This window comes from Thiomicrospira pelophila DSM 1534, from assembly GCF_000711195.1.
Taxonomy (GTDB): domain Bacteria; phylum Pseudomonadota; class Gammaproteobacteria; order Thiomicrospirales; family Thiomicrospiraceae; genus Thiomicrospira; species Thiomicrospira pelophila.
This window is the reverse complement of the sequence record NZ_JOMR01000001.1, coordinates 1,613,404-1,671,074: the sequence shown is the minus strand read 5'-3', so window position 1 is coordinate 1,671,074 and position 57,671 is coordinate 1,613,404. Positions and strand designations below refer to the sequence as shown.

The window sequence follows — 57,671 nt, the reverse complement described above, 5'->3', positions numbered from 1 at the left end:
TAATCGTGCAATCGAGTTAGGAGATTTTGAGTTGGCTGAGTTAGATCAGGCATCTAAAATTAAGATTCTCAACAGCTTAATTAGCTATTATGAGTTTAAAGATGTAGGAATAATGGATGACAAAAACCACACCTTTAAACAACTGAAACGACAAGTTCTACTCAAGCGGCTAGCCTTACCCGTTGCGCCAGAAGATGAGATTGATATTCCGGCTTTACCATCGCCACAGGAAACCTCTCCGCCTATGATGTTTGGTGTTGGAATGCGTCACAGCGACCAACCTAATAATGCACAATCATTAAGTTTAAATTGGTCACCATTTTTTTTATGACACCGTTAGTTTGAATAGTCTGCAAGGCAGTGAATTGGTTGTGTTTGATGCAAAATTGCGTGTCAATGAAGACGAGGTTGAGCTTGAAGGGGTTGACCTGATTCGCTTAAGAAAAATGCCTGCATTTAACCCGGTTGAAGCGGAGCAAAAAGAGTGGGCGTGGACGGTTCAGCTTGGTGTAAAGCGTAATCAAACTGATGAATTGGCGGCCAATATTAAAACTGGCCTATTTGACGGGTTTACAATTGATAACGCTAAATATTTATATGGTGCAAATATTCGAGTCCAACCCAATAATGAATCGTTGGTTTATGCAGAGCCTTACTTAGCTTGGTATTACCAGCAAGAGCGATTTAAGGTTTGGTTTGAAGTTGCGCAAAGTTATGATTTAGATGCGGAAGATTGGACAACGCGGCCTTATTTAAAAGCTAGTTACTTCTTGACACCCAAGCATGCAATTCGTCTTGAAGCAAGCGATGAAGAACGTTCAAGCTTGATGCTTTCTTATCAGTATTTCCGATAGTTTGATGTCAGGCTTTTAAGGCGCTTCGCTAAAATTAATTTGGGGTCTTAATTCTCCGCGGAACCAATAACGCGCATTAAGCGATTGGTCACTAAGGTTCATTTCCACGCCGGTTTGAGGGGAGGGGATGAGGTTTGATACTTTTAAAGGCAAGTCAGGCCAGCTAATTTTTAACTCAACGTGTAGTGGGTAATAACCGTCTAAAAATTTACGCATAAATGGGCCGCGTTCAACTTTATAACCGTTTGCTTGTGGCGTCAGAGCATAGGTGTCGGCTCGAACGCAGATTTTCGCGCCTTTTTGTAAGCCATTCATTTGGATGCTTTTGTTTTCTACCCAGCTTAAATCTATGGCTTTATCTTCAAGAATGCTCAGGTTTTTTGTATGTTCTGGGTGGTAGACGATTTGCAAGCGAGCCACCGGGTCAAGGTTGTAATGACATTGGGTTAATTTGGCCCAACCTGTTGAGAGGGATTCGTGATTCAGTTCAATCTGATTGGTCATGTAATAATGTTCGGTCAAATCAAAAGGTGGCAAAAATCTAGTTTCAACAACTAGGTTATCTAATGCGCTCACCAACTCATTAAGTTCACTATCATCCAATAGCCAAGCGCGCTCTTGTGGTGTCAGGTCTGAGTAGTCGTCAACTTCAGCTTCGCGCGTTAACGCTAGATCAAGCGCATCATAAAAGGCTTTGGGTTGTTCCTCCCAGGGAAAGTGGGCACATTGTTGCAAAACTTGGCTATGCAATTTGGGCAGGATGGCTTGGTAGGCTTGTAAGCTTTCTGGCATGAGTAAATCTTGCTGACAGGTGATTAAGCTGATTGCACGATTTTGTGCCAGGGTTTGTAGAAGTTCGGCTTGAATGGGTTGGTTTTGATAGGCTTGCCAACCGGCATGATTAATCGCCATATTAAAGTCGTCCGTGCCAAATTGTTTGGCATATTCTTGACCTTGTTGAATATCATAAAAATAAGTGGGCAGAACTCGAGTAAGTTGGTGCTGAATGACCGTTTCGATAGTTGGGCTGTCAAAACTGAGTTCAAACTCGTCTGAATTTTGGCTAATTAAACCTGCTTGGCGAGCTTTGGTGTCAATGCGTTCGACTAAGTTTTGCATTGCGCTTAGGTTAGGGTCAACCGGGTTGAGTAAAATCAAACGTTGTATACGGTGAGGATGTTCGCGCGCATAAAGCTGCGCCATTAATGCGCCCCATGAATGGCCGATGAGAATAAACTGCGCGGCCTGTTCATGTTGGCGTAGACGATCTATATCTTTTATCCATTGGTTTATTAAGTCGCGCGGCACCGCTTCTTGCTGTTTGTTTTGACCGATACCGCGCATATCCATGCGTAATACGCGGTAATTGGTTGCTAGATGTTGTTGAATGGGGGTTAAGTTCCAACTGCTAAAGCCAGGGCCTCCGCCCAATAAAAGCACCACATTCTGATCTTGACCCTGCGATTGATAGGTTAGAGTTTTATCACCAGATTGAAAGCTGAGCTCTATAAGTTCGCCTTTAGCGCTGGCGGCCCAGCCTAAGCTTAAAACTAAGCTTAGGCTATAAATATAAAGTTTTAAACCTGGATAAGTCAGCCGCATTCATCACTCCCCTTGTGTCTTTATTATCTGAGGAGTTGGGTTTGGCTGCAATCAGAAGTTTTAGGCCGCTTGTTTGGTGTTCTTGATTAGCTTAAAACCGCTTACTTTGGTTTCGAGTCCGAGCACTTCTTCGATAATATGCGATGAGGTGGTGGATATTTGCTCGACCAGTGCGGCGTTTTGTTGGGTAGATTCGTCGATTTCGCTAAGCGCATCAGTGACTTCTTTAATGCCGTGGCTCTGGAGTTCGAGTGCTTTGTTCATTTTCAAAATCATCTTGGCAATGCCTTCAATTGAAGCGGTGTTTTGTTCAAACACACTTTGGGTTTGTTGACTTAATTGCATGCCGTGATCAATTCGTTGCATATTGGTATCGGTGACTTGACGGATTTGTTGGGCGGCTTCGGCGGACCGCTGTGCCAAGTTGCGAACTTCGGTCGCCACCACCGCAAAACCACGTCCGGCTTCACCAGCGCGAGCCGCTTCCACGGCCGCATTGAGTGCGAGTAGATTGGTTTGGAATGCAATGCTATCAATCAAACCGGTAATCTGCGCAATTTGTTGGCTGGCTTGTTGAATGTCTTGCATGGCTTGCACCATCTGCTCAACAATCACCAGGCCTGATTGCGAGTCTTGTTGGACTTGATCGGTTGAGTGGGTTACTTGGTTGGCTTCATTTAAGGTTTCGCGCACAGAACTTAACATCAGTGACATATTCGCACTGGTATTTTGCACAGCGGCGGCTTGTTTTTGCACGCGGTGATTAAGGTCTTGATTGCCCGAGCTGATCTCTTTAATTCCGTGTACCGCATGGTCGGTGGCGTGTTTGACGTCTTGTAACATATAACTCACGCTTTGTGCCATGTTCAACATGTGGGTGTTGAGTTCTTGCAGTTTACCTTCAAACTCGTGGTCGTTTTGGTGAGAAAAATCGCCTTGGCTGTAAGCTTTTAGCGCGATGGATTTGCTATTAATGGCGTTTTCTAAGCGTTCCAACGATTCATTAAGGTAACGCTTTAAATTGTGCAATTCTCCGGGCATATCAATTTCAACACGTTGTCCAAAATCACCAGCGCGCATCGCATGAGTAACATGGCGCACGCCATCAATCGCTTGTTTTTGCACGGATAAAGCATTCATCATGGCGTTAAGAACATGCGAAAATTGACCGGAATGGCTAGACAGGTCGATATTGATGGATAGTTCACCCGCTTCTAATGCATGACTGACCTGAGCGATTTCGTTTAAGGTCGCATCCACCGAATTGAGACTCTGGTTAAAGGCTTGACTCAGTAGTAATAAATCACCGTTGTAATTTAGGCTCATGCGTTGATCTGTTTCACCTTGAGCGAGAGAGTGGCTGACCGTCTTGATTTCATTTAATGCTTGAGAAACGGATTGTAATAAACCTTGCAGTGCTTGACTCATCTCAGCCAGTTCGTTTTTACCATTGAGGATTTTTGACTGATTAAATTGGCCGGTTTGTGCGACTTGTAATACTTGGTCGCGCATACGAATTAAGGGCTGGACAATCGAACGGCTAATGCTAAAGCTTAATGTTAGCAATACTAATACGGCGAAAATCCCGATTAAAATAAGACGATTTTCTTGCGTTAAACTCGCGCTTTCAAGCTGCTGGAGTGCGCTTAAACTTTGGTTTTGTAGGTCAGACATTAGGTCTAATAAAATCAGGTTGCCGGATTCGGATAGTTCGGCCAAGCTTTGATTGTTTTGTGACATGGTGGTGAGGGTGTCGCGCAAATCGCCAAAGGCATCCATGTATTCGGCATGGTGACTGTCTAAGTTGCGAGCGGCTTCACCGTTAAATAAATCCGCGCTAAAAGGTTCAACAATTTCTTTTACCAGCGGGCTGGCGGCAAAACCTAACCCTTGTTCGTCAAATTCTTGCTTAAGACTGGAGTCTTGGGTTGCAATCATTTTTGCGGCCAATAGTTGTGACTTTTCAAGACGTGTTTGCAACTCGTCTAAGTGAGTCACCAGGCCTGGTTGATCTTCGATAAGCGGCAAGACGTCTTTAAAATCTTGGCTGAGGTTATTCGCACTTAAATCTAAACCAAATTCAATTGATTGACCGATGCGTTCTTTCATAAACACATTTGAATTGGTGGATTTTTCGAGGTTTTGTAATACGCGATCAAGCGGAAACAGGGCTTGAATAATCGCGGTGTGTTTACCGGTGTGTTCTTCTGTAAACGCTAGAAAACCGGATTGGTCAAATTCAACTGACGCGCCTAGATCGGCGATTAGGCTATAAAGTGATTTTTTTTGTTGATCAATCATTTCATTAAAGGCTTGGCCGTGCGCTTCTGTGCCGGTCAGCACAAAGTTATTTGACTGCTGTAAGGTGGTGATGAAACCTTTATGAAATTCAGCGATACGCTTGGTAATTTTTTGCTCTTTATTAACTAACTGATTGGATTGTTGAGCCGACTGATGAGTCGCCAACCAAGAGGTTAGGGTGACAAAAGTGATAAAAACTAAGGTTAAAAATAGGTTTAACCAAAGTCGTGAACCAATTGTAAGGCGATTAAATATATTCATACGAAAGCGTCTCCAGAACAAGTTTCTTGTTGTGTTAGGGTTTAATTGGTTATTAAATTAGGCATCAAGTGCATTCAGGAGCGCCCAGGTATTGCCGCCTGAGTGCTTGGCTTGTTTTTTGGCTTTGGTGGCTAAACTGGCCAACTTTTGTTGATGCTCTATCAGGCCTGGTGGTACCACTAACACGCCGATGGATAAACTCATGATCGGAAAACGTTGCGTTTCGCCCTCGCGATTTTGACTTTGAATACCGCCATTTTTGATGTCTTCAGCGCTGTATAAGGTTTTCACTTGGGTATTAAATCGATCTAGCAAAACGTCGCAGACTTCAACAAAACTATCGGTTTTGGTGCGAATCAGAATAAAGTCATCCCCACCAATGTGACCTATAAAATCGTCGGCTCTTTGTGCCGAGTCCTGCACCAGGTGGGATACTAAACGAATCACATCATCGCCTTGCTCATAGCTGTAGTAGTCGTTGTAGGCTTTGAAATGATCAATATCGATATAAAAAACACAAAAACCGCGCTTTTGATGAATCAAGTTTTGCAGTTGTTTTTGGATCGGCACATTGCCCGGCAAGCCGGATAACGGATTAGCATATTGCGCGTTGCGAATTTTTAAGTCGGTGATTAAACGCAATAGATCCAAGAATCGCCCGCAACCGGCGTATTGATTGTACTTGGTGATAATGAACGCATCACCACGATGATTGTTTTTATGGTCGGTGATTAAGCGACTTAGAGTTTCAACTGGTGTGTGAATGTCGACCACGATAGGTTGACGATCCATAAATTTACTAATGGGTTTGCGGTGGTGTAAGTCGTGTCCGTAGCGTTGTGCAAGTAAATCCATGAGCTCACGACGCCATACCATGCCAAGGACGGTTTTATCTTCCACCACCGGTATAAAATCGAGGTGGTTATTTTTATGTAACAGTTGTGATACCCAATGCACTGGTGATAAAGGGTCAACCGATTCGGTTTCAATTAAAATCGCCGCTAACTCATTGCTGTAATCATGCAGAGTGGGGCTAGGATTGGTGTTCGGCCATTCGTAATGGAGTTTGGGTTGAACCTTGGGTTCTGGGCGGCGGAATAAAAATCCTTGCACATAATCAACCCCAATATCTTCGATAACACACAGGTCTTCCTCGGTTTCAATCCCTTCGGCGACCAGCTTGGTATTTAAGCCTTCGGCTAGGGTTTTGATGCTTTCAATAAAGTGACGCTTGTCTTTGCTTTGAGCGATACCGAGCACAAAGTGTTTATCAATTTTGACAAAATCTGGGCGCAATTCTGACCATAGACGCAATCCGTTATAGCCACCACCAAGATCATCCAACGCCACCTTGAATCCCATTTTTCGGTAGTGATTGATGGATTCAATAAATAAGTTAAAGTCTTCGACCGGCTGTAGCTCGGTAATTTCAATCACCACTTTGTCAACCGGCACACCCAGTTCATGCAAACAGTCCAGCGTCATACCTTGGCGATGACCACGCGCCATAATGGAGTTGACGGTGATGTTAATAAACAATAAGTCATCAGATTGTTGTTGCTGAAAAGACGCAATCGCGGTGCTGCGAGCCAACCAATCCATTTCAAATAAACAGCCACTTTTTTCAGCGGCTTGAAATAAATCTATCGGGCTGTGCAGACTTGAGTTAATCGGGCCACGAATTAAGGCTTCGTGTCCATAAATTAGACGGGACTTTAAATCAATAATTGGTTGAAACAAGGGGGTTAAGTTTCGATTTCTAAAAATACTAGACAGCTCTAAGCCAAGTTGTTTAGAAGATAGATTTCCCAGCATTTTATCCGCTATTGTGTCCATCTTGAGCTTGTCCATTTCAATTTTTTTAGAGAGGGTTTGTATCGGTCTCATAGATTGCTTAACTCCAATTTATAGGCGCAAATGTTAGCAATCACACATGACTGATTTGTTACGCTTAGATAGCGTATATATGACATTTATAAAATTTATACAATCGGCAGGGTCTTGAGTCTCGTGGTTATTCCCAGTCTGTCCAGTTAATTGGTGCAAGACCGCCTAGAAACTCGGTGGCAACCACTTGCCAGTCATAATGTTTAATACTTTGGGATATCGGTTCTCTTGTCAGTGCAAGTGCTTGCTGGATCGCTTGTTTCAAATCGTGATTTAAGGCGCCATTTAAACCTGGAGTGATAATGTCGATTGGGCCAGTAACCGGAAATGCTGCCACTGGAGTGTCACAAGCCATCGCTTCGATGTTAACCAGTCCAAAGGTATCTGTTAACGATGGAAAAACCATTACGTCAGCACTGGCATAGTATTGTGCGAGCTCCTTACCTTGTTTTGAACCTACAAAAACAGTGGTGGGGTAATGTTTCTCTAGAAATCCTTTTTGTGGACCGTCGCCCACTACTAATTTAGTACCTTGGAGATCCAGCGATAAAAATGCTTGAATATTTTTTTCAACCGCCAGGCGACCAACGTATAAGTAAATGGGTTTTTTATAGGGTAACTCAATCCGCTGTTGCGGATTAAAAATCCGTTTATCGACTCCTCGTCCCATCAAAACTAAATGTTGAAACCCATGTGATTGGAGTTCGTGCAAGATGGCTTGCGCCGGCACAAATGTAGCCTGCGATGGGGCATGAAATTTGGCCAAAAGCTTGTAAATCCAGCTTGAAGGAATGGGGGATCGCTTAGCGAAGTATTCTGGATATTTGGTGTGATAAGCGGTAGTAAAGGCTAGGTTATATTTTAAGGCAAGTCTACGGACACGCCAGCCAATGGTGCCCTCTGTAGCAATGTGAATTGCATCGGGTCGATAGTTTAATAGGCGCTTTTTTAAGTCTTTAGCTCTCCAAACAAGTGGAATGTCAGGGTAGGTTGGGAGCGGAATTTGGTTGTAATCGTAGGGGTGTATAACATCGACTTCAATTCCCTGTGCTTCTAAATGTTTGACCAAGTGACAAAGAGTGGTTACCACGCCATTTATTTGTGGTGACCAAGCATCGGTTACAAGGCTAATGCGTTTGATCGGTTTCACCGGATTTCATTCCACTTTATTTTGAGTAAGCATATCCTCAAAACTAACGGACTTATATTAAGTAAATATGACGAATCCTTGTCATAAATTGATCACTGTAGCGTCATTTTTTGGTCACGGCTACCTTCTAGCATAGTCTTAAATCAATCTATGGAGACAGTTATGCCATTTAAGCCCCAGCAATTACCTATCTGGATGAATGAACTCGACGTGCCTTTAGAAGACGCGAGCTCCGAGCCGGTAGATGTTAGGACTATTTGGGTGTCAGATGTGCACTTAGGATCTAAAGGGGCGCGTGCCGACGAGTTGGCGGAGTTTTTAAAGATCTATAACTGCGACACCTTGTTTTTAGTGGGCGACATTATTGATGGTTGGCGTATGCGCAAAAAGATTTATTGGCCTCAAGCGCATACCAATGTGATTCGTCGCATATTAACCCGAGCAAAACGTGGCACGAAGGTGATTTATATTACCGGCAACCATGATGATATGTTGCGGCGTTATTCAGGAATTGAATTTGGTAACGTATTTTTAACGGATGAATATATTCATACCTTAAAAAACGGTAAAAAGCTCTGGGTGATTCACGGCGATCAATTTGACGGCGTGGTGCAATGTCATCGTTGGTTAGCTTTTTTGGGCGACTGGGCTTATGAAACAGTATTGCATTTTAATCGCTGGTTTAACCACGTGCGTGCTCGGTTGGGCTTCGGTTATTGGTCTTTATCGGCTTACTTAAAATATAAAGTCAAACGTGCGGTCAATTTTATTAGTGATTTTGAAACCGCTGTCGCCAAAAGTGCGATTCAAAAAGGTGTACAAGGGGTGGTATGTGGCCATATTCATCACCCTGAAATCCGAGAGTTTGAAATGGGCGTGACCTATTACAATTGTGGTGACTGGGTTGAGTCGTTAAGTGCGTTGATAGAAGATCAAGACGGTGAGTTACACTTGGTGCGCTGGGCAAGATCAGAACAGACTAATTCAGAGCCACTTAATTCATAACCTCTCATACCACCAGGCCTGGTGGTATGTTTTTAATGTTGTTTAAGACTATCTAAATTCTATAATGGCGTCATATAACGCTGTTTTTTCTTGGGCTTAACCTTGTCTAATTCCACCATAATTAAACTATCAATGCAGTAGCCAAAATCCGCATCTTCGCTAAAGGCCATAAAGTGGCAACCTTTGTCATCGCAGAGTTCACTGTACTGCTTATAGAGAGTCGGCACTTTTACGCCAATTTGGTCAAGCTGATTATTTAAGCGTTTAAAACAGGTCGCGTAATCTTGTGCAAAATCCGTTTGCATTAGCTGCTGGGTTGGTTCGTTTAGTTTATAAGGTGTTTTGGCTTGGGCTAAATGTGACCAGCTGCCAAACTGTTGCTGGTAAAAGCCGATGATTTTTTGTTTGGCTTCTTCAGGATAAGCGGCGCTTAAACTTACCGGACCAAACAAGTACTTAATCTCTGGATGTGTCGCAATATAAGCCCCAATCCCGTACCAAAGGTAGTCTAAACTGCGTAAACCCCAATAACGTGGTTGTACAAAGCTTCGCCCCAGCTCAATCGCGTCATTTAAATAAGGTTCGGTGTCTGGCTGAAAATCGAACAAGCTATGGGTGTAAAACCCTTTTAAACCATGGCTTTCGATAATTTTTTTGCCTTCGCCAATTCGGTATGCGCCGACAATATCCAAGGCTTCGTCATCCCATAAAACTAGGTGACGATAATAGGTGTCGTATTTATCCAAATCCAGACTCGTACCCGTGCCTTCTTCAACCGTGCGGAAGGTGAGTTCGCGTAAACGACCAATTTCGTGCATGACCGGCGAATCTTCTTCATAGTCGTATAAATAAATAATCTTGCCGTCGCTGGTTTGGCCGAGTTTTTGAGCTTTTTTTAAGGTTTGTCTAAGGGCTTTACGGTCAACCGGGTGAGCCACTGTTATTTCACCGTCAAATAACGAATTTTTAGCCAGCTTTTTGGGTTTTTCTAATCGGTATAGATGTTTGCGAAAGCGTGCCGCCAATTGTTTTTTATTGAGGTCTAGGGCTTGCACGGCTTTCCATTTAATCGGTTTGCCAATGTGAAAGCTGATTTCTTGATCGTCTTTATTAAACATCTCTTGCACTAGCATCATGGTGCCGATGGGTTTGTAGATGGCGGATAGGCTGTAAAACAAAGCCGAGTTTCTGGCTTCAACTAAGATCGGCAGGATAGGGGCGTTGGTTTTTTTGGCCAAACGCAAGAAACCGGTTTTCCATTTGCCATCTCGCACTCCATTCGGACGAATACGTGATACTTCGCCAGCAGGGAAAATAATGAGGGCCTGCTCGTTTTCAAGTGCGTTTAGCATGGTTTTATATTGAGCTTTATGTGACGCCTTGCTGGATAAATTGTCGACCGAAATAAATAAGGATTGGATGGGTTCGAGTTGTGCCAACAACTCATTAGCGACGATGCGCACATCCGGGCGCACGGTGCGAACCAATTTAAGCAATGCTAAACCATCAAGCGAACCAATAGGATGGTTGGCGATGATAATGACTTTGCCTTCAGACGGAATCGAATAGAGCTGGCGCGCATTCACCTGGTAGCTGAAATTAAAGTGCTCCAATACTTTGTCCAAAAACGCAAAACCACGCAAATGCTGATGGGTTTCAATAAATTGATTAATTTCATCTTGGTGAGTCAAAGCTTTGAGTAGTTTCATAATAAGCTTGGCACCAGGGCGAGTGGTTAAATCTGGAAAGTGTTGTTGCAGGCTAGCTTCTAGATTGAGCATGCGGATTCTCACGATGGTTAATTTCCATCGGAGTATGCGCTAGCAATGTGACAAATAGGTGACGCTCATGTGAGGATTTTATGATTTGACAGGGAATTGAGGTTGGCTTTATTTAGATGCTTAAAACAAAAAACCCGCCGAAGCGGGTCTTAAGTAAACTAAATCAATCTAGCGCGAATGGCTTACATAGAGTAATACATATCGAATTCGATTGGGTGAGTGGTGGCACGCATGCGTGTTACTTCTTCCATTTTTAGTTTGATGTACGAGTCAATAGCTTCATCCGTAAACACGCCACCAGCTTTTAAGAATTCACGATCTTTATCAAGTGCATCCAAAGCTTCTTCAAGTGAAGCACACACAGTGTTATAAGTCGCTTCTTCTTCTGGCGGTAGGTCATACAAATCTTTTTCTGCAGGCTCGCCCGGATCAATTTTGTTGATGATACCGTCAAGGCCAGCCATTAATGACGCAGCAAACGCTAGGTAAGGGTTAGCTGTTGGGTCAGGGAAACGTAATTCAACACGACGCGCACGTTCAGAAGGTGCGTATGGAATACGGATCGAAGCTGAACGGTTAGAGCCTGAGTAAGCCAATAAGATCGGCGCTTCAAAGCCTGGAACCAAACGCTTGTATGAGTTAGTGCCTGGGTTAGTGAAAGCGTTTAGAGCACGTGCATGTTTCATCAAACCACCGATGTACCATAAAGCTTCTTGTGATAAACCAGAGTACACATCTCCCGCGAAAATGTTTTTTCCGCCTTTGTTTAGAGACATGTTGATATGCATGCCTGAACCGTTATCACCAACGATTGGTTTCGGCATAAAGGTTGCGGTTTTACCAACTGCGTGACAAGTGTTGTGTACCGCGTATTTCAAAATCTGAACTTCGTCGGCTTTCTTAGTTAGGGTGTTACCTGCTACGGCAAGCTCGCACTGACCAGCCGCGGCCACTTCGTGGTGGTGAGCTTCAATTTTAAGACCCATAGCTTCAGCCATGGCACAAATATCAGCACGTACTTCATGCAACTGATCAACCGGTGGTACTGGGAAATAGCCACCTTTAACACGTGGGCGGTGCCCCATGTTGCCGTCGGTGTAAACTTTTTCAGTGTTCCAAGCGGCTTCATTACCGTCGATCTTAACGAAAGAGCCAGACATATCTGCACCCCAACGAACGTCATCAAAAATGAAGAATTCTGGTTCTGGACCAAAGAAAGCGGTGTCGGCAATACCGGTCGATTGTAGGTAGACTTCGGCTTTTTTAGAGATGCCACGAGGGTCTTTCTCATAAGGTTCAAGCGTTGAAGGTTCAACGATCATGCAACGAATGATGATAGTTGGATCATTGGTGAATGGGTCTAAATAAAAACCATCAGTTTGTGGCATTAAAACCATGTCAGAACTTTGGATGCCTTTCCAACCACGAATAGATGAGCCGTCAAAGTTGTGGCCGTCTTCAAAAAACTCATCGTCTACTTCATGAGCCGGAATGGTGACGTGTTGTTCTTTACCAATTGAATCCGTGAAGCGCAAGTCAGCCCATTTCACATCTTGTTCTTTGATAAGGTCAATAATTGTTTGTGGCATAGCATTATCCTTCGTTGGTTTTTTTATATGGGTTTGTAAAATTCTTTATCAAATATTAGCGCGAACCATGCCAGTTTGCGAGACAAAATTTAATTTTTCTTAAGTTGCTGTTTTTATTAATTTAATCTTTTCTGGTTTTATATCGCTGGTTAAGTTTTGGCCGGTTGAGCTGTCTTGTTTTGGTGCATAGGACTATTCTTTTTGGTGCAGCTTGCTGAGCCCGATTTTGATTGTTTTCAGCTTTGTTACAGATTGCAATAAAACTGTAATATTTGCTGGTTATAGTGTGCGCACGAATTATAAATTGAACGAATTCAGCAAGGTAAATTTTATATGAGCGGACAGACTAAGCAAGCTTTACAGCAAACGCTGAGCGGCCCCACGTTTAAAAAACGCATGATGCGCCGCCGACTAAAAGATCATACCGCCAAATATGGTATCAGTGTAGGTGGGGTCGGTATTATTTTTGCCGTTTTCTTAATTATGTTTTTCTTGTTGTACGTGGTTCTACCGATGTTTGTGCCGGCGACGATGGACAAGCGTAACGTGTTTAGTCTGCCTGGCGGCACGGATGATCCTAGTGTTTATTATGCGGTGGATGACTATAAAGAAGTGGCGGTGCGTTTGACTGAGTCTGGACGAATATTGGGTATCAATCTTCGTGATGGTGAATTGTTGCTGGATCAACAAGCCCCCACAGGAGGAGCCAAAGTAACCAGTTTTTCAATCGCAAATGAACCTGCAAATGTGTTTGCTTATGGCCTATCAAACGGTCATGTTTTGGTGGGTCAAATAAAGATGGAAGTGACCTATCCGGATGATGTGCGAACCATCACACCAGTATTAGAGTGGCCGTTTGGGGATGAGTCGGTACAGTTGTTGGACGAAGCCGTCAGTCAGCTCGCGGTGCGTGATAGCGATAGCCGCATGATGCTAGTGGCCAAGCCGCAGGACGCGACAACCGTTTCAATCCGAACCTATAGCAAAACCAGTTCATTTTTAACGGACTCCACTGAGTTGGAATACGACGGTCAGTCGAATGTTTCACTCGACTTTGATGCGGATCATATTATGTTGGGTGGACGCATGCGTGATTTGGTGTTGGTGTCGAACCAAGGTCATGCCGAATATTATAATATTGCGGATATTCAAGAGCCTATGAAACTTCAGTCTTTTGAAATTACTAACCCAGGGGAAAGTATTACTGCGGCTCGGTTTTTAACGGGTAATTACTCGATGATGTTTGGTACCAATCAAGGCCGTATTTTGCAATGGTTTCCGGTGCGGGATGATAATAACGATTTTTCGATTAAGCAAATTCGCGAATTTCAACGCGGCCAATCACCTATCGTAAGCATTGGGATTGAAGATGCGCGCAAAGGTTTTGCGGTAGGTGACGAATCCGGCACGTTTAATTTATATCACTCAACCGCCCATCGTCATTTGCGCTCAATGCAAGTGTCCGATGATCCTTTAACCATGATCCGAATTTCACCTCGCGCAAATGGAGCGGTGGTTGAAACCGAAGCCGGCGAATTAGTGGTGTATGACATTAAAAATAACCACCCTGAAGTCTCCATGGAAAGTATTTGGTCGAAGGTCTGGTATGAAGGTTATGAAGAACCTACTCACACTTGGCAGTCTTCTTCTGGTACGAGTGATTTTGAGCCTAAGTTTTCCTTAACGCCTTTAACATTCGGCACGATTAAAGCCGCACTTTACTCAATGTTGTTTGCGGTGCCGATTGCGATTTTTGCGGCCATGTATACCGCCTTTTTTATGGATAAGAAAACGCGCCAATGGATTAAGCCCTCGGTTGAACTTATTGAAGCCTTACCAACGGTTATTTTGGGCTTTTTAGCCGGTCTGTGGTTGGCGCCTTATATGGAGGCAAATCTGCCTGGATTCTTTGCCATAGTCGTGATTGTTCCCTTGGGTATTATTGGCTTTGGTTTGCTCTGGTCTCGTTTACCTGAAAAGTGGCAGTTAATTGTGCCGGTTGGACGACGAGCCATCTTAATGCTGCCGGTTATCGCGTTTTTAGGTTGGTTCTCCTTATCCTTAAGTGGCCCGTTGGAGGTCGCTTTCTTTAACGGTGATATGCGCAGTTGGTTAACCGAAAGCGCGGGTATCGATTTTGACCAGCGTAATGCGATGGTTATCGGCTTTGCGATGGGCTTTGCCTTAATTCCAACTATCTTTTCAGTGGCGGAAGATGCGATTTATAGTGTGCCGTCTTATTTGGTAAACGGCTCTTATGCGTTAGGTGCGAGTGGTTGGCAAACCCTAACCGGCGTGGTGCTACCCACCGCCAGCCCGGGTATTTTCTCCGCTATCATGCTGGGATTTGGGCGTGGCGTGGGGGAAACCATGATTGTGTTAATGGCCTCTGGTAACACGCCATTAATGGACGTGAATATATTTGAAGGTATGCGAACTTTATCGGCCAATTTGGCTGTGGAAATGGGCGAAACCGAAGTGGATAGTACGCATTATCGGGTGTTGTTCTTAGCCGGCTTGGTGCTGTTTATCTTTACCTTCTTTTTTAACACCCTGGCAGAAGTGGTGCGTCAGAGAATGCGCCGTAAATACGGCTCACTATAAGTTTTATAAAGGATAGATTCTGATGAAAGCATGGTTTAACAAAGGTGAACACTGGGTTTGGTTTAGTGCCTCTGCGGTGAGTGTAGCGGTCGTACTGGTGTTTGGCCTATTAATGTTGATTGCCGTTCGTGGCTTAAGTCATTTTTGGCCACATGAAGTCTATAACTTTGAAATGGCGGCTTCAGCACCAGCCCAATCGGAAGTGGTGACGGGTGAAATCCACAACACGCGCATTAAAGAGTTTGATAATCCAGACAAGCCGGGTTTTAAAGTTAAAGAACCCCAGTTGTTGATTAAAACTGGCAACCGCGACTTATATGGTTTGGATTTCCGTTGGATTAGCGAAAAAGACATTAATAACCAGGCCTGGTCCTTGGCGCAGGGTATTACGGTGATTGAGCGTCACGAGTGGGGCAATCTATACGGTTATGTGCATGAGGTGAGAAAAAACGGCGAAGTGGTAGCGGCGGGTGAAGGCGTAGAGGAAGCCTTAGCTAAGCGTATCGCGGCTTCAGAAAAACTGCGCACTAAAATAAATGCGATTGAAAAGATGGATGTGGGCGCGATCAACTACCAGCTGCAATCGCTTCGCTATGAACAACGAAAGTTAGAAATGGCGAATAGCTTTACCCAAGCCGATGCCCAGCGTATTGAACAGGAAAAAGCCAAATTAGAGGCGCAGTATCAAACCCTGAAAGCGGGCCTGGATGAAATGTATACCGAGTTAAATCAACAAGGTGAGGCCACGATCATGGTCGCGGGTGGCCAACAAGTTCAAGTACCTATTAAAAACATGGTGCGCTCATGGCAGCCGAATGAAATGCGTTTTGATCAAAAGTTTGGGTTTTTCATGGGCTCGATTGGTCACTTCCTATTTGATAATCCGCGCGAAGCAAATACTGAAGGCGGTGTTTTCCCCGCTATTGTTGGTACCTTAACCATGGTGGTGTTAATGACCTTGTTTGTTATGCCAATGGGCGTGATTGCCGCGATTTACATGCGTGAGTATGCACGTGAAGGTTGGCTATTACGTTTGGTTCGTATCTCGATTAATAATTTGGCCGGGGTGCCATCCATTGTATTTGGTATTTTTGGTTTGGGCTTTTTTGTGTATGTCTTGGGTCATTCAATTGACCAGATGTTTTATAGCTATGCCTTACCAACCCCAACATTTGGTACACCAGGCCTGCTTTGGGCGGCGCTAACCATGGCGTTACTTACCTTGCCGGTGGTGATTGTGTCTACTGAGGAAGGTTTGTCACGTGTGCCACGTGCTTTGCGGGAGGGCGGCTTAGCCTTGGGCGCGACTCGCGCTGAGGTGATTATGCGCATCGTGTTGCCCTTAACAACGCCGGCTATTATGACGGGGCTGATTTTAGCGATTGCGCGCGCCGCGGGTGAAGTTGCGCCTTTGATGTTGGTGGGCGTGGTTAAGTTGGTATCTGAATTACCGGTCAGCTTGAATGCACCGTTTGTGCACTTGGATCAAAAGTTCATGCATCTAGGTTTCCATATTTATGATGTCGGCTTCCAAAGTCCAAATGTTGAAGCATCTCAGCCGTTGGTTTACGCGACCTCTTTATTATTGGTGTTGGTGATTGTGTCGCTGAATTTAGGCGCGATTTCGATTCGAAATCGTCTGCGTGAAAAATATAAAGCGTTAGAAAATTAATAGCCGTCGAACCACCAGGCCTGGTGGTTCGACCCGGCCAACTGATACTAAGCACGAATTAAGTTATTAAAGGATTAAAGCATGAGCGAAAAAACGATTAGTCTAGCCATGGGGCATGATCATCGCGGCTTGTCGTTAGAACAAGAAAAAGTCGCCATCGAAGTGAGAGACTGGAACTTGTTTTACGGCAAATCACAGGCGTTAAACAACATTAATATGGATTTACCGGAAAACCGCGTTACCGCATTTATCGGCCCGTCCGGTTGTGGTAAATCGACCTTATTACGTTGCTTTAACCGAATGAACGATCTAATTGATATCGTAAATATTGATGGAAAAATGCATTTGCACGGTCAAGACATGTATGCCAAGGAATTGGATGTGGCGGAAATCCGCCGTCGCATTGGCATGGTGTTCCAAAAACCTAATCCGTTTCCAAAATCAATTTACGAGAACGTCGCCTATGGCTTAAGGCTGCAAGGTGTTAATGACAAAAAAACCTTGGATGAGACGGTTGAGTGGGCCCTGAAAGGTGCGGGTTTATGGAAAGAAGCTAAAGATCGTTTAAATGATAATGCGTTGGGTTTATCGGGTGGTCAGCAGCAGCGTTTGTGTATTGCGCGTGCGATTGCGGTTCAGCCAGAAGTGTTATTGCTAGACGAACCGACTTCGGCGCTCGATCCCATTTCGACCTTGGCGATTGAAGAATTGATCTTCGAGCTTAAGAAAGATTTCACCATCTTAATCGTGACACACAACATGCAACAAGCGGCACGTGTATCAGATTACACCGCGTTTATGTATATGGGTGAATTGATTGAATACAGTGATACGGATTCTTTATTTACCAATCCGCAAGTTAAGCGTACAGAAGACTACATAACCGGTCGTTATGGTTAAGATGATAAAACTAATAATATAAGGATCAGAAGCATGGAACGTAAAGAATTTGGAACACATGTCTCCGCCAGCTACAACCAGTATTTAGAAGATCTTTTTAATCTGGTGCTTGAAATGGGCGGCATGGTTGAAAAACAACTGTCGTCTGCACTCAGTGCGGTACAAAATGCCGACGTGGCTCTAGCGAAAGAAGTGATTCAATTAGACAAATTTATCAATCGTGAAGAAATTGAAATTGACCGACTTTGTTCACGTGTATTGGCTCGTCAGCAACCTACGGCATCAGACTTGCGTCTGGTCATCTCCGCGATCCGAATTGGATTAGATTTAGAGCGTATGGGTGATGAAGTGGTTAAGATTGCGAAACTGGTGGTGCATTTAGATAAAATTGGTTCGGATGCGTGTCTTAATCTTCAAGGCTACAAAGAGTTAATCGAAATTTCCGCTCATGGCATGAACATGCTCAAGGATGTTCTAAACGCCTTTTCACGCTTAGATTTACCTAGCTGTGTTGCGATTATTCGTGAAGAAGAACAGGTGGATGTGATCTATAAAAATGCGGTAGTCGAAGTGACCGAGCGTTTTAAAGACAGTGATAGCGATATTGAGTGTTTATTGGAATTGATTTATGCTCTAAAGGCGAGTGAACGTATTACGGACCATGCCTGCAATATTGCTGAAATTATTGTCTACCTGGTTAATGGTAAAGAATTGCGCAATATGGATTCAGAACGTATGGCCGAGATGTTAGTTGAACTTAATCGTTCTTAACGCAAGTTGGGTGATCTATGAAAGATTCGCTCATGATAAAAGGAGGCGGAATGTCTCAAGCTAAAATACTGGTGGTCGAAGACGAATCCGCGATTCGCGACATGTTGAATTTCACCCTGAATGCCGCCGAGTTTGAAGTGCTCGAAGCCCCGAACGCAGAGCAAGGCTGGAAGATGATTTTAGAACATCAACCGGATTTGTTGGTATTGGACTGGATGCTGCCGGGCGTAACCGGGGTCAGTTTGGCACAACGCATTCGCCAAAATGACCAGACCCGTAGTTTGCCGATTATCATGCTGACCGCCCGCGGTGAAGAGTCAGATCAAGTCGCTGGTTTTGATGCGGGGGCGGACGATTATGTGGTGAAGCCTTTCTCGCCACGTGCATTGGTGGCGCGCATTAAAGCTTTGTTACGACGTAAAGACCCCGAAGCCTTAAGCACCGATATTTTAAAACAAGGTAATTTAAAACTGGATTTAACCAGTTATCGTTTTTGGGTGGACGAAGAAGAAGTCAAACTTGGTCCAACCGAATTTCGTTTGATGCAGTTTTTTATGACTCACCCCAATCGTGTGTATTCGCGAACCCAACTGCTCGATCGAGTGTGGGGCGAAACCGTCGTGGTGGAGGAGCGTACCGTGGATGTACACATTCGTCGGTTACGCCGATTATTAGAACCTACCGGTTCGCAAGATTATATCCAAACCATTCGGGGTGCCGGATATCGTTTCTCTGAGCCGGTATAACCAGGCCTGGTGGTTGAATCTCAATGTTAAGTCTTAAGCCCGTACTCTCGCTAGAGCAATCCACACGCTTGTTTGAAGAGCTAGTGGGCATTGCTAGCTTAATTACGCTCGCCGTTATTCTTGGCTTAACGACCCAATTTTGGATTCCATCCATCCTGTTAGCTTTCACCATTTATATTATTCGAAACCTGTATTATTTCTGGCGATTTGTCAGCTTGATTCGAAGTCAAGAATCGCGTCCAATTCGCGCGCCGTTTGGTATTTGGGGCGAGGTTTACGAAGCCTATTTTGAGAAGCTTTATCAAGATAAACGTCACATCAAACGCTTGCGATCCGAGACTCAGCAAGTTCAACAAGCGATGGATTTACTGCCGGATATGCATATTTCCTTAACGCGCAAGTTTCGTATTGAATGGGTCAACCAAAGTGCTGAAAAACTATTGGGGTTACGACAAACGGATGTTGGTCAAAAAATTACCAACTTGATGCGCCAGCCCGAAATGTTGACCTATTTAGAGTCGGGTGATTTTGACGAGACAGTCGAGTTTTATACCAGTGCCGAAAGCACCCGTCGATTAAGCGCGCAAATTGTGCCTTATTTTGAAAAGCATTATTTATTGATTATTCGTGACATTACCGACGCCCATAATTTATCGCAAATTCGGCGTGACTTTGTGGCGAATGCCTCACATGAGTTACGCACGCCTTTAACCGTGTTAAATGGCTATTTAGAGTTAATGCTGGATGCGCCAGAATCCGTCCCCAAACTTTGGCAAGCGCCTTTAAATCAAATGCAGGCGCAGTCTTTGCGTATGCAAAATATTATTGGCGATTTGCTGACCTTATCAAGCATTGAATCCAACAACTTAAATGTGCTCGCTGGGCCGGTTAATGTACGTGCGATGTTAACGAAGCTCGAACAGGATGCGGAGCATTTAAGCGAAGGTAAACATAAAATTGAGTTTAGCCTTGAAACCGATCTGGGATTGATGGGGATGGGCGAGCCGCTGCGAAGTGTGTTTACCAATTTGGTGTCGAATGCGATTCGTTATACGCCAGCGGGAGGACGTATCAACGTGCGTTGGTACAAAACCGATACGGCTTTGGTATATGAGGTCAAAGACACCGGCATCGGCATTGCGCGTGAACACATTCCGCGTTTAACCGAACGTTTTTACCGGGTCGATACCGCACGTTCACGCAGTACGGGTGGCACGGGTTTAGGTTTGGCGATTGTTAAACATATTCTGGAGCGACACCGCGCTAAGTTAGTGGTGTTAAGCCGCTTGAAAGTCGGATCAACCTTTCGTTGTGAATTTCCTTTGTCACTCGGATTGCCGGCCGCCGAAGTCGAAGTTTAATAGCGTTTTCAACCTCATTCAGCTAAGCACCAGGCCTGGTGCTTAGCTTTAAAGATGGTCTTGGCGCTAATTTAGCCCTAGGGTTTATGTTAGATTTTCTATTTTCTCCCCGTGTAATAAAACTGTCATGCTTCATTCATTAAGCTGTTATCTAAGTTCGCCACAATAGCTCCTGAGTCTTACAACACTTTTAACTCTCCTAAGGAGCTTACACGCATGTTAAATCGTAAATTATTCGCTGCAATGGGCTTTGCTGCGGCAACACTGGTTGCTCAACCTGTTATGGCCGAAGTTGATTCAGCTTTACCATCTTATAAGTCTGTATCTGGTGTTTCAGGTAACTTCTCATCAGTAGGTTCAGATACTTTGGCTAACATGATGACATTGTGGACTGAAGAATTTAAACGTCATTACCCTAATGTGAACTTACAGGTTCAGTCAGCTGGTTCATCTACGGCACCACCCGCATTAACAGAAGGTACTTCACAAGCGGGCCCAATGAGCCGCGCGATGAAGTCAGGTGAAATTGCCGCGTTTGAGAAAAAATATGGTTATAAGCCAACTCAAATTGGTGTCGCGATTGATGCCTTGGCGGTGTATGTGCATAAAGATAACCCGATTAAGGGTTTAACCATGCAAGAAGTGGATGCCATTTTCTCATCCACTCGTCAGTGTGGTGCAAAAGAAGATATTACAACCTGGGGTGGCGCAGGCTTAACAGGGGAATGGGCGAACCGTTCAATCCAAATGTACGGTCGTAACTCTGTATCGGGTACTTACGGCTACTTTAAGAAAAACGCTTTGTGTAAAGGCGACTATAAAAACTCAGTGAACGAGCAGCCAGGTTCGGCTTCTGTTGTACAGGGGGTTTCGGCTTCTATCAATGGTATTGGTTATTCAGGCCTTGGTTATAAAACGGCGGGCGTTAAGACCGTTCCATTAGCAAAAAAGGCCGGTGAAACTTATTATGACGCGAACCCAGAAAATGCCGTCGCTGGTAAATTCCCATTGTCACGCTTGCTTTACATTTACGTAAACAAAGCGCCTAACCAGCAGTTAGACCCAGTGGTGAAAGAATTCATGACGATGGTTCTATCAAAAGAAGGTCAGGAAGTGGTTTATAAAGATGGTTATGTTCCACTACCAGCTAAGGTGGCAGCACGTGAGCTAGCGAAGCTTAAATAAGCTCAGCCAATGACAAAAAACCCAGCCTAGGCTGGGTTTTTTTATGTCCTAAATTTAACAATTTGAACCGCACCAGGCCTGGTGCTTTAAGTTTGATTGCGTTGATTAGAGTATTTCGATTTCAATATCCGAGGTTGGAATTACGCTACAGGTTAAAACAAAGCCTTTGTCGCAATCGTAAGCCGGTGTTTGAATGTATTCGACGTCACCCGAAACCAGTTTGACTTCGCACGCACCACAGTTTCCACCACGGCAGCTATAGGGCATATCAAAGCCTTGTTCGTCTAATGCTTCTAATAATGAGAATTCGCCGTCAAATTCGCAGGTGCCTTGGCCGATTACAGTAATGGTCGCCATGATTTTTCCTCTTGAAAGTCATAAATAAAACCTTATTCTAGCAAAAATTTATTTATTTAATCATTCGGTTGCTTGTGATTTGTATGGATTGAGTACAATAGCGCGACCTTTATTTTGAGAAAACCATCATGCAGACTTCGGTATTAAATTCTTGGCAAGCGTTACAAGTTAAATTTATGCAAATTCGTGATAACAAGGCCTTTGAATGGTTTGTTATTTCGGTGATTGTGTTGTCATCCATTGTGATTGGCGCTAAGACCTATGATATTTCACCCACGGCATTAAGTGTATTGGCGATATTAGACGTGGGGGTGACGTTATTCTTTTTATTGGAAATATTGGTGCGCATGGCCGCCGAGCGAAAATTCTGGGACTTTTTTAAAAAAGGCTGGAATATTTTCGACTTCACCATCGTGGTTGTGAGCCTGATTCCAGTTGACGACTCGCAATATGCATTATTAGCTCGTATGTTGCGCTTGTTCCGTGTGTTGCGTTTGATCTCATTTATTCCTGAAATGCGCGTGCTCGTGACAGCTTTGTTAATCGCGATTCCGCGTATCGGTTATGTGGCGTTATTAATGTTTGTGATTTTTTATCTCTACGCGGTGGTGGGCAGTTTCATATTTGCACCGATTAATGAGTTTTTATGGGGAGACTTAAGTGCCGCTCTGTTAACGCTTTTTCGAGTAGCGACGTTTGAAGACTGGACGGATGTGATGTACGAGACCATGGAGGTGTATGCTTACAGTTGGATCTATTATTTAACCTTTATCTTTATGTCGACTTTCATTTTCTTAAATATGATGATTGGGATTGTGGTGTCGGTGTTGGACGAAGAGCATCGCAAAAGTATGGATGAAGGTTTGCATGAAAGTTTGGATAATGAAGCTAAAAGCATTGAGCAGTTACACACTGAAGTGTCGGACTTGCATCGCAAACTGGATCAATTGCTAAGCCAATCCGATCCCAAAAACCGATAAATGAATAGGAGCGTATGGATGAATATGCAGCAACAAATTGAAGCCGCGATCAAACAAGGATTTTCTGTATGGGTATTGGATATACAAAATGAAAGTAATATGCATGCTGGTCCAGCCACTGAGTCGCATTTTAAGTTAGTACTGGTATCCGATGATTTTGAAAGTGTCAGCCGAGTGAAACGTCATCAAATGGTGTATAAAACGCTGGCCAATGAAATGTCTCAAATCCATGCTTTAGCACTGCATACCTTTACTTTAGATGAGTGGAAAGAGCAAGGCGGTGTGGTACCTGATTCACCTTTATGTGCTGGCCAAAATAAAACTTAAAATCGAACCTAGCTAGATTATAGGCCGCTTTTACCATCTCGCTTGAGTGGCTGAGCCGTTTGACAGGCCGGTTTTACTCATGTTTGAATGGTTTTTAACCTTGAAAAAGGTCAATAATCTGCAAGGAGAAGTATGTTTAAGTTATTTTTATCAATCGTGGTTTTAAGTTCATCAATATTTGCAACCAACGCGATGTCTATGCCTCAGCAACAGCAAGTGCCATCTGCAGAAAAGGTTGAGCAATTTGCCGTATCTTTAATTAAGGTTGAAGAGATTAAGCAAGGCCTACAAGCTGAGTTAGCAAAGCGTCCAAAAAATGAAGTTAATGATCAATTGTTGCAACAGGTCAATGCTCAGTTTCAAGAGCAAGCCATTCATGTTATTTCGGCTGAAGGCTTAAGCGTGAATGAGTACAGCGGTATGATTAATTTAATGCAGCAGGATAAGCAATTCCTTGCAATGGTGAAGCAAAAAGTAGAAGAGGTGCAATCTAAGTAACTCATAATGCAATGCATTCAACTTATAAAGGGGCTTCGGCCCCTTTTTTTGTTTCCAGAAAAGCTAAAAAAGTGTAGGCTAATGTTTTTTTTAGTGCATTTAAAAGGAAAGCAAACATGTCTTACTTAAAGCAGTTTCCCAATCAGGAAGGTTATTTTGGCGAGTTTGGTGGGGCGTTTTTACCGCCAGAGTTAGTGCCACACTTTGAGGAAATTAACAAAGCCTATTTAACTTTGGGGCGTTCAGCGGACTTTTTAAATGAACTTAAATACATCCGTAAACATTATCAAGGTCGTCCAACGCCTGTGTATTATGCGCACAATATCAGCAAGCAGGTGGGGGCGCATATTTACCTTAAACGCGAAGATTTAAACCATTCCGGTGCACATAAGTTAAACCACTGTATGGCTGAGGCTTTGTTAGCGAAACACATGGGTAAAACCAAGCTGATTGCCGAAACCGGAGCAGGTCAACATGGCGTAGCCTTAGCGACCGCGGCCGCCTATTTTGGTATGGAATGCGAAATTCACATGGGTGAAATCGATATTGCCAAAGAAGCCCCAAACGTGACACGTATGAAACTATTGGGTGCAAATGTTGTGCCAGTTAGTTTTGGTGGGCGAAGTTTAAAAGAAGCGGTGGATTCGGCTTTTCAGTCTTATGTCCCCCAAGCGGACACCGCATTATTTGCAATAGGTTCGGTGGTGGGGCCACATCCATTTCCGATGATGGTGCGTAACTTCCAATCAGTGGTGGGGCATGAGTCGCGCGAACAGTTTTTAGAGATGGTGGGTGAACTGCCAGATGAGGTGGGTGCTTGTGTTGGCGGGGGTTCCAATGCGATGGGTATGTTTGCCGGCTTTATTGAAGATCAAAATGTGGGCTTAAACGGGGTTGAGCCACTCGGCAAAGGCACGAATTTGGGTGAGCATTCGGCCACCATGACCTATGGTGAACCAGGTATGATTCATGGCTTTAAGTGTATGTTGTTGTCGGATGCCGAAGGCAATCCGGCACCGGTTCATTCGATTGCATCGGGTTTGGATTATCCGGGCGTGGGGCCGGAACATTCGTATTTGAAAACGGAAGGGCGGGTTAAGTATCATGGTGCAACCGACCAAGAAACTCTGGACGCATTTTTTGAGTTGTCGCGCTCTGAAGGTATTATCCCTGCGTTAGAAAGTGCGCATGCGGTGGCGTGGGCGATGCGTCATGGCCGTGAAAATCCAGGGTCAACGATTCTGATTAACTTATCAGGACGTGGTGATAAAGATATTGATTATGTTACCGAGAATTTTGGGTTTGCGACTCAGGTCTAAGATCTTAAATAATTAGATTTACACAAGCACCAGGCCTGGTGCTTGTGTAAATTAGCTAGGATGATTGTTGCGAGTCTGAATCATCAAAATCGGCCTCCAAATCCGTATTGGGTTTGAGGTGCGGATAGACGATGTACCAAGCTTGAGTAAACTTATCGTGATCTAGTTTGCGCTGCAATAAATTGATGGCTTGAATGTATTGATCAATGTACAAATAACGCCGACGTTTGAGTGACTGAATTAAATGACGATAGCGTGTCGGCAAAAAAGGTTTGAAGTGAACTAACAAACCAAACTCACCTTCAGTTTCGGCAATTCGGCGTTCAGTTTCTCGACGCGCGTCCCATTTGACTTGTCTGTCATAACCTTCAAACATCTTACCAATAAAAAACACCAGACCAGCTGCGATTAAAAAGCTCATGATTAAATGACCGCTTATCCAAGCTCCTAAAAAGGTGAAAAGTAGCAAACTCATCATGGCCACCGGAATGGTTAGGGTGTTAATCCAGATACGGTTGCCTCGGATTTCTTCTTCCACTTTTTTAATATCAAAATCTTCTAAATTGATGGCATGCAATCTTTCCAGCATCGTTTGTGCGCTGGGAATATCTTCATTGGTTTGGGTTTGTTCTAGTGGCGCTTCGCTCATAATGACTTCTTCGCTACCTTCGATTTTTTAGGTTTACTCATTTGCTCACAATTCAGCGTGTGGCGAACTCGAGTTTCAAGACAAAATGCGGTGAGTTGACCGCCCCATAAGCAGCCGGTATCGGTAGCATGCACTTGATAGGCATCCATGGCGCCTAGGGTTGACCAGTGACCAAAAAAGATTTCGTGATCTTTATTGCGGCGGTTGGTGTGTAAAAACCAGGCCTGGTGCTCGGCATGGGTGTGCTTGTCGGGGGCGCCTTTTAGGTCAAAGTCCAATTCACCTTGGGCGTTGCAATAACGCATGCGCGCAAACGCATTCACAATATAGCGCAACCTTTCCCAGCCGGTGAGGGCATCATGCCAAACTTTGGTTTTGGAACCGAACAAATGCTGGGTAATAAATTCACGCCAATCATCTGAGCGCATAATCTGTTGGACTTCATTTGCATGGATGGCGGCTTGATCAACCGTCCATTGAGGCGGAATACCGGCGTGAACCATCGCTATAGGCTGGGTCGGGTGGCGAACCATTAAGGGTTGTTGACGCAACCAATCAATCAGTTCATCGTGATCTGGCGCATTGAATATGTCTTCGAGCGTGTCAGACTTGGAGCGGTATTTTTCTAAACCGCTGGAGGCGGCGAGCAGATGGAAGTCGTGGTTACCTAATACCATTTGGCCGCGCTCACCTAGAGACTTTACAAAGCGTAAACACTCTAACGATTGGGGTCCACGGTTAACAATATCACCCACAAACCAAAGTTCATCCTGTTTAGGCTGATAGTTAATTTTTTCCAACAATTGTTGTAACGGGTCAAAGCAACCCTGTAAGTCACCAATAATGTAGGTTGCCACTTAGCCGTCCTTTTGAGGTTTCACTTGGCTGTATAAATTGGCCAAGTGCACAAAATCTTCTACCGATAAAGCTTCCGCTCTTAAGCCAGGGTCAATTTGGCAAAGTTCGATTTGTTCACTATTTAACCAGTTTTTTAGTGTGTTGCGCAAGGTTTTCCGTTTTTGACTGAAGGCTTGTTTAACCAGAGCCGCAAAATCCGCAAAGTTATCGGCTTTAAAAGGTGGTGATGCGTAAGGAATCAAGCGCACAATGGCCGAATCAACTTTGGGTGGAGGCGTAAAATTCTCTGGACCAACCGTAAATAGATATTCGGTTTGGCAGGCATATTGAATCATCACACTTAGGCGTCCAAATGCTTTGCGACCTGGTTCAGCCGTTAAGCGTTCGACCACTTCTTTTTGCAACATAAAATGCATGTCTTCGATAATGTCAGACTGCTCAAGCAAATGAAACATTAATGGACTGGAAATATTATAAGGTAGGTTGCCAACCATTCTGAGCGTTTCGCCTTTTTGCTTAACCAGTTGGCGATAGTCAAATCGTAACGCATCGGCATTGTGCAGGTGAAAAGACGGATGGTCTTTAAAACGCTGAGTGAGTGGGCCAATTAAATCACGGTCAATTTCAATAATGTCTAGGTGATTAACGCGATCCAATAATGGCTCGGTTAAAGCCGCTTCGCCCGGCCCAATTTCGACCAAGTGCTGTTCTGGGCGAGGTGAAATCGTATCAATGATGTGCGCAATCACGCTTGGGTTATTAAGAAAATTTTGGCCGAATTGCTTTTTATGTTTGTGGTTTGATGGTTTATTCATTGATACGGCGCGCCTCTAACATTTCAAGTGCGACTTGAATCGCGTAATGAAAGCTGCCAGTGTCGGCTTGGCCTGTGCCGGCTAAATCTAGTGCGGTGCCGTGATCGACTGAGGTGCGAATAAACGGCAGACCCAAGGTAATATTGACCGCTTTCCCAAAACCAACGTGTTTTAACACTGGCAAACCTTGGTCATGATACATGGCTAAGAAGGCATCGGCTTGCGCCATTTTGTGAGGCGTAAACATTGTGTCGGCAGGGTAACAGCCAGTAATGTCCATCTTGTGTTGTTGGAGTTGATCAATCACCGGTTGGATAACATCAATTTCTTCACGACCCATGTGACCGTCTTCGCCCGCGTGTGGATTTAACCCGGCCACAAATAAACGCGGTGATTGAATGCCAAATTGGTGTTGCAAAGCTTGATAAGTGATGCGCATGACCTTTTCTAATAAAGGCTGGGTGATCGCTTTGGGTACATCGGCTAGAGCCAAGTGTGTGGTGGCGAGTGCGACACGTAAACCGGGAGTGGCCAACATCATGACCACTTGTTCGGTATGACTCAGTTCCGCCAACAATTCGGTATGGCCACTGAACTTTAGACCGGCCTGATTAATCACACCTTTGTGTACTGGCCCGGTGACCATCGCGGTAAATTCACCGTCTAAACAACCTTGGGTTGCACGCTTTAACATGCGGATGACATAATCGGCATTCTCTGGGTTGAGTTCACCCGCGTGAGTGGGGGCATTAAGGCTCAATGGCAACACACAGAGTTGGCCGGGACGACTGATTTGTTCGGGCTGGTTGGCTTCATAAGGCCGGATTTCGAGCGGCAGACCTAAAAGCCGAGCGCGTGCTTTTAGCAGATCCGGGTCAGCAATTACCACTAATTGAATTGGCCAGTTTTGCTGTGCTAGTTGAATCACCAAGTCTGGCCCAATGCCGGCTGGTTCGCCGGAGGTGATAACGATGCGAGAATCGATCATGGTTGCTCCAACCGCGTTTCGACATAAGCTTCATCACGCAAGCGACGCATCCACAAGTCAAAGGTTTCATTGGCTTTACGGGAACGAATCGCTTGGATCGCCTCTTGTTCCAACGCTTGGCCTTGGTTTTCACCACGGCGTTTATCGTTGAGTTTTAGAATGTGATAACCACTTGGTGTTTCAATGATTTGACTAATTTGACCGAGCTGGAGTGCGCTGACCGTATCCGTAAAAAAAGAGGGCATTTCGTCAAGATTTAACCAACCGAGATCGCCACCATTTAAGGCTTGGCTTGCTTCTGAGTGGCGAACCGCCATTTGTGCGAATTCTTCACCGTCGAGAAGTTGCTGGTAAATATCCTTTACTTTTTGTTCGACTTCGCGACTCTGTTCAGCGGTGGGTGAGTCGGGGCGGGTAATCAGAATATGCGCGAGTTTAAATTCTTCGTTACTGTCTTGTAGTTGACGGCGCTGTATGAAGTTGTCGACCTCTCCTTCGCTCACCTGGATTTGACTGATAATTTCAATTTCACGTAATTTTTGAATCAAAATTTGATCACTAATTTGTTTGCGAATAGTGCTAAAACCATTCGGCATTTGTTGATTGAGCGCTTCACGAAGTTGTAACAACGTCAAATTGTTGGCTTCAGCCATTTGGCTAAGTTGGGCGTTGATCTCTTCGTCCGAAACCTGAATACCACGTTGTTTAGCGCGTTGCTCTTGTAGCTTTTGCATAATAATGTTGTCGAGTACGCGCTCGCGCAACACGTTCATATTTGGGCGCTGAATTTGGCGTTGGCGGAGTTCAGCTAAGGCCTGGTCGCTTTGTTCATTGAGTTCACTTAACAGAATAATATCATCGTTAACGACCGCGACAATTCGATCGAGCAAGGTGTTGGCGTGCAATAGATTTGAAAAACTTAACAGGCAAATCAATACGAGGCTGTTAAGGATTTTTTTTGTCGGTTTTGACCACATAATTATGACTTTCTTTTTTTGTTATAGAGGTTTCATTAAAAGTTGAGAGTGTTTTGAATGGTATCACGCATTCGGCTGCCGACGGTACTTAGACCTTTGAGTTCGAACACTAAGTTAACCGAGGCATTGTATCGACCATCCGCCAATTGTCGTTGCTCAAATACCAGCTCTGAAGCCCAGCAGCAACTATCATAACGTAGCCCGCCGAGAAACTCACGGCGCACCTTTTTTTGAAAATCGTAGTTCAGGTAACTGGCGAGCTGCCATTTAGAAGTTAAGCCAAGCATTAAGCCAGCACCGACTGTTTGTTGGCGGCGATTGACGCTTTCTGTGTCATCTAAAGTCGAATCGGCATTTAGGTTTAAAGCTTGATGAACGGCTAAAAATTCGACACGATTAAATGCTTGCCATTTTATCCGGTTTTGCATTTGTGTGAGTTCGGTGGTTTGGTAGTCGTATTGACTGGTGGAGGCAAAATTAAATGATTTTAGATTGGTGCTTAGGCGAACAAAATAGTCAGAACGCGGGTCGTCTTGAATCTGATTGCTGTCCAGTTCGACCTCTCTATCCGCTAAATAAAACACTTGCCCGATAGCCGCATCGGCCAGCGGTAAACCGGTTTGGTTAAGTAATCTTGTGGTGAGGGCGGTGCTGATTTGTTGAGTGTCACCAATGCGGTCAAAACCTGAGAAACGATTAAGTTGAAAAAGGTTGCTAAAATCAAGGCTTGTGCGCCCGGTATCAAAACGTTGCAAATGACTCTGGTCAACGTAAGGAACATAAAGCCATTGCACTTCTGGCTCAAGGGTTTGGATGAAGTCGGTATTGAATAGACTGACATCACGTTCAAAAAACAAACCACCACGTAAGGCATATTGCATTACGGTATTGTCTGTTGAGGCCGTATCTGCTGCGTTAATTAGATCGTATTCACGGTAGTTGGCTTGTACTTGTGCTTGCAGGCGCGCATAGGGGCGGTTTAATTGGTATTGAAGGCTGGGTATCGCTAAACTACGCCGTCCCATGACACCGGTAGAGGTTTGTCCACTGACATGGCCATCTTCCAAGAAGTCATTAAAGCCGTCATAACGTTTAAATTCAGTCGTTTCTAAATATAGATTGGTACGAACAGCACCGAAACTCTGACCCAGATTAAATCCAACTTCGGGCGTTTTCTCGAGATAGTTACGCTCACCATTTCGTAAGGGCAAATAGCCATAGTGTTGAATATGAGCTTGTATTGGTCCGCGGTTAAAACTTAAACGCGCACTTCGGTTAATGGTGGTGGTTTGTGAACCAATACGAGACTCGGAGGCCGTAAATGAGAGTGGAATATCGTTATAGAAATCCGGGTCAGATACTTCTTGCCAGTTTAAGCTTGAACTAAAACCGGCGCCCCAGTTTTGGCGGCCTGCGTAGCTGATACGCCAGCGTTCAGAAAGCGGTTGTTCGGTGATGATGTCGCCACTGCGATCAACATAACGTAAGCCTTCACTATTGGCGAGTTGATCTTGCAGTAGGCTAAATTGCAGTTCGCCGCTATGGTTGGGCTGCAAATAGCGAAACTCATTGTCCAACACCACACCACGATCTTGAATGCCTATTAAGGTGAGGGTGTCATCCATATTGGGGGCGATATTAAAATAGTAGGGCGCGGCGACCACCGATAGAGGTTCTGGCTGACTTTGAGCCGCGGTTTTATGGTTGCCGATGTAGGGGAATAAAAAACCGCTGGCTCGATCATCCAACGGAATATCAATGTAGGGCGTGTAAAAAATGGGTACACCTTTGAATTCAAGCCAGGTGTTATAACCGTACAAGCGGCGTTTAGGGTCATTAATTTCTAATTCGCCAAAGTGCATGTTCCAAGCCGGATCGGTTAATGGGCAGGTAGTAAAGCTGGCTTGGTTTAAGTGGCTGATGCGTTTAGTTTGATTAAACTCTAGACGTTCTGCGGATCCATGAGCGCGGCTTTCAGAAAGTTGGTATTGAACTTGATTTATGAAACCGATTTGGTTGGACTGATTGAATTCCGCTTGCTCGCCTAATAAGATAGTATTTTTCTGGTGAAGTTCAACCTGACCAAACGCACGAATATGTTGGTTATCTCGATCATAAAATAATTGATTGCTTAATACCACCAGGCCTGGTTCTGATAAACGTACGTGACCGGTTAGGGTGATTTGATTAGACTGGGTTTGAAGTAATTGGTCGCCTTCCACTTGAGTCAACGAACCAGATGGCGGTAGGGTTTGCGGGGTAGCAATCCACTCCGGTAGACAAGGGTTATCTGGACTTGGCATTAACTGAGCGGTTTGGGAATACGCCAAACTGCTAGTGGTGAGCGCAAACCAAACAAGGGATAACTTGGAAAAAATTGACATTCTAAAGGCAAAATTATCTAATTGGCGACTTAGCCGATTATTCTACCTGAGTTCGTTGTCTAATAGAGGCTTTATTAAGTCTGAAAATTAGGTTAGAAAGTGTATTTTCTTGCCTAGCCGATTTAGCGAATCATCGCCGTCATTTAAAAGCAGAGTTTATGGATTTAAGATTTGAACAAATGCAAACCTGGTTAGCGGGTTTGAGCCGTTTTAAACAAGGTGAGTTGTCTTTGCCGGAATCGGCCTCGAGTGATGCCAGTTTTCGGCGTTATTTTAGAGTTCGATTTAACGACCCAACCCAACAGCAAAGCTTTATTATTATGGATGCGCCACCTGAACAGGAAGATTGTCGTCCCTTTATTGCGGTATCGGCCGAATTGGATGCGCTGGGTTTACATGTGCCTAAAGTTCTCGAGCAGGATTTAACGCGAGGCTTTTTATTATTGACCGATTTAGGATCAACCACTTATTTATCAGTCTTAAACGAGTCGAATGCCGAAACCTATTACACGGATGCTTTGCGTGCCTTAGTGGTGCTGCAAACCCAAGCCAAAAGTTCGCATTTGCCGATTTACGATGCCGCCTTGCTTAATCGCGAAATGGACTTGTTTACCGACTGGCTGGGCGAACGTCATTGCGACCTTGGCATGAATAAATTAGAGCACCAGGCCTGGTTGTCGGTCAAACATCGCTTGGTGGAATCTGCACTGGCTCAGCCTCAAGTTTATGTGCATCGCGATTATCATAGCCGAAACTTAATGCTAACCGAACAGCGCAATCCGGGGATTTTGGACTTTCAGGACGCGGTGCATGGCGCGTTAACCTATGACGCCGTGTCTTTATTGCGGGATTGTTATATCGTATGGCCCGCCGAGCAAGTGCGCGAATGGCAAAGACAATATTTTTTGATGCTTTGCCAGGCTGGTCGTTTAACCCAGTCGGAATGGTCTGGTTTTGCTAAGTCTATGGATTTAATGGGAATTCAGCGCCACCTAAAAGCCGCAGGTATTTTTGCGCGTTTGTTTCATAGAGATGGCAAGGACGGCTATTTAAACGATATCCCGGCGACCTTAAACTACATCACCGAAGTAGGGTCACACTATAATGAAATGCGAGATTTAGTGAACTGGACACAAAAACTCGTATCTCGAATCGGAGAAGCTAAATAATGAAGGCGATGATTCTAGCTGCAGGGCGTGGAGAGCGTTTACGCCCCTTAACAGATAAAACGCCTAAACCACTCATACCCGTTGCTGGCAAACCTTTGATTCAATACCATATCGAAAAATTGGCGTTATTAGAAGTGGAGGGTTTGGTTATTAACCATGCCTGGTTAGGCGAGCAATTTGAGCAAGCATTCGGACAAGGTGATCAATTTGGCTTACCCATTGTGTATTCGGCTGAACCGGTAGGCGGACTCGAAACAGCGGGGGGCATTATTCAGGCTTTACCTTTGTTAGGTAGCGAGGCTTTTTTGGTGATTAATGGCGATGTTTATACCGAGATGGACTTTGCGTGTTTGCCGACTAAATTAGCCCCTGGCTGCTTGGCACACTTGGTATTAGTACCGACGCCTGAGTTTAAGTCAAAAGGGGATTTTGGACTTAGTCAGCAGGGTAAAGTTGAATCGCAGGGCGACTGGACATTTGCAGGCATCAGCTTAATTCACCCAGACTTATTCAAAAACATGCCAGCCCAACGCTTGGCTTTGGCTCCGATTTTGCGTGAAGCGATGCAAGCTGGGTTGGTCACCGGTGAGGTATATCCTGGTTTATGGAGTGATGTAGGCACACTTGAACGTTTAGAACAAATTGAATCGGTTATTGCGGATCGCGAAGCGGCCAAATAGCCGGCTTCGTGAGAGAGTGTTTTAGAATCGGATATTAATCCCTGTTGTATAAGAAAAATCATAATTTTCTTGATCGGTGAGAGGCTCCGAATCATGGGTATAAGCGGCATCCAGCGTAAAGGCAAACACGCTGTTAATGCGTGTGGTTAAGCCTGTACTGGTCACTGTACGCAAATTGCTGAAGTCGTCCGTTTTAGGTTGTGCATATAAACTGATTTTCCAGTCGGTGTTATCGCTTAGACGATACTTGGAATCAAGGTAGAAGTTAAAGCGCGTGCCAGTATCTTCTATCTTCTCTCCCAAAAGTTCAATGGAGCGTTCTTCATACATTAGACCAACACCACCAAATCCGTTAAATGGAAAAGCGTTTAGACGGTAACGAGCGTTCATACCCACTAAATTACGCAGGCTGTCATTACTTAAGGGCTCACTTTCGTGTTGCAAAAAAGTTTCCCAAGCCCATTTATGGGTAAGCTGCTCGGTATGACGGTAATGCGCAAAGTAAGATTCTGAGTAGGTTTCGCCTTTAGATTGGCTTTGACCAGCATCGTATAATAATAAATCGCGTCTTTTTAAGTTGTCAGAAATATGCTGAATGCCGCCCGAGATTGAAAAATTATCCTCTTCTGTATTACCGCGCTTTCCATTGGCGCCGAGGGTTGTCGAAGTACCCCATCCAGCTTGAGTTTCATCCATTCTTAGATTTTCAATATTCACGATGGCTAAGGCCGATTGACTGATGATTAAGCTGGTCAGTCCGATTGCTAAACGCATAACCCTTTCCTTGTTTTTTTGTTGGCCGACAAGACTAACAAACCTCGCCTAAAATCACAACGACTTGCGTTCTTTATAGAGCAGCAAAGCTGCGGTATGGCTTTGAGCTGGTGATATAATAAAAAAAGTAAGTCAATTTAGAGGTTGGCCGCAATAATTTAGGAGCGAACCATGAGCCACAAACATGATGTTGTTATTGGAAAAATCTTTGCGCATCCGATGGCGGCGAATATTGATTGGAAGAAATTATCCTCCGCTTTAGAACATTTTGGCGCCACGATTGATACGTCTCATCACGGACGCGCAAAAATTGTAATAAATGGTGCCGAATTGGTGATTAGTACGCCGCATCATGGTCATGATATTGAAGGCAAAGATGATATTATGAATTTACGCCATTTTTTAGAAGCTCAGGGTTTCGCACCGAAAGCTTAATGTATTTAGTTTTTAGGCCATGCCTGCTAGCGTTTTATAGTGATTTTGGAGACAAAAGATGTTGATGTTGATTTCCCCGGCCAAGGCGCTTGATGAATCGGCCCGACCGGCTGATGTGGATTTTACCCAAGCGGATTTTCTAAGCCAATCGGCTGAGTTAATGCAAGTTGTTAAGCCATTAGAGCCTAGAGACTTGAGTCAGTTGATGCATATTAGCGATGATTTGGCGCAATTGAATTTTGATCGCAACCAGGCTTGGTGCAAACCATCGGATAGCGATGAGGTCTCAAAACAAGCGATCTTCATGTTTAAAGGTGATGTGTATCAAGGGCTGGATGCGGCGAGTTTGGATAATAAAGGCTTAGCTTACGCTCAAACTCATTTGCGTATTTTGTCGGGCTTATATGGCTTGTTAAAACCGTTAGACTTAATGCGGCCTTATCGTTTAGAAATGGGTACGAAATTGGCCAACCCAAAAGGTAAGAACTTATATGCGTTTTGGGGGGAAAGCCTGACTCAGTCCTTGAATAAAACGCTGACGCAAGCCGGTAAGCCAGTGGTGAATTTAGCGTCGAATGAATATTTTAAAGCGGTCAAACCTAAGTTATTGGACGCGTCGGTGGTGACACCCATCTTTAAGGACTTAAAAAAGGGTGAGTACAAAATCATCAGTTTTTATGCCAAAAAAGCGCGGGGTTTAATGGTGCGTTATGCAATCGATCATAAAATCGAAAATGCAGAAGATTTGAAGTATTTTGATTATGCCGGTTATAAGTTTGCGCCGCAGCTCTCATCTGAAAAAGACTGGGTATTTACTCGAGACTTAGCTGACTAGACAGCAGGCCTGGTGCTTTGCCAGTGCAAAACTGGCAAAGCAAAGTTTGAGACTATTAATGAGACTTAAATAACTCGTCAATATCGGCTGCACTAAAGCGCTCGTGATAGTTGCACATATCGTTAAACACCACAATTTCACCTTCATCCGCTAGAATTTGGCGGGCTTCTTGTTCGCCTAGAGATTGAATCATCGTTGCGATACGTTGGCGGTCTTGAATGCATTCGTACTCAGCTTCTTTCGGTTCGTAAAGCTCAACCACTTCTTCATGAAACAACCTTGTTAATAAGATGGGGGTGTCCAAATCTAATAACTCATCGGCTTTAAGCGTGCTGGCTAGATGGCTAATCCGATCCCAAGCATCTTCATCGTGCGCGTCAGTCTGTGGCATTTTTTGCAGATACAGCCCACCAATTGCCTGTTCACTGACTTCAATCGCTAACTTTGAGTCAAGCTGTTCAGACTGGCTTAAAAAATTCTGCAAGGCCTCAATTAGCTGTTCGCCTTCGCGCGGCACGTAAGATTGGTATAAATGATCGTTTAAGCTGTTTTCTAGTGTAACTAATATCTGGCCCTCGCCTAGTAGCTCATTAGCTGAAAGCTGGTCGGTAATCGGCGCGTTGGTTTTAGCTAGGCCTTTGAGTTTAAGTTCATGCGTCACTTCGACTACTAGTAAGTTGACCGGTCCTTGACCTTGCACTTGCAAAATGATGCGGCCGGGGTGTTTTAAGCCATTCGCCAGCAAAGCAGCAAAAGCCGTGAGTTCACCTAATAATTTAACCAATACCAGCGGGTAATGCCGATCGGCAAGCATCGACTGCCAGGCCTGGCTTAAATGAATATGCTGACCACGAATATCATGCTCTTGAAATAAAAAGCGTTGAATCGCATCGGCATGCGAGCGTGTCATGACATCTTGAATCATTTATATTCACCTTTCGCCTGTAAATCAGCATGGTAAGACGACCGAACCATCGGGCCGCAAGCCACATGCGTAAAGCCTAATTCGTAAGCTTTAATTTCGAGTTGTTTGAATTCGTCTGGTGTCCAATAACGTTCGACCGCTAAGTGGTGTAGGCTGGGTTGTAAATACTGGCCAACGGTTAGCATGTCGACTTGGTGCGCGCGTAGGTCTTTTAAAACCTGAACCATTTCAGCAAAACTTTCGCCTAACCCCACCATTAAGCCAGACTTGGTTTTGACCTGTGGGTTCGTTTGTTTGAAGCGTTGAAGCAGATCTAGCGAGGCTTGATAGTCTGCGCCTGGACGTGCTTGTTCATATAAGCTTGGTACGGTTTCAAGGTTGTGGTTAAGCACATCAGGCGGGGCGATACTTAAGGTATCGAGCGCCACACTTAAACGACCACGAAAGTCCGGTACCAGTGTTTCGATTTCGGTTTGTGGGGCGTGTTGGCGTACCGCTTGAATACAATCGAGAAAGTGTTGGGCACCGCCGTCGCGCAGATCATCACGATCAACCGATGTGATTACGACATATCTAAGTTTCATTGCTTGGATGGTTTTCGCCATATGCATGGGTTCGTTGGAATCTAACGGTTTTGGTCGGCCGTGCGTAACATCGCAGAAGGGGCACTTACGCGTGCAAATATCGCCCATAATCATAAAGGTCGCGGTGCCGTGGCCAAAACATTCACCTAAGTTTGGGCAAGAGGCTTCCTCACAAACTGTGTGCAATTTATTTTCGCGCAAGATGCTTTTGAGCTCGGCGATGCGGTGAATATCTTTGGCTTTGGGCAGCTTGGCGCGAATCCAACTAGGCTTGGCAAGGCGTTCACGCTCAGGATCGGGACGATGCTTGAGCGATTTAGTTTTGTATTCGCCTTTACTCATCGCCGCATTGCGCGCTTTTAAACCGGTAATTTGATCCAAAGATATTTCTTGTATTTGCTGCATTCTATTCACCAGAACAACCTATCTAATCGGATGGGGTTGTGTTTTTTCGTTGTTTAAATGATGGCTTATTATAGGCCAATTTAATAGGCCGTGCTGAATGCGATCTACCAGGCCTGGTGCGAGGCTTTGAACCGTTTGTTCTGAGTTGTACAGGCTGACCTGAGTCATTTGCATACCACTCAACCCACAAGGGGTAATGCGTTGAAATGGACTTAAGTCCATATTGACGTTTAAGGCCAGGCCATGATAACTGCATTGGCGTTTAATTTTTAAACCCAGTGAAGCAATTTTTTGGCTATTAACATAAATGCCGGGGGCGTCTTTCCTAGATTGCGCTGAAATCCCAAGTTCCGTGAGCTGGGCGATACAGGCATTTTCAAGCAAGCTGACTAAGGCTCTTACGCCAAGATGACGGCGCTTGAGATCAATCAGCGTATAAACAATCAACTGACCAGGGGCGTGATAGGTGATTTGGCCGCCACGATCGGATTGCACGAGTGGAATATCGCCTAAGGATTGTTGGATATGTTCTGGCTGGCCATTTAGGCCTTGGGTATACACCGGCGGATGTTCAACTAGCCAGATTTGGTCAGGTGTATCGACGTGACGCTGGGCGGTGAAATCTTGCATGGCTTGCCAAGTGGATTGATAGTCTTGCAACCCTAGGTTTTTTATCTCAATGCTCATCACCAGTCCTGGTGCTTTTTACAGTGTCATAAGCACGTCTGGGTGCTCGTTCAAATCGCCGTAAATACCGTGGATTTGGTTAATGTGAGTGGCGTAAAATTTGATTTTTACCGACACAAACTTGCTGCCTTTGGATTCGTTAAGGCGAATATTTTCTCGGCTGGCATCGGGCACGTGTTTTTGGGTGATATTGAATACTAGGTCAATAAATTCTTCACAGTGACGCCCCATGGCCTTGAGCTCAAAATCACAAGGGAATTCAATTAAGGTATCAATATCTGGGTGGTGTAAATCAGTCATAGTCTTAGTTTGGGTTTAAAATTTCGTTTTTATAAGCTTGGTAGTGTTGGCGTAATGTTTGCCAAACGGACCCAGGCTTACCAGAACCGACCGCTTGACCATTCAATTGTGTAATCGGCAATGCTTCTTTGGTTGAACTGGTTAACCAAAGCTCATCCGCTGAATTGAGTTCATCTTGTTGAATGTCTCGCTCGATTAAATCAATATGGTGACGCCGTGCGAGTTTTTCAATCACTAGGCGCGTAATACCTGGCAAAATTTTGTGTGAGTTGGGAGGGGTGATCAGGGTTTGATCTTTCACCATAAACAAGTTGCTCGCCGAACCTTCACTAACGCTACCGTCGGCACGCACCAAAATCACGTCATCTACACCGGCCGCTTGAGCCTGAAGTTTGGCCATGACATTGGGTAATAGTGTTAAGGCTTTGATGTCACAACGTAGCCAGCGTATATCTTCTAGGCTAATCACTTTAATGCCGTGTTGGAGGATGTGATCCGCTACGGGTTTAAGTGGATTGGTGTAAGCATAGACTGTTGGTGTTAAATCGGCGGCGGGCATGTGGTCACGTGGGATTTGCACACCACGGCTAACTTGCAAGTAGATGAACTGATCAGCCCAGTCGTGGCGTTTAATCAACTGGTTGATCATATCTAACCAGGCCTCGTCACTCAATGGATTGTTTATAGAGGTCGCTTTTAAAGAGTACTTTAGGCGGGCTAAATGCGCCGCCCATTCAAATACTTGGCGTTGATATACCGGTATGACTTCGTACACGCCATCACCAAATAAAAACCCGCGATCCATGGGGGATACGCGGGCCTCATTCATCGGCATAAACTCGCCATCTAAGTAGACGATTTGTGGGTTCATGTCAGATTAGAGCCATCCGAATAAGTTTTGAAAAAATAGTTTGATACGATCAAATAGCTTTTTGAAAAAAGATCCTTCTTCAATTGCAGACAAGGCAATTAAAGGCTTCTCAAGTAAAACTTGATCGTTCAAATTAATCACTAATTGACCTATGTTGTCACCATGTTGCACTGGTGCGTTAACTTGTGGTGGTAGTGAAGTTTCTACTTTTAAGTTTTGATATTGACCACGTGGTACGGTAACAAATAATTCGTCAGCTAAACCTACGCCAAGTGTGTCGCGTTCTCCGCCCCAGATACGAGCATCAACTAAGCGTTGTGAGCCTTCAAATAACTTATGTGTTTCGAAAAAACGGAAGGCATAGTTTAATAGTTTTTGACTTTCTGAAACGCGCTGAGTAGCACTGTCTGTGCCTACTACAATCGCAATTACTCGCATGTCATTTCGTTTAGCAGATGAAACTAGGCAATAACCGGCTGATTCAGTATGACCTGTTTTTAAACCATCTACTGTCGGATCCTGCCATAGAAGACGGTTACGGTTGTATTGGGTGATACCGTTAAAGGTGAAGCGTTTCTCAGAGTACCAAGGATAAAAATCTGGGAAGTCACGAATTAAGGCTTTGGTTAAGATGCTTAGATCACGTGCCGTAGTTAAATGAGCCGGATCGGGTAAGCCTGTCGCATTAACAAAGTGTGTATTTGTCATGCCGAGTTGCTCAGCATACTGGTTCATAATGTCTGCAAAGTTTTCTTCAGTACGTGCAATGTGTTCAGCCAAGGCCACACTGGCATCATTACCGGATTGAATCACCATGCCTTTAATTAAGTCTTCGACCGATACTTGTTTACCCACTTCTATAAACATTCTGGAACCGGGCATGCGCCAAGCTTTTTTGCTGATGGTCACCATATCAGCCATTTGTATGCGACCTAATTTAAGCTCGTTAAATACCACATAACCCGTCATGATTTTAGTTAGGCTGGCTGGCTCTATTTGCATGTCTGGGTCTTTTTCGGTGATGATGGCGCCGCTATGATAATCCATCACAAAGTGGGCCGTTCCCGCGATAGAAGGCGGAACTGGAGACACAAATGGTGTATTAGCGTGAGCCTTTGCAGTGCTCAATGTCAGGGCGAGTAAAACAAAAAACAGTTTGTAAAACGAAGCTTTCATAGAGGGAATATTTGCCATTAAATTATCAAGTTAAAGAATTAGCTTAATTTATCACAAAAGCCTGCAAATCAAAACCTTTGTCTAGCAATTCTAGTTTCAATCGGTCAACATTTTTTTGTGTGTGTGAATCGACATTAAGATGCCAAAACTGATCATAAGTGTGACCATAGAGCTACCACCGTAACTTACAAGAGGCAGGGGGAGGCCCACTACTGGGAGTAGGCCACTTACCATGCCAATGTTGACCGTAATATAAATAAATAAGGTCATCGTAAAGCTACCTGCAACCAATCTGCTGAAATTATTTTGGGCAAAATAAGCGATCATCAAACCTCGAATTAGTACAAAACTGTAGAGGCTTAAAAGCACTGCAACACCAATTAAACCGAATTCTTCGGCGAATACAGAGAAGATAAAGTCGGTGGTACTTTCGGGCAAAAACTCAAGGTGAGCTTGAGTACTTCCCATAAATCCTTTTCCATCAATGCCACCAGAGCCAATTGCTATTTTCGATTGGATAATATGGTAGCCACTGCCGAGTGGGTCAGATTCAGGGTTCATAAAGGTTAAAACACGCTGCTTTTGATACGCATGCATAAAATTCCAAGCTATCGGCATGCTTACAGCTAGGGCAGCCAGCGCACCAATAATAATTTTCCAGGGCAATCCTGCAAAGAAAATAACAAATAAACCACTCATTGCGATCAAGATCGAGGTGCCTAAATCCGGCTGCACGACAATTAAGCTAGCGGTCACCGCAACAATGACCAGTCCCATAATAAAACGACTGGCAGGAGCAGGGAAGTCGCTATAGGCAAACAACCAGGCTACCATCATCGGTAATGCAAGTTTCATTAGTTCAGACGGTTGAAAACGCACAAAGCCAAAATCCAACCAGCGCTGCGCGCCTTTTCCCATGTCACCAAATAGGAGTACGGCAACAAGCATGAGCAAACCAATTAAAAAAGCCCAAGGGGTAATAAGGGCGAGATTTGAGGGCGAGATTTGAGCGACGGCCAGCATGAGTCCTAACGCAAATAAAATACGAAATCCATGCTGTTGAGTCGTGTGCCAATCGCCGCCTGACGCGCTGAAAACGGTCAACAAACTGGTTGATAATAGAAGTACTAAACCAAGTAGCAACCATCCGTCAATGTGCAGTTTTTGTAGCCAACTTTTCGGCGTAACATACAGCGAATCGGTTGATGAGGTAAGTGAGTGGATCATGTTACTGTAACTCTTTTATATAATGGTTCATGGCTTGAAGTGCAAGCGGTGCGGCCACACGGCTTCCTCCACCGGCGTTCTCAACAATGACGCTGATTGCGATTTTTGGACGAGTGACAGGGCCAAAGCCAATAAATAATGAGTGATCGTGTAAACGTTTATCGAGCTCTTCTTCGTTGTACTCGCCATCGTTTAAGCTGAATACTTGAGCCGTACCGGTTTTGCCGGCAATTTTATAGCCTGTGATGTGACGACCAGAACTCCAAGCGGTACCTCGAGGCGTATGAACGGCATCTGTCATGGCATCAATTATGTACTCCCAATGCTCACGGTTTTTAATTGGGATCTGTTCGGGCGATTCATGTGATTGGCCTTTTAGGGCATGAGGATTAATAATGCGTCCTCGGTTCGCTAGAATAGATGCGGCTTTTGCCAGCTGTAATGGAGTGGCCAAATTAAAGCCTTGCCCTATCGAAGAAATAATAGTTTCACCTCGGAACCAAGCCTTACCGTAGGTAGCCATTTTCCAGGCTTGGGATGGCAAGATCCCGTTTGCTTCGCCGGGAATATCAACTCCAGTTTGTGAGCCAAATCCAAAAGGCGCCAGTATGTCATGAATAGAGTCGATGCCCATATCCAGGCTTAATTTGTAATAGTAAGTGTCTACCGACTCGACAATCGAACGTTTCAAATCCGCCCAGCCATGACCGTCTCGTCGCCAGTTGCGGTAACGGCGGTTTTGGTATTCAAAATAACCAGGATCGAATATCGACTCACTCATGGTAGTGAAGCCTTGCTCTAAAGCGCCTAGGCCAATAAATGGTTTGGTAGTTGAGCCTGGAGGGTATTGCCCACGTGATGCTCGATTAATCAATGGCTTATTGCGGTCATGTAATAGAGAATTGTAATTAGTATGGCTAATGCCATCTACAAACAAATTGGGGTTATACATGGGGCTGCTGACAAAGGCCAAAATTTCACCGTTTTCGGGATCAATTGCCACGGCCGCTCCACGTCGACCCTCGAATAAGTTTTCTAGATATTTTTGCAGTCTAATATCTATGGTTAAGGTCAAGTTTTCGCCGGAGGTAGGGGGAATGGTTTCCAGGCTTCTGATCGTTCGGCCTTGTGCGTTGGTTTCGATACGCTGCAAGCCAGGATAACCTTGTAGCTTGTCTTCATAAAAATGCTCAATCCCCGTTTTTCCAACGATATCTGTACCACGGTAGCGACTGCGATCAATGCTTAGGTTGTCTTGTTGGCTGATTCTCCCGACGTACCCCAGCAAATGCACGGCTGACTTATTTTGAGTATAAACCCGCTTAAGGCGAGCATTTAACGCAATTCCAGAAAAGCGATAACTGTTAACAGCAAAGCGCGCTGCTTCAGATTCATCTAGTGTATAGGGTAAGATAATAGCTCGGTGGCGAGGTGTTCGTTTTAAGCGGGTCTTAAATTGCGCAAGTGTTTCTGGGCGAATGGACGGTAACAGTTCTTGAATCGCGTTGATGGTGTAATCAATATCATAAATTGATTCGCGCATAAACGATAAGGAATAAACTGGCTGGTTGTCGACCAAGATAACACCATTTCTATCGTATATTTTGCCGCGCTCAGGTGCGAGGGGTTCGACCGAGATTCGGTTACCCTCTGACAAGCCTAAATATTCTTCGTGGTTAAACCATTGTAGGTAAGCCATTCGAGCCATGAATAGACAAAATACCGCAAATACTATTAACCCAGCAAACAGTAAGCGATTTGTAAACATGGCTTTCTGTCGAATGCGGGATTGAGTTTCGTCGAACGTAAGGTTATTCATGTTGTCCGTATTTAAATAGTCGAGATGCGATTAGATAGTCCACGCATTAAAACCACCAGGCCTGGCCAAATAACAGCACTGAAAAACGGCATTAACCAGTAGAGTAATGCGGTTTGTTCCGTGAGTGTCGGTGAAAAGAAAAAGTGGTGTAGTAACTGATAAGCGCCCATATAGAAGCCAATTACTACGCCTTGTTGCCACAAACGATAACTGCGGAATCTTAACCGCATTCGTAACATGAAAAAGGTTAATAAAACAAAGAGAATTGAGTGACTGCCTAGTAACGTTTGATATAGACCATCGTATAACAGGCCTATCAGAAATGCTGTAATTAAATGGGTGTTACGTAAAAGCTGTACACTCCAAAACAAGACCAGCATCAAACCTAACGGTGGCAAAATGATAAGAAGGGTCTCTCTTAGCGCGAAGATATTAAAAATAATTCCTACCAGATAGCTGCTGATCACTAACCAGCGGACTTGGTGTAATTCGATTTCTTGATATTTATCACTCATTCTCGTCTCGCGAATTGGATAACACCAGCACTTCATAACTGCTGTTAATATCACTTAAGGGCTTAGCTTTAATTGTTAAATAGCTCATACCAGGGCTTTGAATGACTTGGGTTACCTCGGCGGCTGGATAGCCTGAAGGGAACACGCCACCTAACCCTGACGTAACTAAAATGTCACCTACCTCGACACGACTCGAAAGCGGTACAAAATCAAGGTTGAGTTTGTCATGACCTAAGCCTGTTAAGATCCCTCGTTGGCCCGTTCTTTGTACGCGTACTGGTAGTTGATGATCTGGGTCCGTAATCAATAAAACTCGACTAGTAGTGGGGGTAAGGCTGGTTACTTGCCCGAGTACTCCATAAGCATCAATTATGGATTGATTGGTTTTTACGCCATCCATGCTGCCTTTATTGATGGTTAGGTACTGAGATACCGGGCTGGAACTATAATAAAGCACACTTGCGACCCGCAAAGATTGGGTGCTCATGCGGCCGGTAGTTCCGAGTAGGCGTTGAAGGCGATCAAGCTCAAGTTCTAAGCTATCCAGACGCTGCAAACGAGCTTTGAGCATCAGGTTTTCTGTTTTAACTTGCAGGAGTTCGTTTTCGAGTAAGGCCAGGTCAGTTACACCTTGCATATACCAATGGTGAGCCTGTACCGGTAGATCGGCCACTCTTTCTAGGGGTTCAAGTGTGGTAGTGATGACATTACGGAATGACCCCATGTATTGACCATAGTAGTCAGAGGCCATTAAGAAAATACTTAAGATGAACACCGTAACAAAGTGGAGTCCGTCTTGCTGGGGTGGTGTGGCGTTAAGGCTAATGGGAGGGCTCCTAGCTTAGTTTCTGGGCACGAGATTAGTCGTGCGAGAATACGTCCATACCTTTTTCATCCATCAACTCTAGCGCACGTCCACCACCACGGGCCACGCAAGTTAATGGGTCATCTGCAACAATCACTGGAACGCCTGTTTCTTCGCTTAAACGTGTGCTTAAGTTGCGAAGTAGAGAGCCACCACCGGTCAAGACGATGCCGTGTTCGGCGACGTCAGCACCTAATTCTGGTGGTGTACGCTCCAGTGCACTGCGTACGGCACCAACGATGGCAGATAAAGGTTCTTGCAAAGCTTCTAGAATTTCATTGCTGTTTAATACAAAGCTTCTTGGAACACCTTCTGCCAAGTTGCGACCACGTACTTCAATGGTTTTTGGTTCTGGTTCGTAATAGGCTGTGCCAATTTCATGTTTAATTTTTTCGGCACTAGCTTCACCAATTAGCATGCCGTAGTTACGACGTACAAACTTGATAATCGCATCGTCAAAACGGTCTCCCCCAACTTTTACCGAGTCGGAATAAACAATACCGTTTAATGACAGTGTAGCGACTTCGGTTGTACCGCCACCGATATCAACGACCATCGAACCACTAGCCTCGCTAACGGGCATACCGGCCCCAATCGCAGCGGCCATCGGTTCTTCAATTAAGAAAACCTGACGGGCACCTGCGCCCGCTGCAGACTCGCGGATTGCGCGGCGTTCAACTTGGGTAGAGCCGCAGGGCACACAAACTAATACGCGCGGGCTGGGTTGGAAGAATTTGGCTTCATGAACTTTACGAATAAACGCTTGTAACATTTTTTCAGTTACGTGGAAGTCGGCAATCACCCCATCTTTAAGTGGGCGAATCGCTTGAATGTTGCCTGGTGTACGTCCGAGCATTTGTTTCGCTTCATTCCCGACGGCCACAATACTGCGGTTTCCGCGACCATTATCACGAATTGCCACCACAGAAGGTTCATTTAAAAGGATGCCTTGGCCGCGTGCATAAATTAAAGTGTTGGCTGTACCAAGGTCAATAGATAGATCATTAGAGAAAAGGCCGAGAATTTTTCGAAACATGGGTTTATCCTAAAAAAGGTTCAAAATTAGTGCTGGTATTTTATACCAAATAAAAACGGATTTTTTATAATTTGCATGTCAAGTACGACAAAAAAGCCTATTTTTTTGAATTTTTGTGCAAAGTGTCCGTTTTTTGCGAGTGATGGAGTTTCTATCAATGGCAAATTTTGTGCGAATCGTGCATCTGTGGTAACTTATAATGCTTTTGCGATTGAGTCAACACGAACTGATTATTTGTTTTTTTAAAGTAAATAATTTAATCCCCTATCGCGACACAAACCTGTCAAATAGTACGCATGAATGTGAGGAGTAGACGGTGTCTTTGCAAGTCTCTGAAATTAAGAAAATTGCCCAATTGGCGGCAATTGCAGTCGAACCAGCTGAGTTTGAGTTAGTTGGAAACAAGCTATCAAATATTTTAGATGTGTTTGCGCAGTTGGAAAAAGCTGACACATCTGGAGTTGAGCCCATGGCTCATCCATTAGATCAAACCCAACGATTACGTGAAGACTTGGTGACAGAGAGCAATCAGCGCGAAAAATATCAAGCCAACGCCCCCTCTACAGAAGCGGGACTTTATCTTGTTCCCCAGGTAATTGAGTGATTAACAGCATGCATAACTTATCAATAAAAGAATTAAGCGCACTTTTGCAAAGCAAAAAAGTGAGCAGTGTAGAACTGACACGTTATTTTTTAAATCGAATCGAAACATTGGATTCTGAAATTAACAGTTTTGTTACTGTCACGCCTGAACTAGCATTGCAGATGGCCGAAGTGGCAGATGCTAAGTTGGCCAAGGGCAACGCGCACCCATTAACGGGTATTCCGATGGCGCATAAAGACATCTTTTGTACCGATGGTATAAAAACCAGTTGTGGCTCCAAAATGTTGGACAATTTTGTTGCACCTTATGATGCACATGTGGTGAGTCAACTAAAAGCCCTGGATATGCCAATTTTAGGTAAAACCAACATGGATGAGTTTGCGATGGGTTCTTCTACTGAGTCCAGTTATTATGGCGCGACCAAAAATCCGTGGAACTTACAAGCAGTTCCTGGCGGCTCATCTGGTGGGTCGGCGGCGGCTGTGGCAGCAGGCCTGGTGCCTTTTGCCAGTGGCACCGATACGGGTGGCTCAATTCGTCAACCGGCTTCGTTTTGCGGCATTAGTGGTATCAAGCCGACTTATGGTGCGATTTCTCGTTTTGGCATGATTTCCTATGCCTCTAGTTTTGACCAAGGTGGCCCGATGGCCCGTAGCGCGGAAGACAATGCTTGGTTATTGAATGCTATGGTTGGGTTTGATGAGCGCGACTCAACCAGCCTGACAATGGATAAAGTTGACTATACATCGAGTTTAAACGACTCCATTAAAGGTCTGCGTATTGGTGTACCGGCTGAATACTTTGGTGAAGGTCTGGATCCAGAAGTTGCGACTGTGATTAAGCATGCAATGGCTGAGCTGGAAAAACAAGGCGCTGAGTTGGTTGAAGTGCATTTGCCAAATCAACATTTAGCCGTGTCGGCTTATTATGTGTTAGCCCCCGCTGAGGCTTCCTCTAATTTGTCGCGTTTTGATGGTGTACGTTATGGCTATCGTTGTGAGGATCCGAAAGATCTAAACGACTTATATACACGTTCACGCGCTGAAGGCTTTGGCGCAGAAGTCAAACGACGTATTATGGTAGGCGCTTATGCTTTGTCAGCAGGTTACTACGATGCGTATTACTTAAAGGCCCAAAAAGTACGTCGTTTAGTAAGAGATGATTTTACTAAGGCGTTTGAATCTTGTGATGTGATTTTAGGGCCAGTCGCGCCAACCCCTGCGTTTAATCTGGGCGAAAAAACCGATGACCCAGTTAGCATGTATTTGGCTGATTTATTTACTATACCGGTCAACTTGGCCGGATTGCCTGCGATGTCAGTTCCGGCTGGATTTGTGAATCAACGACCAGTTGGTCTGCACTTAGTGGGGCCGTATTTTAGTGAAGCTAAAATTTTAAATGTCGCGCACCAATATCAGCAAGTGACCGATTGGCATAAACAAACACCAGAGTGGATTGAAGGCGGGAGACAAGCATGAGTTGGGAAACAGTAATTGGTCTAGAAATCCATGCGCAGCTGGCGACAAAATCAAAGATTTTTTCAGGAGCCTCAACCGCATACGGGGCGGAGCCTAATACTCAAGCTTGCGCGGTTGACTTGGCTTTGCCAGGAGTGTTGCCGGTTTTAAATAAAAAAGCGGTTGAAATGGCGATTGCATTTGGTTTGGCGGTGGGGGCTGAATTGCCCAAAAAATCGGTGTTTGCACGTAAAAATTACTTTTACCCTGATTCACCTAAAGGTTATCAAATATCACAATTTGAATTGCCGGTAGTATCCACCGGTGCGATTGATATTGACGTAAATGGCGAAACCAAACACATTGGCATTACGCGTGCCCATTTAGAAGAGGATGCCGGTAAATCCTTGCATGAAGATTTTCATGGCATGACCGGTATCGACCTGAACCGATCTGGTACGCCGCTATTAGAAATCGTTTCGGAGCCGGATATGCGCTCGGCTGATGAAGCGATTGCTTACGCTAAAGCGATTCATGAGTTGGTTCAATTTATTGGTATTTGCGATGGCAATATGCAAGAAGGTTCATTCCGAGTGGATGTGAATATTTCAATTCGCAAACCGGGTGAACCCTTTGGTACGCGTACCGAGCTTAAGAATATTAACTCCTTCCGTTTTATTGAAAAAGCGATTGCATACGAGCTAGATCGTCATATTGATATTCTGGAAAGTGGCGGCAAGATTGTGCAAGAAACGCGTTTATATGATGCTGATCGTGATGAAACACGCAGCATGCGTGCGAAAGAAGAAGCGAATGATTACCGCTATTTTCCTGACCCAGATTTGTTGCCGGTGATTATTACGCAAGAAGATATCGATGCGGTGCGTCAAACTTTACCCGAATTGCCAGCGCAAATGCGCGCGCGCTTTGTTGAGCAATATGGTTTATCGGATTATGATGCGAATCAGTTGACGGCATCACAAGCGACGGCGGCTTATTACGAGGCTATGGTCAAACAGGGTGCGGATGCCAAATTATGCGCAAACTGGATGACAGGTGATTTGTCAAAAGCGTTGAACCGGGAAAGCTTGTCCATTGTAGATTCACCGGTTAAAGCGGAAGCTTTAAGCGGATTAGTGAAACGCATTATGGACAACACCATCTCAGGCAAAATTGCAAAGCAGGTGTTTGATGCAATGTGGCAGGGGGAAGGCTCGGCGGATGAGATCATTGAAAAACACGGTCTAAAACAAATTACAGATACGAGTGCGATTGAAAAGATTGTGGATGACGTACTAGCGGCTAATGCTGGCCAAGTAGAAGCCTATAAAAATGGTCAGGAGAAGTTGTTTGGCTTTTTTGTGGGGCAGGTGATGAAATTATCCAAAGGCCAGGCTAACCCGGCTCAGGTCAACGAGTTGTTAAAAGCAAAACTGAGTTAAAAAAGAAAAAATTCTACAGTCGGTGTATTGGGTCTTGAAAGCCCATAAAAAACCTTTATATTAGAGCAAGGTTTCGACTTTGAGTTATCAATTGCGTTTTTAACAGGAGGAAAACAATCCATGAAACGTATCGGTTTATTTTTATTAACGAACATCGCGGTCATAGCGGTGGCTTCGATTGTTCTAAGTTTGTTCGGAGTGGGGTCAACACTACAAGCAAACGGTGTCGATTTAGACTTAGGTAATCTATTAATATTTGCTGCGGTGTTTGGTTTTGCTGGTTCATTCGTGTCCTTGGCTTTGTCAAAGTTTATGGCCAAAAAAATGACGGGGGCTCAGGTCATTGAGAACCCAACTACGGCGGATGAAAAATGGTTGGTTGAGACGGTTCATCGTTTTGCTGATAAAGCCGGAATTGGTCGCCCAGAAGTCGCAGTGTATAACGCACCCGATCCAAATGCGTTTGCAACCGGTATGAATAAAAACAAAGCACTGGTTGCGGTTTCCTCTGGTTTATTACGCCATATGGCACGTAACGAGGTGGAAGCCGTTTTGGCTCATGAGGTCGCGCATATTGCAAATGGTGACATGATTACAATGTCGTTATTGCAAGGGGTTGTTAACACCTTTGTTATTTTCTTTGCTCGTGTCGCCGGTCATTTCGTGGATCGTGTGATTCTTAAAAATGAAGAAGGCCACGGGATTGGTTATTTTGTGGCGTCCTTTATTTTCGAGATTATTTTCGGTATTTTGGCGAGCATTATCACCATGTGGTTCTCGCGCCGTCGAGAGTTTCATGCCGACAACGGTGGTGCTTACTTAGCCGGTAAAGAAAACATGATCGCCGCTTTACGTCGTCTAAGTTCGATGCAGCCAGGCGAGTTGCCAGATCAATTGGCGGCGTTTGGTATTTCAGATCGTCCAAGCAAGTTTGGTGCTTTGTTTATGTCGCATCCGCCTTTAGAAGATCGTATTGCGGCTTTAGAAGCGACGCGTCAAGAAGAGCTTAAAATTGCTTAATTGAGAAATTAGGTAATATAAAAGCACCAGGCCTGGTGCTTTCTAATCAAGCCCGCTTTAATGATTTAAAGCGGGCTTTTTTTATTTATGCGGAAGCTGGATTGGTTGTTTAAACGCGAGATTGAGCTTCAGCTTGGATACGTTTAATCATATGATAGAGGCCGGTTGAACGGTTAGGTGATAGATGTTGCAATAAACCAGTTTGGGATAAAAAGTCTAATGGCATATTGATGATTTCATTAGGTGTACGTCCAGAATAAACACGCAGCAAAACGGCAATCAAACCGGCGACAATCGCCGCATCACTAGTGGCTTGCATGTAGAGGCGGCCATCGCGTTCTTCTATATGAATCCAAACCTGCGATTGGCAGCCGTGAATTCGGTTGGCCTCGGTTTTATATTCTTCAGGCATAGTGTCTAACTGTTTCCCCATGTCGATAATGTATTTATAGCGATCTTTCCAGTTTTCAAAATAATTCAGACGCTTAATCAGATCTGCTTGGACTTCATCAATATTGTTCGGCACGTTGGCTTCCTTTTTTGAATTCTTAAGGCTAATTTTAACGGATATTGTCAAGCTTGCACAACGAACTCAACTTTTAACCAAACATTGAAGCAAACTCTTGCTAAAATGGCGTTTTATAACCCTAATTGAATATGCTAATGATGCAGAGAATTTTTCGAAAAATCCGTCGCTTTTTGAGTAAAGCCCCCGTCTCGTCAGGTCAAGCTACTGGTCATCCGTCCCATAATCGAATTTCTCGTAACGATCATAAAGTTTCCAGACAATCAATTGATAAAACCGCACTGGATGTGCTGTATGGCTTAAAGCGTGCAGGCTATGATGCTTATTTAGTCGGTGGCGGGGTGCGCGATTTATTATTGGGTCTAGAACCTAAGGATTTTGATGTCGTGACCAATGCTTCACCGGAAGAGGTGAAGTCCATTTTTAGACATAAATGTCAGTTGATCGGCCGGCGGTTTCGTTTAGCGCATGTACGTTTTGGTCGTCAAATTGTCGAAGTTGCCACCTTTCGCGGAGGAGATGATCATGGTAAAGACCGTCAAGTCGATTCGGCGGGTCGAGTGTTACGTGATAATGTTTATGGCACTTTAGAGGAAGATGTTTGGCGTCGCGACTTTACTGTCAATGCGTTGTATTACGATATTAAAGACTTTTCAATTGTGGATCATGTGGGTGGACTGGCTGATATTAAAGCCGGGCAGTTACGTTTAATTGGAGACCCTAAGACGCGCTATAGAGAAGACCCCGTTCGTATGATTCGAGCCATACGTTTTGCCGCTAAACTTGGATTTGCGATAGAGCCGAAAACGGAGAAACCTTTATTTGAACTGGGGCCGTTGTTAGAAGATGTGTCGCACGCGCGTATGTTTGAAGAGGTGCTAAAACTCTTTCATAGTGGGGTGGGCGTCGAGGTGTTTGAAAAGCTGCGTCATTATGATCTGTTCAAGCATTTATTTCCATTAACGGATGCTATGTTGGGAACCGAGGTGGCGCATTTCCCGCGTCAACTGGTGATTGAATCGCTAAAAAGTACCGATAAACGTATTCAGGAAGATAAGCCCGTTAATCCGGCATTTTTGTTTGCCGCATTTTTGTGGGAACCTATGATGCAGCGTCGTCAGATTCACTTGGATTCGGACATGTCACCGCAAGATGCGATGTTTGCGGCGGCCAACGATGTATTGGAACAGCAGATTCGACGCACTTCAATCCCTAAACGCTTTACGGCGCAAATTCGTGACATTTGGAGTTTACAGTTCAGGTTGTCTAAGCGTTTTGGTGCTAGAGCCGCTCAGTTGCGTGCTCACCCTCGTTTTCGCGCGGCATATGACTTTATTGGTATTCGATTAGCCGCAGGTGAACTGGAGTTGGCCGAGCTATTCAATTGGTGGACGGAATACCAGGAAAAAGACGCGATTGAACAAATTGCGTTCGCTAATGAGATAAAGAAACCGGCACGAGCTCCCAAAAGACGTCGGACAGGGCGTAACATGTATCGTCGAAAGCGCGATTCGGATACCAGTGAATAAACCTTGGTTTCAAGTCGCGATTGGGTTGGGAAGCAATTTGGCAGATCCAGCTGAGCAAATTAATACAGCCGTACAAAGTCTGCAAGCGTTGAATTCAATTCGGCAGCTTACTTTGTCAGACTTATGGCGCTCTAAACCTCAAGGGCCTCAAGATCAGCCGGACTTTGTTAACGCGGTGTGTGTGTGTGAAACCTGTTTAACGCCAGAGGCATTATTGGTTTGCTTGCAGGCGATTGAGAAGAATCAAGGCCGGATTAAACGGCGTCATTGGGGTGAGCGTTTAATCGATTTGGATATTTTGCTTTATGCCGACCAGCAGATCGAACAACCAGGGCTGGTAATTCCGCATCCTTGCATGACGCAACGCGACTTTGTACTGATTCCGCTGGCGCAAGTTTGGCCTCAAGATCATTTGCCAGGCTTAGGAAGACTTGAAGAATTAATGGCTCAGTTAGATCAATCATTTATTTTGTCACCATCATCGACTGAGCTCAACTAGATACGTAAAAGGTAAAACATGAAACGCAATTTGGTTTACTTTCAAAGCTTAAAAAAACAGTCACAACCTATTGTGTGCTTGACGGCCTATGATGCTGCCTTTGCGCATTGGGCAGCTCAGGCGGAAGTGGATGTTCTGTTAGTGGGTGACTCTTTGGGTATGGTGGTACAAGGCCACCAGAATACATTATCTGTCAGCGTGGATGATATGGTGTATCACACCAAAATGGTACAGCGTGGCAATCAGCACCAGGCCTGGTGCATTGCTGACTTACCCTTTATGTCGGATGCCACATTGGAGCAAGTGTTGCAAACCAGTGGGCGTTTGATTAAAGAAGGCGGTGCCGATATGGTGAAGCTTGAGGGCGGCACACGGGTTTTGGCCTTTGTGAAGGCGTTAAGTCAAATGGGGGTTCCGGTTTGCGGCCATTTGGGCCTGCTACCCCAGTCGGTTTTGAAGAAAGGTTACCGAGTTCAAGGTCGAGATGAATCAGAAGCACAACGTTTGCTTGATGAAGCCTTAGCTTTGCAAGAAGCGGGGGTCGATATGCTAGTGTTAGAGTGCGTGCCGTCAACTTTGGCCGAGCGCATTAGCCAAGCCTTAAAAATTCCGGTGATTGGCATTGGTGCAGGCGCTAATACTGATGGTCAGGTTTTGGTGGTTTACGATATTCTGGGATTAACACCAGGTCATACGCCAAGCTTTAGCCATAACTTTTTACAGGGTTCAAGCAGCATTAAGGAAGCCATGGCGAGCTATGCACAAGCGGTGCGTCAGCGACGTTTTCCGGCGGCGATTCATGAGATGAAAGCATGATTGAATTATCAAGCATTCAAGCTTTACGTCAACAAGTGACGTCTTGGAAACAGTCAGGTTTGCGAGTTGGGTTTGTACCCACTATGGGCAATTTACATGCTGGGCATTTGAGTTTGATTGAATTGGCTTCCCAACAGGCCGATAAAGTGGTTAGTAGCGTGTTTGTGAATCCTTTGCAGTTTGGCGAAGGCGAAGACTATGAGCGTTATCCTCGAACTTTAGAAGCGGATAAGGCAAAGTTAAGCTCGGTTAGTTGTGATGCGTTATTTGCACCGAGTGTCACGGAAATGTATGGACAAGGTCAAACTCAAACACAGGTGTTAGCCGCGCCAGAGCTCAGTCGAGTTTGGGAAGGGGCAAGTCGTCCGGGGCATTTTGATGGTGTGACCACCATCGTCGCTAAGTTGTTTAACTTGGTGCAACCGGATGTCGCCATATTTGGACAAAAAGATTATCAGCAGTGGTGTGTTTTAAATCAGATGGTGGCGGACTTAAACTGGCCAATTGAGCTGATTAAGGCGCCGATAAAGCGTGATCTAGACGGCTTAGCGTTGAGCTCACGCAATCAATTTTTAAATGAAAATCAACGCAAAATTGCGCCTAGGTTATACTTAGAATTACAGCAAATTGCCCATGCCGTGACGAGTATCGACGAGATTGATTTTGCCAGCTTAGAGCAGGCCGCCATGCAGAATTTGCTTGGTCATGGTTTTGATCAGGTGGATTACATTGCGATAGTTGATCCAGCCAGTTTACAAAAGCTTACACAGCGACAAGACACGATGACCATTCTAGCTGTTGCGCGGCTGGGTTCAACGCGCTTGTTGGATAATATAGAGCTTGATTTGAGTTAATCGTTAATTCAGACAAACGTCAGGGTTGGTTTCAACACCTAACCTCAAGAGGGTGTGTATAGAATGAGTTTTTCGACTCTTATCGGTTTATTAGCAGGGATTGTCATTATCACGATGGCGATGTCGGCCGGTTCATCCCTTAATTTATTTTTCAATATTCCAGGCCTGATGATTGTAGTGGGGGGGACTCTAGCCGCGACCATGATCCGTTTTTCAATGGCGGACAGTTTTGCGGCGATTGGTGTGTCATTTCAAGCCGTCAAGATTCGTAGTGAGACCCGTGATTTATCTGAGTTAATTGATTTAACGGAAGATTTAATTCGTTTGTCTCGAAAAGGCGGGATGCTTGCCTTAGAAAACAAAGAAATTGATAATGCTTTTTATCAGGATGGTGTACGCATGCTGGTAGATGGCTATGATGCAGATCTAGTTCAAAAAACGCTAAAAGAAAAAAGCAGTTTGTTTAATGAAGTCGCCGATACTAGTTCGGGTGTATTTCGGGCGATTGGTGAGGCCGCCCCTGCTTTTGGCATGATTGGTACGTTGGTCGGGTTGATTCAAATGTTAGCCTATTTAAGTGACCCAGAAACTATTGGTCCAGCAATGGCGGTGGCTTTATTAACCACTTTGTACGGCGCTTTGATTGCAAACTTATTTGCGTTGCCCATGGCCGATAAGATTGAATCCTGGGCGCATGATGAGTCCTATCGTCAACATATGATTATTGATGCGATTAACTGCATTGCCAATGGTGTTAATCCGGCTATCATGCGTGACTTATTACATTCCTATTTGGAAGCAGGGGCGTCCAAAAAGGTCGAAAATGCCTAAAAAATTCCGTCAAAAAATGCCTTGGCTGGTCACCTACGCTGACATGGCTACCCTGTTGCTGGCATTTTTTGTACTGCTTTATACCGTATCAAAAGTGGATCAACACCGATACGAGCAGATTGTGCGTTCATTAACCGAAACCTTGACTCAGTCGGCAGAATTATCTCTGGTTCAAGAGGCTTATTTTCGACCGATTGCACCGCCTATTTTCGACATGGGCTCCGATAACCAACCAATTAGCTCTTTGCTAGAAATTTATGAAGCCTTGAAAGATACCTACAGCGAAGAGGTAAATCAGCAACAATTGCAGATGTCATTTGACCCTGATAAACAACGGATTCAGTTGGTGTTCCCAGAGTTGGTCGCGTTTGATTTAGGTAGCGCTGATTTACAGCCACGATTTGTAACCATGTTGCGTAAATTTTCTAACTTATTGCGTGGCAATGTTCAGATCAAGGTGGTGGGACACAGTGATCGATTGCCTATAATAGGAGGGCGGTTTCGCTCCAACTGGGAGTTATCTGCGGCACGAGCGGCGGCGGTGATTGAACAATTTATCCGAGATGGCGTGATTCACCCACAGCAGGCGATGGCAATAGGCTTGGCAGATACACAGCCAATTTCAACAGGAGATCAAATGTCTGATTATGCTATGAATCGACGAGTTGAGATACTAATAGAGCCTTTACCGAAAAAATAGCTCTTTAAATAAACTTGGCGAAACCACCAGGCCTGGTGGTTTGCTAGTAAGCCTAAAACCGCGGACTTATACGGCCGTTTTTAGCTGTTTGGCTATAAAGTTGCGAGTATGGCTGATGCTATTATCACCATCCACATAAACTAAGACAGGTTGATAGCTTTCCGCTTGTTTTTCATCCAGCATACAGTAGGTCGCAATAATCAGCAGATCCCCCGGATTTGCCTTGTGTGCGGCTGCACCATTGACTGAAATAATACCGGAGTTATCTTCAGCGCGAATCGCATAGGTTGTAAAACGTTCACCGTTGCGGATGTTGTAAATTTGAATCTGCTCATACTCACGGATACCAGCGGTATCAAGTAGATGACCGTCAATCGCGCATGAGCCTTCATAGTCCAACTCTGAGTGGGTTGTCGTCACTCGATGAATTTTGGATTTTAGTAGGGTAATTTGCATGCTATTCTCGTTATCCGTTCGTTAATTCAAGTCTTCCGATCTTGGTCGGGCTCACATTATACTCGAAACCATAAAAATAAAAAACGCTTCATTAATTATGATATTAATGAAGCGTTACGAGTTTAAAACTCATTTTGTTAGTGCCTTAAACACGTCGGTTTTTAGCCAGTATTACGCATCCCGGCCGCAATGGCATTAATGCTATTAAGCAGAGGCTTGAGCCATAAATCGCGCTCTTCTTCGGTTGTGCTTTCTGACTTATAACGCTTTAGTAACACAATTTGGATATGGTTGAGTGGATCCAAATAGGGATTACGGCGTTTCAGAGAAACGGCAATGTTTGGCGTTTCAGCCATTAAAAATGGGTTCCCACTGACAGCTAAGGAGCCAGAAACCGTGCGTTTATGCTCATCTGCAATCATATTATAGATCGTTTGAGCTTGAGCTTGGTCCTGCGCAATTTCACTGTACTCTTGTCCCGTTCTTAACTCCGTTTTAAACAGTGCCATTTGAATGTTACTTAATAGTGCGCGGAAAAAAGGCCATTGCTCATACATCTGTTTGAGCTGTTCTTCACCATTTTCTTGTGCCCATTTATTCAAGGCGTAACCCGTTCCGTACCAAGCCGGGAAAGTTAGGCGCGCTTGTGCCCAGCCGAAAACCCATGGAATAGCACGGATAGACGATTTTGATAAATTGCCTTTTTTACGGTGCGACGGACGTGAACCAATGTTTAATAACCCGATTTCATTTACTGGCGTTGCTTCATAGAAAAATTTAAAGAAGCCTTCAGTGTGATCAGTTAACTCACGG

56 protein-coding genes (2 of these 56 only partly in view) are annotated in these 57,671 nt (G+C 44.6%); 28 read left to right on the top strand and 28 right to left on the bottom strand.

Features of this window, described 5'->3' with window-relative positions:
- On the top strand, positions 1–331 hold the final stretch of the coding sequence (locus tag N746_RS0108015; RefSeq protein WP_162173035.1) for an Lnb N-terminal periplasmic domain-containing protein. It extends 1,004 nt beyond the left edge of the window; only the last 331 of its 1,335 coding nucleotides appear in the window; its start codon lies beyond the left edge, outside the window; its stop codon occupies positions 329–331.
- 10 nt (positions 332–341) lie between these two features.
- On the top strand, positions 342–854 hold the full coding sequence (locus N746_RS0108010; protein WP_156018308.1) for a DUF7840 domain-containing protein: 513 nt from the start codon (positions 342–344) through the stop codon (positions 852–854).
- A gap of 15 nt (positions 855–869) precedes the next feature.
- On the opposite strand, the gene N746_RS0108005 is transcribed toward N746_RS0108010, so the two are convergent.
- The 4 genes from N746_RS0108005 to N746_RS0107990 all read right to left on the bottom strand — a co-directional run bounded on the left by N746_RS0108005 (position 870) and on the right by N746_RS0107990 (position 8,055).
- Positions 870–2,456, bottom strand: coding sequence for an alpha/beta hydrolase (locus N746_RS0108005; protein ID WP_051678586.1), 1,587 nt, complete (start codon positions 2,454–2,456; stop codon positions 870–872).
- A gap of 60 nt (positions 2,457–2,516) precedes the next feature.
- Positions 2,517–5,018 (bottom strand): methyl-accepting chemotaxis protein, encoded by a 2,502-nt coding sequence (locus N746_RS0108000; protein WP_029935570.1) that lies wholly within the window; start codon positions 5,016–5,018, stop codon positions 2,517–2,519.
- 57 nt (positions 5,019–5,075) lie between these two features.
- The gene (locus N746_RS0107995) at positions 5,076–6,905 is read right to left on the bottom strand and encodes a GGDEF domain-containing protein (RefSeq protein ID WP_245603351.1); all 1,830 of its coding nucleotides are present in this window, start codon (positions 6,903–6,905) and stop codon (positions 5,076–5,078) included.
- Positions 6,906–7,032: 127 nt separating this feature from the next.
- Positions 7,033–8,055, bottom strand: coding sequence for a glycosyltransferase family 4 protein (locus tag N746_RS0107990; RefSeq protein WP_051678585.1), 1,023 nt, complete (start codon positions 8,053–8,055; stop codon positions 7,033–7,035).
- Between the two features lie 162 nt (positions 8,056–8,217).
- On the opposite strand from N746_RS0107990, the gene N746_RS0107985 reads away from it, so the two are divergent.
- Complete coding sequence (locus tag N746_RS0107985; RefSeq protein WP_029935564.1) at positions 8,218–9,060, top strand: metallophosphoesterase; 843 nt, start codon at positions 8,218–8,220, stop codon at positions 9,058–9,060.
- Between the two features lie 59 nt (positions 9,061–9,119).
- Here N746_RS0107985 and olsF read toward each other — a convergent pair whose 3' ends face one another.
- Together olsF and glnA are read right to left on the bottom strand one after the other, a co-directional pair.
- Positions 9,120–10,853, bottom strand: a complete 1,734-nt coding sequence (gene olsF, locus N746_RS0107980) for a bifunctional ornithine lipid synthase OlsF (protein ID WP_342662265.1) — start codon at positions 10,851–10,853, stop codon at positions 9,120–9,122.
- 170 nt (positions 10,854–11,023) lie between these two features.
- On the bottom strand, positions 11,024–12,430 hold the full coding sequence (glnA, locus tag N746_RS0107975; protein WP_029935560.1) for a type I glutamate--ammonia ligase: 1,407 nt from the start codon (positions 12,428–12,430) through the stop codon (positions 11,024–11,026).
- A gap of 333 nt (positions 12,431–12,763) precedes the next feature.
- Between glnA and N746_RS0107970 the strand changes: the two genes are divergently transcribed.
- The 7 genes from N746_RS0107970 to N746_RS0107940 all read left to right on the top strand — a co-directional run bounded on the left by N746_RS0107970 (position 12,764) and on the right by N746_RS0107940 (position 21,669).
- Entirely contained in the window at positions 12,764–15,034 is a 2,271-nt protein-coding gene (locus N746_RS0107970) for an ABC transporter permease subunit (protein ID WP_029935558.1), read from the top strand.
- A 22-nt stretch (positions 15,035–15,056) separates the two neighbouring features.
- Entirely contained in the window at positions 15,057–16,706 is a 1,650-nt protein-coding gene (pstA, locus tag N746_RS0107965; RefSeq protein ID WP_029935556.1) for a phosphate ABC transporter permease PstA, read from the top strand.
- A gap of 108 nt (positions 16,707–16,814) precedes the next feature.
- Positions 16,815–17,606, top strand: coding sequence for a phosphate ABC transporter ATP-binding protein PstB (pstB, locus tag N746_RS0107960; protein ID WP_281169746.1), 792 nt, complete (start codon positions 16,815–16,817; stop codon positions 17,604–17,606).
- Positions 17,607–17,639: 33 nt separating this feature from the next.
- Positions 17,640–18,377 carry a phosphate signaling complex protein PhoU gene (gene phoU, locus N746_RS0107955; RefSeq protein ID WP_029935552.1) on the top strand — a complete coding sequence of 246 codons (738 nt, stop codon included), beginning with the start codon at positions 17,640–17,642 and terminating at the stop codon, positions 18,375–18,377.
- A 50-nt stretch (positions 18,378–18,427) separates the two neighbouring features.
- Complete coding sequence (phoB, locus tag N746_RS0107950; RefSeq protein WP_029935550.1) at positions 18,428–19,123, top strand: phosphate regulon transcriptional regulator PhoB; 696 nt, start codon at positions 18,428–18,430, stop codon at positions 19,121–19,123.
- Positions 19,124–19,146: 23 nt separating this feature from the next.
- A complete protein-coding gene (phoR, locus tag N746_RS0107945; protein WP_051678584.1) occupies positions 19,147–20,484 on the top strand; it encodes a phosphate regulon sensor histidine kinase PhoR in 1,338 nt (445 codons plus the stop codon).
- 216 nt (positions 20,485–20,700) lie between these two features.
- On the top strand, positions 20,701–21,669 hold the full coding sequence (locus N746_RS0107940; protein WP_029935546.1) for a PstS family phosphate ABC transporter substrate-binding protein: 969 nt from the start codon (positions 20,701–20,703) through the stop codon (positions 21,667–21,669).
- 105 nt (positions 21,670–21,774) lie between these two features.
- Here the strand turns inward: N746_RS0107940 and N746_RS0107935 are convergent, their stop codons facing one another.
- A complete protein-coding gene (locus N746_RS0107935) occupies positions 21,775–22,026 on the bottom strand; it encodes a 2Fe-2S iron-sulfur cluster-binding protein (protein WP_029935544.1) in 252 nt (83 codons plus the stop codon).
- A gap of 128 nt (positions 22,027–22,154) precedes the next feature.
- On the opposite strand from N746_RS0107935, the gene N746_RS0107930 reads away from it, so the two are divergent.
- From N746_RS0107930 to trpB, 4 genes are all read left to right on the top strand, one after another.
- Positions 22,155–23,006 (top strand): ion transporter, encoded by an 852-nt coding sequence (locus N746_RS0107930; RefSeq protein ID WP_029935542.1) that lies wholly within the window; start codon positions 22,155–22,157, stop codon positions 23,004–23,006.
- Between the two features lie 18 nt (positions 23,007–23,024).
- Complete coding sequence (locus N746_RS0107925; protein WP_029935540.1) at positions 23,025–23,333, top strand: BolA family protein; 309 nt, start codon at positions 23,025–23,027, stop codon at positions 23,331–23,333.
- 132 nt (positions 23,334–23,465) lie between these two features.
- The gene (locus N746_RS10455) at positions 23,466–23,831 is read left to right on the top strand and encodes a DUF4168 domain-containing protein (protein ID WP_038125929.1); all 366 of its coding nucleotides are present in this window, start codon (positions 23,466–23,468) and stop codon (positions 23,829–23,831) included.
- 116 nt (positions 23,832–23,947) lie between these two features.
- Positions 23,948–25,150, top strand: coding sequence for a tryptophan synthase subunit beta (trpB, locus tag N746_RS0107910; protein WP_029935536.1), 1,203 nt, complete (start codon positions 23,948–23,950; stop codon positions 25,148–25,150).
- A 55-nt stretch (positions 25,151–25,205) separates the two neighbouring features.
- Here the strand turns inward: trpB and N746_RS0107905 are convergent, their stop codons facing one another.
- The 6 genes from N746_RS0107905 to N746_RS0107880 are packed head-to-tail and all read right to left on the bottom strand — an operon-like array spanning position 25,206 to position 31,821.
- Positions 25,206–25,799, bottom strand: a complete 594-nt coding sequence (locus N746_RS0107905) for a hypothetical protein (RefSeq protein ID WP_029935534.1) — start codon at positions 25,797–25,799, stop codon at positions 25,206–25,208.
- Entirely contained in the window at positions 25,796–26,656 is an 861-nt protein-coding gene (locus N746_RS0107900; protein ID WP_029935532.1) for a symmetrical bis(5'-nucleosyl)-tetraphosphatase, read from the bottom strand. Before N746_RS0107900 ends, N746_RS0107905 begins: the two co-directional genes overlap by 4 nt.
- A complete protein-coding gene (gene rsmA, locus N746_RS0107895; RefSeq protein ID WP_029935531.1) occupies positions 26,657–27,472 on the bottom strand; it encodes a 16S rRNA (adenine(1518)-N(6)/adenine(1519)-N(6))-dimethyltransferase RsmA in 816 nt (271 codons plus the stop codon).
- Positions 27,465–28,460, bottom strand: coding sequence for a 4-hydroxythreonine-4-phosphate dehydrogenase PdxA (gene pdxA, locus N746_RS0107890; protein ID WP_029935529.1), 996 nt, complete (start codon positions 28,458–28,460; stop codon positions 27,465–27,467). Before pdxA ends, rsmA begins: the two co-directional genes overlap by 8 nt.
- Positions 28,457–29,437 carry a peptidylprolyl isomerase gene (locus N746_RS0107885; RefSeq protein WP_029935527.1) on the bottom strand — a complete coding sequence of 327 codons (981 nt, stop codon included), beginning with the start codon at positions 29,435–29,437 and terminating at the stop codon, positions 28,457–28,459. Before N746_RS0107885 ends, pdxA begins: the two co-directional genes overlap by 4 nt.
- Before the next feature lie 35 nt (positions 29,438–29,472).
- Positions 29,473–31,821, bottom strand: coding sequence for an LPS-assembly protein LptD (locus N746_RS0107880; RefSeq protein ID WP_029935525.1), 2,349 nt, complete (start codon positions 31,819–31,821; stop codon positions 29,473–29,475).
- Between the two features lie 158 nt (positions 31,822–31,979).
- Here N746_RS0107880 and N746_RS0107875 point away from each other — a divergent pair, with 158 nt between their 5' ends.
- Both N746_RS0107875 and murU read left to right on the top strand, forming a co-directional pair.
- Positions 31,980–32,990 carry an aminoglycoside phosphotransferase family protein gene (locus N746_RS0107875; RefSeq protein ID WP_051678583.1) on the top strand — a complete coding sequence of 337 codons (1,011 nt, stop codon included), beginning with the start codon at positions 31,980–31,982 and terminating at the stop codon, positions 32,988–32,990.
- On the top strand, positions 32,990–33,670 hold the full coding sequence (murU, locus tag N746_RS0107870; RefSeq protein ID WP_029935521.1) for an N-acetylmuramate alpha-1-phosphate uridylyltransferase MurU: 681 nt from the start codon (positions 32,990–32,992) through the stop codon (positions 33,668–33,670). The genes N746_RS0107875 and murU overlap by 1 nt, the downstream gene beginning before the upstream one ends.
- A 21-nt stretch (positions 33,671–33,691) precedes the next feature.
- Here murU and N746_RS0107865 read toward each other — a convergent pair whose 3' ends face one another.
- On the bottom strand, positions 33,692–34,444 hold the full coding sequence (locus N746_RS0107865) for a DUF481 domain-containing protein (protein ID WP_029935519.1): 753 nt from the start codon (positions 34,442–34,444) through the stop codon (positions 33,692–33,694).
- A gap of 171 nt (positions 34,445–34,615) precedes the next feature.
- Here N746_RS0107865 and N746_RS0107860 point away from each other — a divergent pair, with 171 nt between their 5' ends.
- Complete coding sequence (locus tag N746_RS0107860; RefSeq protein WP_029935517.1) at positions 34,616–34,879, top strand: hypothetical protein; 264 nt, start codon at positions 34,616–34,618, stop codon at positions 34,877–34,879.
- A 58-nt stretch (positions 34,880–34,937) separates the two neighbouring features.
- On the top strand, positions 34,938–35,714 hold the full coding sequence (gene yaaA, locus N746_RS0107855) for a peroxide stress protein YaaA (protein ID WP_029935515.1): 777 nt from the start codon (positions 34,938–34,940) through the stop codon (positions 35,712–35,714).
- A gap of 55 nt (positions 35,715–35,769) precedes the next feature.
- Here yaaA and hslO read toward each other — a convergent pair whose 3' ends face one another.
- From hslO to N746_RS0107800, 11 genes are all read right to left on the bottom strand, one after another.
- Positions 35,770–36,639 (bottom strand): Hsp33 family molecular chaperone HslO, encoded by an 870-nt coding sequence (gene hslO / locus N746_RS0107850; RefSeq protein WP_245603349.1) that lies wholly within the window; start codon positions 36,637–36,639, stop codon positions 35,770–35,772.
- The gene (lipA, locus tag N746_RS0107845; protein WP_029935512.1) at positions 36,636–37,628 is read right to left on the bottom strand and encodes a lipoyl synthase; all 993 of its coding nucleotides are present in this window, start codon (positions 37,626–37,628) and stop codon (positions 36,636–36,638) included. The genes hslO and lipA overlap by 4 nt, the downstream gene beginning before the upstream one ends.
- Positions 37,629–37,646: 18 nt before the next feature.
- Entirely contained in the window at positions 37,647–38,315 is a 669-nt protein-coding gene (gene lipB, locus N746_RS0107840; RefSeq protein ID WP_038125928.1) for a lipoyl(octanoyl) transferase LipB, read from the bottom strand.
- Positions 38,316–38,333: 18 nt separating this feature from the next.
- Positions 38,334–38,615, bottom strand: a complete 282-nt coding sequence (locus N746_RS0107835) for a YbeD family protein (RefSeq protein ID WP_029935508.1) — start codon at positions 38,613–38,615, stop codon at positions 38,334–38,336.
- 4 nt (positions 38,616–38,619) lie between these two features.
- On the bottom strand, positions 38,620–39,486 hold the full coding sequence (locus N746_RS0107830; protein WP_029935507.1) for a D-amino acid aminotransferase: 867 nt from the start codon (positions 39,484–39,486) through the stop codon (positions 38,620–38,622).
- A 6-nt stretch (positions 39,487–39,492) separates the two neighbouring features.
- Complete coding sequence (locus N746_RS0107825) at positions 39,493–40,680, bottom strand: D-alanyl-D-alanine carboxypeptidase family protein (protein ID WP_029935505.1); 1,188 nt, start codon at positions 40,678–40,680, stop codon at positions 39,493–39,495.
- 78 nt (positions 40,681–40,758) lie between these two features.
- Complete coding sequence (gene rodA, locus N746_RS0107820; protein ID WP_029935503.1) at positions 40,759–41,889, bottom strand: rod shape-determining protein RodA; 1,131 nt, start codon at positions 41,887–41,889, stop codon at positions 40,759–40,761.
- A gap of 1 nt (position 41,890) precedes the next feature.
- Complete coding sequence (gene mrdA, locus N746_RS0107815) at positions 41,891–43,708, bottom strand: penicillin-binding protein 2 (protein WP_029935500.1); 1,818 nt, start codon at positions 43,706–43,708, stop codon at positions 41,891–41,893.
- An 11-nt stretch (positions 43,709–43,719) separates the two neighbouring features.
- Entirely contained in the window at positions 43,720–44,223 is a 504-nt protein-coding gene (gene mreD / locus N746_RS0107810) for a rod shape-determining protein MreD (RefSeq protein WP_029935499.1), read from the bottom strand.
- Complete coding sequence (gene mreC / locus N746_RS0107805) at positions 44,216–44,974, bottom strand: rod shape-determining protein MreC (RefSeq protein WP_038125926.1); 759 nt, start codon at positions 44,972–44,974, stop codon at positions 44,216–44,218. The genes mreD and mreC overlap by 8 nt, the downstream gene beginning before the upstream one ends.
- 109 nt (positions 44,975–45,083) lie before the next feature.
- A complete protein-coding gene (locus N746_RS0107800; protein WP_029935495.1) occupies positions 45,084–46,124 on the bottom strand; it encodes a rod shape-determining protein in 1,041 nt (346 codons plus the stop codon).
- A gap of 316 nt (positions 46,125–46,440) precedes the next feature.
- On the opposite strand from N746_RS0107800, the gene gatC reads away from it, so the two are divergent.
- From gatC to htpX, 4 genes are all read left to right on the top strand, one after another.
- Complete coding sequence (gene gatC, locus N746_RS0107795) at positions 46,441–46,728, top strand: Asp-tRNA(Asn)/Glu-tRNA(Gln) amidotransferase subunit GatC (protein WP_029935493.1); 288 nt, start codon at positions 46,441–46,443, stop codon at positions 46,726–46,728.
- A gap of 8 nt (positions 46,729–46,736) precedes the next feature.
- Positions 46,737–48,206 (top strand): Asp-tRNA(Asn)/Glu-tRNA(Gln) amidotransferase subunit GatA, encoded by a 1,470-nt coding sequence (gatA, locus tag N746_RS0107790; RefSeq protein ID WP_029935491.1) that lies wholly within the window; start codon positions 46,737–46,739, stop codon positions 48,204–48,206.
- On the top strand, positions 48,203–49,627 hold the full coding sequence (gatB, locus tag N746_RS0107785) for an Asp-tRNA(Asn)/Glu-tRNA(Gln) amidotransferase subunit GatB (RefSeq protein ID WP_029935490.1): 1,425 nt from the start codon (positions 48,203–48,205) through the stop codon (positions 49,625–49,627). Before gatA ends, gatB begins: the two co-directional genes overlap by 4 nt.
- A 120-nt stretch (positions 49,628–49,747) precedes the next feature.
- A complete protein-coding gene (htpX, locus tag N746_RS0107780) occupies positions 49,748–50,647 on the top strand; it encodes a protease HtpX (protein ID WP_029935488.1) in 900 nt (299 codons plus the stop codon).
- 109 nt (positions 50,648–50,756) lie between these two features.
- Here htpX and N746_RS0107775 read toward each other — a convergent pair whose 3' ends face one another.
- Positions 50,757–51,173, bottom strand: coding sequence for a SufE family protein (locus tag N746_RS0107775; RefSeq protein ID WP_029935486.1), 417 nt, complete (start codon positions 51,171–51,173; stop codon positions 50,757–50,759).
- Between the two features lie 137 nt (positions 51,174–51,310).
- On the opposite strand from N746_RS0107775, the gene pcnB reads away from it, so the two are divergent.
- The 6 genes from pcnB (at position 51,311) to N746_RS0107745 (ending at position 56,402) form a co-directional block, all read left to right on the top strand.
- Positions 51,311–52,702: a polynucleotide adenylyltransferase PcnB gene (gene pcnB, locus N746_RS0107770; RefSeq protein WP_029935484.1), complete on the top strand. Its 1,392-nt coding sequence runs from the start codon at positions 51,311–51,313 to the stop codon at positions 52,700–52,702.
- Positions 52,695–53,201 (top strand): 2-amino-4-hydroxy-6-hydroxymethyldihydropteridine diphosphokinase, encoded by a 507-nt coding sequence (folK, locus tag N746_RS0107765; RefSeq protein ID WP_029935481.1) that lies wholly within the window; start codon positions 52,695–52,697, stop codon positions 53,199–53,201. Before pcnB ends, folK begins: the two co-directional genes overlap by 8 nt.
- Before the next feature lie 18 nt (positions 53,202–53,219).
- Positions 53,220–54,017, top strand: a complete 798-nt coding sequence (gene panB, locus N746_RS0107760) for a 3-methyl-2-oxobutanoate hydroxymethyltransferase (protein WP_029935479.1) — start codon at positions 53,220–53,222, stop codon at positions 54,015–54,017.
- A complete protein-coding gene (panC, locus tag N746_RS0107755; protein WP_029935477.1) occupies positions 54,014–54,871 on the top strand; it encodes a pantoate--beta-alanine ligase in 858 nt (285 codons plus the stop codon). Before panB ends, panC begins: the two co-directional genes overlap by 4 nt.
- 63 nt (positions 54,872–54,934) lie before the next feature.
- On the top strand, positions 54,935–55,702 hold the full coding sequence (locus N746_RS0107750) for a motility protein A (RefSeq protein WP_029935475.1): 768 nt from the start codon (positions 54,935–54,937) through the stop codon (positions 55,700–55,702).
- On the top strand, positions 55,695–56,402 hold the full coding sequence (locus N746_RS0107745) for an OmpA/MotB family protein (protein ID WP_038125925.1): 708 nt from the start codon (positions 55,695–55,697) through the stop codon (positions 56,400–56,402). The genes N746_RS0107750 and N746_RS0107745 overlap by 8 nt, the downstream gene beginning before the upstream one ends.
- 66 nt (positions 56,403–56,468) lie before the next feature.
- Here the strand turns inward: N746_RS0107745 and panD are convergent, their stop codons facing one another.
- Together panD and ppc are read right to left on the bottom strand one after the other, a co-directional pair.
- Positions 56,469–56,858, bottom strand: coding sequence for an aspartate 1-decarboxylase (gene panD, locus N746_RS0107740; RefSeq protein ID WP_029935471.1), 390 nt, complete (start codon positions 56,856–56,858; stop codon positions 56,469–56,471).
- 161 nt (positions 56,859–57,019) lie between these two features.
- Positions 57,020–57,671 carry the 3' end of a phosphoenolpyruvate carboxylase gene (gene ppc / locus N746_RS0107735; protein ID WP_029935470.1) on the bottom strand. The gene runs 2,153 nt beyond the window's last position, so the window shows 652 of its 2,805 coding nt (coding positions 2,154–2,805); its start codon lies off the right edge, out of view; the stop codon is at positions 57,020–57,022.

Coding starts and splice junctions, on each gene's coding strand:
- N746_RS0108005 (WP_051678586.1), bottom strand. CDS start 2,456: ATGCGGCTGACTTATCCAGGTTTAAAACTTTATATTTATAGCCTAAGC.
- N746_RS0108000 (WP_029935570.1), bottom strand. CDS start 5,018: ATGAATATATTTAATCGCCTTACAATTGGTTCACGACTTTGGTTAAAC.
- N746_RS0107995 (WP_245603351.1), bottom strand. CDS start 6,905: ATGAGACCGATACAAACCCTCTCTAAAAAAATTGAAATGGACAAGCTC.
- N746_RS0107985 (WP_029935564.1), top strand. CDS start 8,218: ATGCCATTTAAGCCCCAGCAATTACCTATCTGGATGAATGAACTCGAC.
- glnA (WP_029935560.1), bottom strand. CDS start 12,430: ATGCCACAAACAATTATTGACCTTATCAAAGAACAAGATGTGAAATGG.
- N746_RS0107970 (WP_029935558.1), top strand. CDS start 12,764: ATGAGCGGACAGACTAAGCAAGCTTTACAGCAAACGCTGAGCGGCCCC.
- pstA (WP_029935556.1), top strand. CDS start 15,057: ATGAAAGCATGGTTTAACAAAGGTGAACACTGGGTTTGGTTTAGTGCC.
- pstB (WP_281169746.1), top strand. CDS start 16,815: ATGGGGCATGATCATCGCGGCTTGTCGTTAGAACAAGAAAAAGTCGCC.
- phoU (WP_029935552.1), top strand. CDS start 17,640: ATGGAACGTAAAGAATTTGGAACACATGTCTCCGCCAGCTACAACCAG.
- phoB (WP_029935550.1), top strand. CDS start 18,428: ATGTCTCAAGCTAAAATACTGGTGGTCGAAGACGAATCCGCGATTCGC.
- phoR (WP_051678584.1), top strand. CDS start 19,147: ATGTTAAGTCTTAAGCCCGTACTCTCGCTAGAGCAATCCACACGCTTG.
- N746_RS0107940 (WP_029935546.1), top strand. CDS start 20,701: ATGTTAAATCGTAAATTATTCGCTGCAATGGGCTTTGCTGCGGCAACA.
- N746_RS0107935 (WP_029935544.1), bottom strand. CDS start 22,026: ATGGCGACCATTACTGTAATCGGCCAAGGCACCTGCGAATTTGACGGC.
- N746_RS0107930 (WP_029935542.1), top strand. CDS start 22,155: ATGCAGACTTCGGTATTAAATTCTTGGCAAGCGTTACAAGTTAAATTT.
- N746_RS0107925 (WP_029935540.1), top strand. CDS start 23,025: ATGAATATGCAGCAACAAATTGAAGCCGCGATCAAACAAGGATTTTCT.
- N746_RS10455 (WP_038125929.1), top strand. CDS start 23,466: ATGTTTAAGTTATTTTTATCAATCGTGGTTTTAAGTTCATCAATATTT.
- trpB (WP_029935536.1), top strand. CDS start 23,948: ATGTCTTACTTAAAGCAGTTTCCCAATCAGGAAGGTTATTTTGGCGAG.
- N746_RS0107905 (WP_029935534.1), bottom strand. CDS start 25,799: ATGAGCGAAGCGCCACTAGAACAAACCCAAACCAATGAAGATATTCCC.
- rsmA (WP_029935531.1), bottom strand. CDS start 27,472: ATGAATAAACCATCAAACCACAAACATAAAAAGCAATTCGGCCAAAAT.
- pdxA (WP_029935529.1), bottom strand. CDS start 28,460: ATGATCGATTCTCGCATCGTTATCACCTCCGGCGAACCAGCCGGCATT.
- N746_RS0107885 (WP_029935527.1), bottom strand. CDS start 29,437: ATGTGGTCAAAACCGACAAAAAAAATCCTTAACAGCCTCGTATTGATT.
- N746_RS0107880 (WP_029935525.1), bottom strand. CDS start 31,821: ATGTCAATTTTTTCCAAGTTATCCCTTGTTTGGTTTGCGCTCACCACT.
- N746_RS0107875 (WP_051678583.1), top strand. CDS start 31,980: ATGGATTTAAGATTTGAACAAATGCAAACCTGGTTAGCGGGTTTGAGC.
- murU (WP_029935521.1), top strand. CDS start 32,990: ATGAAGGCGATGATTCTAGCTGCAGGGCGTGGAGAGCGTTTACGCCCC.
- N746_RS0107865 (WP_029935519.1), bottom strand. CDS start 34,444: ATGCGTTTAGCAATCGGACTGACCAGCTTAATCATCAGTCAATCGGCC.
- N746_RS0107860 (WP_029935517.1), top strand. CDS start 34,616: ATGAGCCACAAACATGATGTTGTTATTGGAAAAATCTTTGCGCATCCG.
- yaaA (WP_029935515.1), top strand. CDS start 34,938: ATGTTGATGTTGATTTCCCCGGCCAAGGCGCTTGATGAATCGGCCCGA.
- hslO (WP_245603349.1), bottom strand. CDS start 36,639: ATGATTCAAGATGTCATGACACGCTCGCATGCCGATGCGATTCAACGC.
- lipA (WP_029935512.1), bottom strand. CDS start 37,628: ATGCAGCAAATACAAGAAATATCTTTGGATCAAATTACCGGTTTAAAA.
- lipB (WP_038125928.1), bottom strand. CDS start 38,315: ATGAGCATTGAGATAAAAAACCTAGGGTTGCAAGACTATCAATCCACT.
- N746_RS0107835 (WP_029935508.1), bottom strand. CDS start 38,615: ATGACTGATTTACACCACCCAGATATTGATACCTTAATTGAATTCCCT.
- N746_RS0107830 (WP_029935507.1), bottom strand. CDS start 39,486: ATGAACCCACAAATCGTCTACTTAGATGGCGAGTTTATGCCGATGAAT.
- N746_RS0107825 (WP_029935505.1), bottom strand. CDS start 40,680: ATGGCAAATATTCCCTCTATGAAAGCTTCGTTTTACAAACTGTTTTTT.
- rodA (WP_029935503.1), bottom strand. CDS start 41,889: ATGATCCACTCACTTACCTCATCAACCGATTCGCTGTATGTTACGCCG.
- mrdA (WP_029935500.1), bottom strand. CDS start 43,708: ATGAATAACCTTACGTTCGACGAAACTCAATCCCGCATTCGACAGAAA.
- mreD (WP_029935499.1), bottom strand. CDS start 44,223: ATGAGTGATAAATATCAAGAAATCGAATTACACCAAGTCCGCTGGTTA.
- mreC (WP_038125926.1), bottom strand. CDS start 44,974: ATGGCCTCTGACTACTATGGTCAATACATGGGGTCATTCCGTAATGTC.
- N746_RS0107800 (WP_029935495.1), bottom strand. CDS start 46,124: ATGTTTCGAAAAATTCTCGGCCTTTTCTCTAATGATCTATCTATTGAC.
- gatA (WP_029935491.1), top strand. CDS start 46,737: ATGCATAACTTATCAATAAAAGAATTAAGCGCACTTTTGCAAAGCAAA.
- gatB (WP_029935490.1), top strand. CDS start 48,203: ATGAGTTGGGAAACAGTAATTGGTCTAGAAATCCATGCGCAGCTGGCG.
- htpX (WP_029935488.1), top strand. CDS start 49,748: ATGAAACGTATCGGTTTATTTTTATTAACGAACATCGCGGTCATAGCG.
- pcnB (WP_029935484.1), top strand. CDS start 51,311: ATGATGCAGAGAATTTTTCGAAAAATCCGTCGCTTTTTGAGTAAAGCC.
- panB (WP_029935479.1), top strand. CDS start 53,220: ATGAAACGCAATTTGGTTTACTTTCAAAGCTTAAAAAAACAGTCACAA.
- panC (WP_029935477.1), top strand. CDS start 54,014: ATGATTGAATTATCAAGCATTCAAGCTTTACGTCAACAAGTGACGTCT.
- N746_RS0107750 (WP_029935475.1), top strand. CDS start 54,935: ATGAGTTTTTCGACTCTTATCGGTTTATTAGCAGGGATTGTCATTATC.
- N746_RS0107745 (WP_038125925.1), top strand. CDS start 55,695: ATGCCTAAAAAATTCCGTCAAAAAATGCCTTGGCTGGTCACCTACGCT.
- panD (WP_029935471.1), bottom strand. CDS start 56,858: ATGCAAATTACCCTACTAAAATCCAAAATTCATCGAGTGACGACAACC.